The sequence below is a fragment of the Paenibacillus violae genome, from assembly GCF_032461945.1.
GTDB classification, from domain to species: Bacteria; Bacillota; Bacilli; order Paenibacillales; family NBRC-103111; genus Paenibacillus_E; species Paenibacillus_E violae.
Window position 1 is genome coordinate 280,658 of record NZ_JAWCUD010000007.1, and the last position, 57,671, is coordinate 338,328.

General features: G+C 48.6%; 57 protein-coding genes (2 of these 57 running past the window's edge). 21 read left to right on the forward strand and 36 right to left on the reverse strand.

Features of this window, described 5'->3' with window-relative positions:
* Together nirB and RQP52_RS20960 are read right to left on the reverse strand one after the other, a co-directional pair.
* Positions 1-1,405, reverse strand: the 5' portion of a protein-coding gene (gene nirB, locus RQP52_RS20955; protein ID WP_315953655.1) for a nitrite reductase large subunit NirB. 1,016 nt of this gene lie to the left of the window's left edge; the window shows 1,405 of its 2,421 coding nt (coding positions 1-1,405); the start codon lies at positions 1,403-1,405; its stop codon lies beyond the left edge, outside the window.
* Between the two features lie 46 nt (positions 1,406-1,451).
* Positions 1,452-2,693: a nitrate/nitrite transporter gene (locus tag RQP52_RS20960; protein ID WP_315953656.1), complete on the reverse strand. Its 1,242-nt coding sequence runs from the start codon at positions 2,691-2,693 to the stop codon at positions 1,452-1,454.
* A 473-nt stretch (positions 2,694-3,166) separates the two neighbouring features.
* On the opposite strand from RQP52_RS20960, the gene RQP52_RS20965 reads away from it, so the two are divergent.
* Both RQP52_RS20965 and RQP52_RS20970 read left to right on the forward strand, forming a co-directional pair.
* Complete coding sequence (locus RQP52_RS20965; RefSeq protein WP_315953657.1) at positions 3,167-3,814, forward strand: ANTAR domain-containing response regulator; 648 nt, start codon at positions 3,167-3,169, stop codon at positions 3,812-3,814.
* A complete protein-coding gene (locus tag RQP52_RS20970) occupies positions 3,811-4,842 on the forward strand; it encodes an anthranilate phosphoribosyltransferase (RefSeq protein ID WP_315953658.1) in 1,032 nt (343 codons plus the stop codon). The genes RQP52_RS20965 and RQP52_RS20970 overlap by 4 nt, the downstream gene beginning before the upstream one ends.
* 140 nt (positions 4,843-4,982) lie before the next feature.
* Here RQP52_RS20970 and RQP52_RS20975 read toward each other — a convergent pair whose 3' ends face one another.
* Both RQP52_RS20975 and RQP52_RS20980 read right to left on the reverse strand, forming a co-directional pair.
* Positions 4,983-5,813, reverse strand: a complete 831-nt coding sequence (locus RQP52_RS20975) for a peptidoglycan-binding protein (RefSeq protein ID WP_315953659.1) — start codon at positions 5,811-5,813, stop codon at positions 4,983-4,985.
* Between the two features lie 73 nt (positions 5,814-5,886).
* Positions 5,887-6,411: an HPP family protein gene (locus RQP52_RS20980; protein ID WP_315953660.1), complete on the reverse strand. Its 525-nt coding sequence runs from the start codon at positions 6,409-6,411 to the stop codon at positions 5,887-5,889.
* A 162-nt stretch (positions 6,412-6,573) separates the two neighbouring features.
* On the opposite strand from RQP52_RS20980, the gene RQP52_RS20985 reads away from it, so the two are divergent.
* On the forward strand, positions 6,574-7,548 hold the full coding sequence (locus RQP52_RS20985) for a GntR family transcriptional regulator (protein ID WP_315953661.1): 975 nt from the start codon (positions 6,574-6,576) through the stop codon (positions 7,546-7,548).
* A gap of 170 nt (positions 7,549-7,718) precedes the next feature.
* Entirely contained in the window at positions 7,719-8,708 is a 990-nt protein-coding gene (locus tag RQP52_RS20990) for a ketoacyl-ACP synthase III (RefSeq protein WP_315953662.1), read from the forward strand.
* Between the two features lie 69 nt (positions 8,709-8,777).
* On the opposite strand, the gene RQP52_RS20995 is transcribed toward RQP52_RS20990, so the two are convergent.
* The 15 genes from RQP52_RS20995 to RQP52_RS21065 form a co-directional block, all read right to left on the reverse strand.
* Positions 8,778-9,011: a hypothetical protein gene (locus RQP52_RS20995; RefSeq protein WP_315953663.1), complete on the reverse strand. Its 234-nt coding sequence runs from the start codon at positions 9,009-9,011 to the stop codon at positions 8,778-8,780.
* Positions 9,012-9,026: 15 nt separating this feature from the next.
* The gene (locus RQP52_RS21000; protein WP_315953664.1) at positions 9,027-10,472 is read right to left on the reverse strand and encodes a glycosyltransferase family 2 protein; all 1,446 of its coding nucleotides are present in this window, start codon (positions 10,470-10,472) and stop codon (positions 9,027-9,029) included.
* Positions 10,469-11,500 (reverse strand): GT-D fold domain-containing protein, encoded by a 1,032-nt coding sequence (locus tag RQP52_RS21005; protein WP_315953665.1) that lies wholly within the window; start codon positions 11,498-11,500, stop codon positions 10,469-10,471. The genes RQP52_RS21000 and RQP52_RS21005 overlap by 4 nt, the downstream gene beginning before the upstream one ends.
* 4 nt (positions 11,501-11,504) lie before the next feature.
* Positions 11,505-12,716 (reverse strand): CgeB family protein, encoded by a 1,212-nt coding sequence (locus RQP52_RS21010; protein WP_315953666.1) that lies wholly within the window; start codon positions 12,714-12,716, stop codon positions 11,505-11,507.
* Positions 12,713-13,609: a dTDP-4-dehydrorhamnose reductase gene (rfbD, locus tag RQP52_RS21015; protein ID WP_315953667.1), complete on the reverse strand. Its 897-nt coding sequence runs from the start codon at positions 13,607-13,609 to the stop codon at positions 12,713-12,715. The genes RQP52_RS21010 and rfbD overlap by 4 nt, the downstream gene beginning before the upstream one ends.
* Complete coding sequence (locus tag RQP52_RS21020; protein ID WP_315953668.1) at positions 13,609-14,649, reverse strand: NAD-dependent epimerase/dehydratase family protein; 1,041 nt, start codon at positions 14,647-14,649, stop codon at positions 13,609-13,611. The genes rfbD and RQP52_RS21020 overlap by 1 nt, the downstream gene beginning before the upstream one ends.
* Positions 14,646-15,212, reverse strand: coding sequence for a dTDP-4-dehydrorhamnose 3,5-epimerase (gene rfbC / locus RQP52_RS21025; protein ID WP_315953669.1), 567 nt, complete (start codon positions 15,210-15,212; stop codon positions 14,646-14,648). The genes RQP52_RS21020 and rfbC overlap by 4 nt, the downstream gene beginning before the upstream one ends.
* Positions 15,209-16,420, reverse strand: coding sequence for an L-2-hydroxyglutarate oxidase (lhgO, locus tag RQP52_RS21030; RefSeq protein WP_315953670.1), 1,212 nt, complete (start codon positions 16,418-16,420; stop codon positions 15,209-15,211). Before lhgO ends, rfbC begins: the two co-directional genes overlap by 4 nt.
* Entirely contained in the window at positions 16,417-17,178 is a 762-nt protein-coding gene (locus tag RQP52_RS21035; protein WP_315953671.1) for a sugar phosphate nucleotidyltransferase, read from the reverse strand. The genes lhgO and RQP52_RS21035 overlap by 4 nt, the downstream gene beginning before the upstream one ends.
* A gap of 28 nt (positions 17,179-17,206) precedes the next feature.
* Entirely contained in the window at positions 17,207-17,935 is a 729-nt protein-coding gene (locus RQP52_RS21040) for a glycosyltransferase family 2 protein (RefSeq protein ID WP_315953672.1), read from the reverse strand.
* Positions 17,932-19,011 (reverse strand): glycosyltransferase, encoded by a 1,080-nt coding sequence (locus RQP52_RS21045; RefSeq protein WP_315953673.1) that lies wholly within the window; start codon positions 19,009-19,011, stop codon positions 17,932-17,934. The genes RQP52_RS21040 and RQP52_RS21045 overlap by 4 nt, the downstream gene beginning before the upstream one ends.
* Before the next feature lie 29 nt (positions 19,012-19,040).
* Complete coding sequence (locus RQP52_RS21050; RefSeq protein ID WP_315953674.1) at positions 19,041-19,850, reverse strand: glycosyltransferase family 2 protein; 810 nt, start codon at positions 19,848-19,850, stop codon at positions 19,041-19,043.
* A gap of 311 nt (positions 19,851-20,161) precedes the next feature.
* Positions 20,162-20,395 carry a hypothetical protein gene (locus RQP52_RS21055; protein ID WP_315953675.1) on the reverse strand — a complete coding sequence of 78 codons (234 nt, stop codon included), beginning with the start codon at positions 20,393-20,395 and terminating at the stop codon, positions 20,162-20,164.
* A gap of 68 nt (positions 20,396-20,463) precedes the next feature.
* A complete protein-coding gene (locus RQP52_RS21060; RefSeq protein ID WP_315953676.1) occupies positions 20,464-20,814 on the reverse strand; it encodes a restriction endonuclease subunit S in 351 nt (116 codons plus the stop codon).
* Positions 20,815-20,837: 23 nt separating this feature from the next.
* On the reverse strand, positions 20,838-21,128 hold the full coding sequence (locus RQP52_RS21065; RefSeq protein WP_315953677.1) for a hypothetical protein: 291 nt from the start codon (positions 21,126-21,128) through the stop codon (positions 20,838-20,840).
* A gap of 203 nt (positions 21,129-21,331) precedes the next feature.
* On the opposite strand from RQP52_RS21065, the gene cysC reads away from it, so the two are divergent.
* Together cysC and RQP52_RS21075 are read left to right on the forward strand one after the other, a co-directional pair.
* Complete coding sequence (gene cysC / locus RQP52_RS21070; RefSeq protein WP_315953678.1) at positions 21,332-21,952, forward strand: adenylyl-sulfate kinase; 621 nt, start codon at positions 21,332-21,334, stop codon at positions 21,950-21,952.
* A gap of 138 nt (positions 21,953-22,090) precedes the next feature.
* Complete coding sequence (locus tag RQP52_RS21075) at positions 22,091-23,398, forward strand: glycosyltransferase family 2 protein (protein ID WP_315953679.1); 1,308 nt, start codon at positions 22,091-22,093, stop codon at positions 23,396-23,398.
* Positions 23,399-23,413: 15 nt separating this feature from the next.
* Here RQP52_RS21075 and RQP52_RS21080 read toward each other — a convergent pair whose 3' ends face one another.
* From RQP52_RS21080 to RQP52_RS21105, 6 genes are all read right to left on the reverse strand, one after another.
* Positions 23,414-23,617, reverse strand: coding sequence for a hypothetical protein (locus tag RQP52_RS21080; protein ID WP_315953680.1), 204 nt, complete (start codon positions 23,615-23,617; stop codon positions 23,414-23,416).
* A 12-nt stretch (positions 23,618-23,629) separates the two neighbouring features.
* The gene (locus RQP52_RS21085) at positions 23,630-24,022 is read right to left on the reverse strand and encodes a hypothetical protein (protein WP_315953681.1); all 393 of its coding nucleotides are present in this window, start codon (positions 24,020-24,022) and stop codon (positions 23,630-23,632) included.
* A gap of 51 nt (positions 24,023-24,073) precedes the next feature.
* Positions 24,074-24,676 carry a hypothetical protein gene (locus RQP52_RS21090; RefSeq protein ID WP_315953682.1) on the reverse strand — a complete coding sequence of 201 codons (603 nt, stop codon included), beginning with the start codon at positions 24,674-24,676 and terminating at the stop codon, positions 24,074-24,076.
* A gap of 119 nt (positions 24,677-24,795) precedes the next feature.
* Positions 24,796-26,550, reverse strand: coding sequence for a glycosyltransferase (locus RQP52_RS21095; protein WP_315953683.1), 1,755 nt, complete (start codon positions 26,548-26,550; stop codon positions 24,796-24,798).
* Between the two features lie 22 nt (positions 26,551-26,572).
* Positions 26,573-27,604: a glycosyltransferase family 4 protein gene (locus RQP52_RS21100; protein ID WP_315953684.1), complete on the reverse strand. Its 1,032-nt coding sequence runs from the start codon at positions 27,602-27,604 to the stop codon at positions 26,573-26,575.
* A 21-nt stretch (positions 27,605-27,625) separates the two neighbouring features.
* Positions 27,626-28,387, reverse strand: coding sequence for a sulfotransferase domain-containing protein (locus RQP52_RS21105; RefSeq protein ID WP_315953685.1), 762 nt, complete (start codon positions 28,385-28,387; stop codon positions 27,626-27,628).
* 201 nt (positions 28,388-28,588) lie between these two features.
* On the opposite strand from RQP52_RS21105, the gene RQP52_RS21110 reads away from it, so the two are divergent.
* The 8 genes from RQP52_RS21110 (at position 28,589) to RQP52_RS21145 (ending at position 35,923) form a co-directional block, all read left to right on the forward strand.
* Complete coding sequence (locus tag RQP52_RS21110; RefSeq protein ID WP_315953686.1) at positions 28,589-28,999, forward strand: hypothetical protein; 411 nt, start codon at positions 28,589-28,591, stop codon at positions 28,997-28,999.
* Between the two features lie 187 nt (positions 29,000-29,186).
* Positions 29,187-30,170: an SDR family NAD(P)-dependent oxidoreductase gene (locus tag RQP52_RS21115; protein ID WP_379170974.1), complete on the forward strand. Its 984-nt coding sequence runs from the start codon at positions 29,187-29,189 to the stop codon at positions 30,168-30,170.
* Between the two features lie 13 nt (positions 30,171-30,183).
* Positions 30,184-30,897 (forward strand): sugar phosphate nucleotidyltransferase, encoded by a 714-nt coding sequence (locus tag RQP52_RS21120; protein WP_315953688.1) that lies wholly within the window; start codon positions 30,184-30,186, stop codon positions 30,895-30,897.
* Positions 30,898-30,920: 23 nt separating this feature from the next.
* Entirely contained in the window at positions 30,921-31,871 is a 951-nt protein-coding gene (locus RQP52_RS21125) for a GDP-mannose 4,6-dehydratase (RefSeq protein WP_315953689.1), read from the forward strand.
* A gap of 16 nt (positions 31,872-31,887) precedes the next feature.
* The gene (gene wecB / locus RQP52_RS21130; RefSeq protein WP_315953690.1) at positions 31,888-32,982 is read left to right on the forward strand and encodes a non-hydrolyzing UDP-N-acetylglucosamine 2-epimerase; all 1,095 of its coding nucleotides are present in this window, start codon (positions 31,888-31,890) and stop codon (positions 32,980-32,982) included.
* A complete protein-coding gene (locus RQP52_RS21135) occupies positions 32,972-33,961 on the forward strand; it encodes a polysaccharide biosynthesis protein (RefSeq protein WP_315953691.1) in 990 nt (329 codons plus the stop codon). The genes wecB and RQP52_RS21135 overlap by 11 nt, the downstream gene beginning before the upstream one ends.
* Positions 33,958-34,794, forward strand: a complete 837-nt coding sequence (locus RQP52_RS21140) for an SDR family oxidoreductase (RefSeq protein ID WP_315953692.1) — start codon at positions 33,958-33,960, stop codon at positions 34,792-34,794. The genes RQP52_RS21135 and RQP52_RS21140 overlap by 4 nt, the downstream gene beginning before the upstream one ends.
* Positions 34,795-34,873: 79 nt before the next feature.
* Entirely contained in the window at positions 34,874-35,923 is a 1,050-nt protein-coding gene (locus RQP52_RS21145) for a hypothetical protein (RefSeq protein WP_315953693.1), read from the forward strand.
* A 20-nt stretch (positions 35,924-35,943) separates the two neighbouring features.
* Here RQP52_RS21145 and RQP52_RS21150 read toward each other — a convergent pair whose 3' ends face one another.
* The 7 genes from RQP52_RS21150 to RQP52_RS21180 all read right to left on the reverse strand — a co-directional run bounded on the left by RQP52_RS21150 (position 35,944) and on the right by RQP52_RS21180 (position 43,674).
* Positions 35,944-36,150, reverse strand: coding sequence for a hypothetical protein (locus tag RQP52_RS21150; protein WP_315953694.1), 207 nt, complete (start codon positions 36,148-36,150; stop codon positions 35,944-35,946).
* Between the two features lie 11 nt (positions 36,151-36,161).
* The gene (locus RQP52_RS21155; protein WP_315953695.1) at positions 36,162-37,136 is read right to left on the reverse strand and encodes a CotS family spore coat protein; all 975 of its coding nucleotides are present in this window, start codon (positions 37,134-37,136) and stop codon (positions 36,162-36,164) included.
* Between the two features lie 31 nt (positions 37,137-37,167).
* Positions 37,168-38,217, reverse strand: a complete 1,050-nt coding sequence (locus RQP52_RS21160) for a CotS family spore coat protein (protein WP_315953696.1) — start codon at positions 38,215-38,217, stop codon at positions 37,168-37,170.
* 39 nt (positions 38,218-38,256) lie between these two features.
* Positions 38,257-39,411, reverse strand: coding sequence for a glycosyltransferase family 4 protein (locus tag RQP52_RS21165; RefSeq protein WP_315953697.1), 1,155 nt, complete (start codon positions 39,409-39,411; stop codon positions 38,257-38,259).
* 68 nt (positions 39,412-39,479) lie between these two features.
* A complete protein-coding gene (locus RQP52_RS21170) occupies positions 39,480-41,411 on the reverse strand; it encodes a hypothetical protein (RefSeq protein WP_315953698.1) in 1,932 nt (643 codons plus the stop codon).
* A gap of 27 nt (positions 41,412-41,438) precedes the next feature.
* Positions 41,439-42,305: a UTP--glucose-1-phosphate uridylyltransferase GalU gene (gene galU, locus RQP52_RS21175; protein WP_315953699.1), complete on the reverse strand. Its 867-nt coding sequence runs from the start codon at positions 42,303-42,305 to the stop codon at positions 41,439-41,441.
* Positions 42,306-42,348: 43 nt separating this feature from the next.
* A complete protein-coding gene (locus RQP52_RS21180; RefSeq protein ID WP_315953700.1) occupies positions 42,349-43,674 on the reverse strand; it encodes a UDP-glucose dehydrogenase family protein in 1,326 nt (441 codons plus the stop codon).
* 260 nt (positions 43,675-43,934) lie between these two features.
* On the opposite strand from RQP52_RS21180, the gene RQP52_RS21185 reads away from it, so the two are divergent.
* Genes RQP52_RS21185 through RQP52_RS21215 form a run of 7 tightly spaced genes read left to right on the forward strand, consistent with a single transcriptional unit; the run spans position 43,935 to position 49,742 of the window.
* On the forward strand, positions 43,935-44,711 hold the full coding sequence (locus tag RQP52_RS21185) for a glycosyltransferase family 8 protein (protein ID WP_315953701.1): 777 nt from the start codon (positions 43,935-43,937) through the stop codon (positions 44,709-44,711).
* A gap of 31 nt (positions 44,712-44,742) precedes the next feature.
* Positions 44,743-45,864 (forward strand): UDP-galactopyranose mutase, encoded by a 1,122-nt coding sequence (gene glf / locus RQP52_RS21190; protein WP_315953702.1) that lies wholly within the window; start codon positions 44,743-44,745, stop codon positions 45,862-45,864.
* Positions 45,865-45,890: 26 nt separating this feature from the next.
* The gene (locus tag RQP52_RS21195) at positions 45,891-46,667 is read left to right on the forward strand and encodes a hypothetical protein (protein WP_315953703.1); all 777 of its coding nucleotides are present in this window, start codon (positions 45,891-45,893) and stop codon (positions 46,665-46,667) included.
* Positions 46,668-46,678: 11 nt separating this feature from the next.
* On the forward strand, positions 46,679-47,458 hold the full coding sequence (locus RQP52_RS21200; protein WP_315953704.1) for a hypothetical protein: 780 nt from the start codon (positions 46,679-46,681) through the stop codon (positions 47,456-47,458).
* A gap of 13 nt (positions 47,459-47,471) precedes the next feature.
* A complete protein-coding gene (locus RQP52_RS21205; protein WP_315953705.1) occupies positions 47,472-48,242 on the forward strand; it encodes a hypothetical protein in 771 nt (256 codons plus the stop codon).
* A 25-nt stretch (positions 48,243-48,267) separates the two neighbouring features.
* The gene (locus RQP52_RS21210; protein WP_315953706.1) at positions 48,268-49,233 is read left to right on the forward strand and encodes a GDP-mannose 4,6-dehydratase; all 966 of its coding nucleotides are present in this window, start codon (positions 48,268-48,270) and stop codon (positions 49,231-49,233) included.
* Positions 49,206-49,742 (forward strand): hypothetical protein, encoded by a 537-nt coding sequence (locus RQP52_RS21215; RefSeq protein WP_315953707.1) that lies wholly within the window; start codon positions 49,206-49,208, stop codon positions 49,740-49,742. The genes RQP52_RS21210 and RQP52_RS21215 overlap by 28 nt, the downstream gene beginning before the upstream one ends.
* A 225-nt stretch (positions 49,743-49,967) precedes the next feature.
* Here RQP52_RS21215 and RQP52_RS21220 read toward each other — a convergent pair whose 3' ends face one another.
* The 4 genes from RQP52_RS21220 to RQP52_RS21235 all read right to left on the reverse strand — a co-directional run.
* Complete coding sequence (locus tag RQP52_RS21220) at positions 49,968-51,110, reverse strand: glycosyltransferase family 4 protein (RefSeq protein WP_315953708.1); 1,143 nt, start codon at positions 51,108-51,110, stop codon at positions 49,968-49,970.
* A gap of 26 nt (positions 51,111-51,136) precedes the next feature.
* Positions 51,137-52,270: a glycosyltransferase family 4 protein gene (locus RQP52_RS21225; protein WP_315953709.1), complete on the reverse strand. Its 1,134-nt coding sequence runs from the start codon at positions 52,268-52,270 to the stop codon at positions 51,137-51,139.
* Between the two features lie 154 nt (positions 52,271-52,424).
* Positions 52,425-57,185, reverse strand: coding sequence for a WIAG-tail domain (locus tag RQP52_RS21230; protein WP_315953710.1), 4,761 nt, complete (start codon positions 57,183-57,185; stop codon positions 52,425-52,427).
* Between the two features lie 103 nt (positions 57,186-57,288).
* Positions 57,289-57,671, reverse strand: partial view of a glycosyltransferase family 4 protein gene (locus RQP52_RS21235; RefSeq protein WP_315953711.1) — the end only. 784 nt of this gene lie beyond the right edge of the window; only the last 383 of its 1,167 coding nucleotides appear in the window; the start codon falls outside the window, past its right edge — the gene reads right to left on this strand; it ends in the stop codon at positions 57,289-57,291.

The window sequence follows — 57,671 nt, forward strand, 5'->3', positions numbered from 1 at the left end:
TATAAGCTAACAAATCGCTGACAAGCGGTTTACATCCGCCGCAGGAACGGGAAGCTGTCGTGCAATTTTTCACCTCTTCCACTGAGGTCAAACCTTGTTCTTTAATCGCAGAACAGATCGTCCCCTTCGTTACCCCGTTACATCCGCAAATAATCGCATCGTCTTTCATCTCGGCAACACCGGAAACCGCTCCGCCGCCGCTCGCTGAATCCGTCAAAATCGCTGTTTTGGCCATCCCGCTGATATCGGTTTCCTCACGAATCATTTGCATGAGCCGCGTGCCGTCTGACGTATCTCCAAAGAGCACGGCACCAACAATTTTGTTGTCCTTAATGACCACTTTTTTGTATACACCAGTGAACTCGTCATGAATTCGAATCGCTTTGGTACCTTCTTCATCCACAAATTTCCCGCCAGAGAAAACGTCAACACCAGACACTTTCAGCTTCGTATAAAGAACCGAGCCTTCATAAGGACCTGTTTCCACGCCTGCCAAATGCTTCGCTAACACAGCACCTTGCTCGTAGAGCGGCGCAACCAGCCCGTAAGCAACGCCACGATGCATCGCACATTCTCCAACCGCATACACATTAGGAACACTTGTTTGCATGTAATCATTTACAATAATACCGGGATTGCATGCTACGCCAGAATTTTTGGCAAGTTCTACATTGGGCCGAATTCCCACCGCCATGACGACCAGATCCGCATCTGTCATTGTGCCGTCTTTGAATTTCAAACCGGTAACCCGTTTATGACCGACGATTTCTGCTGACTGCTTCGCTAGCAAGAAATTAATACCTTGTTCCTCCAGAGCTGCTTGCAGCATTTTGGACGCTGTGCGATCCAGCTGACGATCCATGATTGCGTCTGAGATATGAACGACATCCACTTTCATTCCTAAGTTGAGGAAACCTCTGGCGGCTTCCAATCCGAGCAAACCCCCGCCGATGACAACCGCCTTTTTATACTTTTTCGCGGATTCCATCATGATTTCACAATCACGGATCGTCCGGTAGGCCATGACCCCTTCTTTATCTGCACCAGGCATTGGAATCATAAAAGGATTGGACCCTGTTGCCAAAATCAATTTATCGTAAGGAACCGTTACACCTTTATCGCTCGTGACAGTTTGAGCTGATGTATTGATTGCCGTCACGGTTTGGTTTGTATAGAGCGTTATATGGTTATTTCTGTACCATTCATAAGGATGGATAACAATATCCTCAACATTGGACTCCCCCGAAAGGACATAGGACAGCAAAATCCGATTATAATTCGGATGAGGCTCACTCCCAAAAATAGTTACCTCATATTTATCCGGAGCAAGTTTAAGCAAATGTTCAACGGCATTAACACCGGCCATTCCATTTCCGACTAAAACCAACTTTTCTTTTTGAGTCATGGTCTCATCTTCCTCTCTACTGTCTCTATCTCTATCTCTATGGAGCTTAAGCGTGCACGCTATCAATCGCTGTTGGAGCAACTTTCACTTTGCCGCCGTCGCCAATCCAGCTGCGCTTCCATTGTCCTTGCACAGAGGCAATCAAAATAACGCAGCACACAGCGATTGCACTCAAAATAAGGAAACCTGGCGTGAAAGAACCTGTTGCCAATTTCACATTTCCTAGAATCTTAGGCAGGAAATATCCGCCCAAGCCGCCGGCAGCGCCGACAATTCCCGTGACCACGCCGATCTCCGACTTGAAGCGTTGAGGCACAAGCTGGAAGACCGAACCGTTCCCCATGCCAAACGCCATCATAGCGATGAATAACAAGACCGTTGTAACCGATAGCGCTGGAAGTGTTGAAATCCCTGCCATCATTAATGCGACAACCCCATACAATCCCATCAGCATCCGGATGCCGCCTATTTTATCGGCTAACCAACCTCCTACAGGTCGGAAGAAACTGCCCCCGATTACGCATACGGTTGTAAAATCAGCCGCACGGACCGGTGAAAGACCATATTGTGTATTAAAGAAGATGGTTAAGTACGTGGACATGCCAACGAAACCGCCGAACGTTACGCTATATAAAATACAGAACAACCAAGAATCCTTCTGTTTCAAAACTCTGCCATACTCAGCAACCGTTTTGGGTGCTGGTTTATTCGGGCTGTCTTTAGCCAAAATGCTGAAAACAACCAACGTGATCGCAATCGGAATCATCGCAATACCGAAAACAACATGCCAGTCGCCATAATGCTGAGCAATCCGGTTAGCGAAAAGCGTAGCGAAGATCGTCCCGCTGTTCCCTGCTCCGGCGATCCCCATCGCCAAGCCTTGATATTGCGGTGGATACCAGGAACTGGCTAACGGCAGTGCGGCTGCAAAACTCGCTCCGGCAATACCGAGCATCAACGCTACGAAGTACATATCGCCCATAGTGTCAGCAAACTGCCAGCCCCAGAATAATGGAATTAAGGTTAGCGTTAGTCCGATTTGTCCCGTAAGCTTAGGACCGATCTTATCGGTCAGTACGCCCAACACCAGTCGAAGTACCGCTCCACCTAATGTAGGCAAGGCAACAAGGTTTGCTTTTTCAGCAGCGTTCAAGTGGAAATCATTCGCGAGCACGACCGCCAGCGGCCCTAAAATCACCCATACCATAAAGCTCATGTCAAAATACAAGAATGAACTGAATAAAGAGCCTTTGTGTCCCACTTGCAAAAAACTTTTCCGATCAACCATGATCTTCCCTCTCCTTTTGTGAGGCTTTTCGCCTTCTTCTTTTTTCCCTATCCTGTTTTCTCCCTGTCTGCACACCCATGGACAGAAAAGGCCGACAAACATACCCCTACTCACATCGGGATGTTTGTCGGCCTCTTTGCCACTGCTGCCACATCTTCGTGCACAGCATGTTTCGTCGTATTTTGAAAAGTAAACATAAAAAGCCTATCCGGTTACGTATTTGTAAGGGGATAGGCGCCATTGCCTGCGTTAGGGGCACACCATTGTGCCGATTTCTAACTTGATTATAGTACGGCTTCACACCTATGTCAATAAACGTAACATAAAAATATTTAGACATTCCATTCCACCTATTATATCGACAAAAATCAAATTCATATGCTATAGTAATGCCGTATAAACATTCATACAACGAAGAAACCTCACATAAAGTTACCATGGAATAAAAAGCTTACAACGATGGAGGTATTCAAATGTTGCAATCATTTATACTGATCGACGAGTTGAAGCAAACTCGCTCAGCTACCTCCTCGCCATCCACAAACGAGATGAGCTATTCTAATCGTGCACAAGCATCCCTGCCTGACGAGGTATTGAAGGACTTGGGCTTTCGCGTCTACACAGCATCTACTGGTAAAGAAATTTCCTTCATCATTCCTAAAGTTGATGCTGTTCTATTAAGCGTAAGCCCCGATCAAGTGGAGACTTGGCGCAAACGCGTATTGGCTGAGCGCAGCCTCCCCCTCTTCTGGTGGTGTGATTCGCACACTTTTCCTTCTAATGAATGCAGAATGGATGCAGGTATAGATGGTTTAATCGGTTCAACGATGAGTCCTCTTGAAATTCACTGCGCTCTGCTACTAGGTGTGAATCACTACTTTCATCGAACCGAATGGCAGCAGGAGCGTGAGCAGCTCCTCTCCAAGCTGGAGGAGCGCAAATGGGTCGATCAAGCCAAGCGGATCTTATGCGAGATTAAAGGGATTTCCGAAGCGGAAGCCTACGACTTTTTGCGCAAACAAGCCATGAATGAGCGTAAACGTATGGTAGATGTCGCTACCTCCATCGTCAAGGTGTACCAAATACTACGAGATCAGAATCAAGGAGGCCGCAAACGATGATATCTTTACTAAAAGAAGTAGGACGCGGAAAGCGCGGAGCAAGAGATCTTTCGTATGAAGAGGCTTCCCAAGCAGCAGAACTTATGTTAACCGGTGGTGCTACTCAGGCTCAAATGGGCGCATTTCTTGTAGCTGAGCGTATTAAAATGGAATCACCTGATGAGATTAAAGCCTTCATTCACGCGCTGCGCAAACGTATCTTTTCTTATCCGATACCTGGCAGCATGGACTGTGCAGGACCTTACGACGGCCGCACCCGCACGTTCATTGCGACCTTGCCGACCGCATTTGTGCTTGCAGCTTGCGGTCTCCCGACTACACTGCACGGCAGCCCGAGCATGCCGCCCAAATGGGGCATCACGCTGACTGACGTGCTGGATGCACTTGGCGTACCGGCGCTAACTTCGTCGCGCGAGGCGCTGGTATCCGCAGCGGCGCGAACAGGCTTCCTATTCGCGCCTACTGAAAGCTGGTGCGCACCGCTTGGCGAGCTGCGCGAACTCCGCAAGGAGCTCGGCTTGCGAACTGTGTTTAACACCGCCGAGAAGCTGCTTCGTTTCACGGAAGCCCCGTTCATGGCCGTCGGTGTGTTTCATGGTACGGTTTTCGAGAAAATGACGAATTTGCTCATCGAACTGGGGATCACCAGCGGAATCGTTGTGCAAGGCATGGAAGGCTCGGAAGATCTATCCATCGAAAAACGTACGAGGACCTATGTGATTCAAAATGGCTCCAGTGAATTATTCATTGTAGATCCTGAAATCTATGAATTAATGGTTGAAGTGCCTGAAGTTGAATGGACGGCGCAGCTGCAAGGTGAAACGGCGATGGCCGTTTTGCGCGGAGAAGCTGAACTTCCTTACTTGAACATGGTGCTGCTGAACAGCGCTGTTCGCCTCTGGGTTTCCCAGAAGGCCGGCTCCATCGAAGAAGGAATCTACATGGCCCGTCATGCGATCGAGCAAGGAAAAGCACTTCAGACCTACACCGAGTGGACGGAAGCGATTAAGCCGGTATCTGCAACTTAATAAATGGTTATTTGCCCTCCGCAGAAATTTTCTGCGGAGTTTTTTTGTTAAGCCATGACCGTTAAGGCGCTAAGTTAGCCAGTATGCATGCAACAAAAAGCCCCTGCCCTTCATTCAGGCAGAGGCTGTCAGACCACTATTTATTTTCCAATAAACTGCTGGGTGAACATTTTACCGCACGGTCCTCCGGTAACAATACCGATGCCAATGTGCGTGTAATCTTTGCTTAGAATATTTGCTTTGTGACCAGGCGAATTCATCAGCGCCTCATGCGCGGCTTGCACTGTTTGATTGCATGCGATGTTTTCCCCTGCCGCGTTATAGGTAATACCGAATTTCTCCATCATATCAAAAGGCGAACCATATGTCGGTGAATCGTGAGAGAAATATTTGTTTTCGACCATATCCTGGCTTTTGAGTCTTGCTGTCTTGGTCAGTTCAGGATCGACGACTAGGGCAGCTAATCCCACAGCAGCTCGCTCTTTGTTCACCAAATCCAACATTTGCTGTTCCTCTGCCGTCAGATCCGTACTCGGAGGAGCTTGGGGTGCCGGTGCCGGCGTTGGCTCAGGCTGAGACGGTGGCGGTTCGGAAGGCGGCGGGGTTGGGGTTGGGGTTGGCGGCGTCTGCTTCTTGGGAATTTTTAAATTCCCATAAGCCCATAGGATGGACTGCAGGGTTTGATCATCAACGTTACCGGTAACCGGAAGGCCGTAACGGCTTTGAAACGCTTTAACACCAGATTGTGTTTGATTACCATAGTAGCCTGTGATGGGCCCGCTATAGTAACCCAGAGATTTCAGCATCCCTTGAACCGCATAAACATCCGGCCCCTTGGCCCCTTTTCCATAGGCAAAAGCGGTCGTTGAGGTAGAGCAGAACAAAGCGATACAGATTAGTATGATCCAGACATGCTTTTTCTTGCCATGAAACATGCGTTTACGTTCACTCCCTGTCGTCGTCAGTATCATTCGCCCGACATGGGCGACTGCCCTTAGAGTGACCTATTTTTTGGATTTTATCCGTTTGCATGAATAATTTTAATCAATACCAAAAGGTCGGGTACCTGCGTTTCTTATCCAGATTGTTAATGATCAAAGCAATAATTACGATAAGCACAGATCCGATCAATACCGGTGCAAACAGAAAGGACCAACTGCTGCCGCTTAAAATAACGACCAAAGGATCGGCCCCGGCAGGGGGATGTGTTGTTTTGGTCAGCATCATCAAGCCGATTGCCAGCCCTACCGCAATGGCTATAACCCAAACGCTTCGGCCAAACAGATGGAAAAAGAGGAGACCTACTAAGGTTGAAATCAAATGCCCACCGATGATATTGCGCGGCTGAGACAGTGGTGCATCCCAAAGACCAAAAGCCAAAACGCAGGTTGCGCCAAATGGGGCCATGATCCAGGCATTGGCGGTCAAATCCGTTAGGAGAGCTAAAAGAGCTATGGCGATAAATCCCCCAATCGAGCCGATCAACGCATTCCTTGGAACGACTTTTAGCGGACTTCTGTCTTTGCTTCTCATTTTCAGCCAAAATCCTGACTCGTCAAGGTTATTCATTTTGTTCACCACTTTCTACATTAAAGAACTAGTCAACTAGTTATATAATTTATTTTTCAGTGTGTCAATGGTTTTCTCCCACTCTTACTCCTCATTTTATTGGATTTCAAATGAAAAAGGATTATAATATAACTAGTTAACTATGAAAAGAGGTTATTTGCAGTGGAAGAAGATAAAAAATATATCCTTCAAGTTAATCCTCAATTGACCTTTAACGTAAATACACAAATCAAAGAACAACTGAAATGGTTAATCGGAATTGAACAAATGGAAAACGGCGATATGCTGCCGACGGCCAGTCAATTGGCGGATGAGCTTGGGCTCAATCGAAATACGGTCAACTGGGTATACAACCAATTGCGTGACGAGGGACTTGTTTCCATACAGAAAGGACGCGGTACGCAGGTCACGGGTGGGGTCGAGACCAAGCATCTCTTGGAAGAGCGGAAACCGATGCAGCAGCTTTTGAATGATACGATTCATGAGGCCGCGGCAATGGGATTTGATTTGCCATCTTTTTTCATCGCCGGTCTTGCCTACTCGTTGCTGCAGCCCCCCTCCCTTGCCCGCAAGCTGCGGATTTTACTGGTGGAATGCAGAGGCCATGATTACCCTTTCTATCGCCAGGAAATCGAGCGAGCAACCGATGGTGAAGTAGATACTTTATTTCTCGATGACAGTTCCCTTAATGACGATGTCGTAAGAGAAGCCGTTATGCGTTCGGACGTCGTCGTCACAACCTTGAACCATGCCGAGGAAACCAAAGCACTGTTTGCTCGCTTCGACAGCAAAGTGATTGTGATCGGAGCAACGCTTGAAGCTTCTGAGCTGCTTGAGATCGCCAAGCTTCAGGCTGGCACACATGTCGCCTTTGTTTGCCTGGGAAGAATAGGCGGAGAATGGATGGCCAACCGGATTCGGGAAGCAGGCATTCATCAGCTTCATGTTGAGAGTGTGGGGATGAACGAACCCGACCGTCTGAAGGAAGCTCTTCAGCACTCGCACAAAATCTACGCCTCTGCTGCTGTATTTTCTGAACTGAAGAAGCAGCAACCTGATAAAACGCAGTTATTCCCTATGAGGCTGGAACAAAGCAGTGAGAATTTATTGCATGAAGTTGCAACGCAAAAGAAATAAATCCCCTGAATGGGGATTTATTTCTTTTGTAGGGGGCGCTATTTATGCGATATCAGGATACACATTTATTGTGCTCATGCACCATTGACAGCAACCGTATTTTCAAGTAAAGTTTAATTATACTTAGTACCTGGTACTAATACTTGATAATAAAAAGGAGCGAGCTTCTCATGCCTGTCTCAAATCCCTTGAATGCCCGTATTTCAGCAATAGGCAGTTATGTGCCTTCGCATATTTTAAGCAACGCCGACCTTGAAGCCATGGTGGAAACCAACGATGAGTGGATCGTTCAGCGCACCGGCATGCGGGAACGCAGAATCGCCGCTCCCGAGGAATTCACTAGCCATTTATGTATAGCTGCCGTTCAAAACATGCTTGACCGATATCCGGAATCGCTGAAGGATGTGGAGCTGATCATTGTCACTACGCATACGCCAGACCTGCCATCGACACCGGTAGCTTGTATGATTCAAGCTCATTTCGACCTCCCTGCTGTCGGCGCCTACGACCTTAACGCCACCTGCGCAGGGTTCGCCTATGCGGTCCATACCGCAAGCGGACTAGTCGCTGCAGGTTTACACCGCAAGGTGCTCGTGGTCGGCGGGGACGCAATGTCCAAAATCACCGATTATACGGACCGGTCGACCTGCATTCTGTTCGGCGACGGCGCAGGAGCCGTGGTGGTGGAACGCGAGGAGGAACATCCGGCATTCCTGGCGCATCATGTTGGCTCCGACGGCTCCGGCGGCAAGCATGTTTATCGCACCGGCCTGTCCGAGCAGTGGCAGGACATACCGCTCACTGGCGGCGGAAAGCTAGTCCAAAACGGCCGCGAAGTTTATAAATTTGCGGTATCGACCGTACCGGAAGGGATCGAGCACTTGCTGACCAAAAGCGGGCTGCCGAGTTCCGCGATTGATTGGTTCATCCCGCATAGCGCTAACCTGCGGATTATTCAATCCATTTGTGAAAAGAGCGAAATTCCTTTTGAGAAGGCCATATACAGCCTTGAGTATTACGGCAATACCTCTGCGGCCTCTATTCCGCTGGCGCTTGATCTCGGCGTAAAAGATGGCAGGGTACAGGCAGGCGATACGCTCCTGTTATACGGTTTTGGCGGGGGATTAACGCACGCTGGCATTATTTTACGTTGGGGATAAACGCTCGGTCTAGGTGAAACAAAGGAGGCGGCAGCATCCACGTACCGCTATCAAGCTGCCGCCCCTTGCTTAAGAGGCTGAATAGAGATGGTCAAAGCCTTGTTCAAAACCTTTGTGAAACCCATCCATATACCCTCTATCGTATCCATTGTCAAAGCCCTTATCGAAGCCTCCTCGATGTGTCAGGAGCGCTTTGGCGGGGCGATTTCTTTTTCTCAGGAGAACTTTTTTACCGCGAACCGGCTTCGCTTTCTTGAGAAGCTTACCAGTAGCCTTTCTGCGCACAGATGGCTTCACTTTCATAGATACCTCACTCCTTTAAACATTATTCGCCGCGATGATAGCGGGGGCTATAATTGGTAACGCTGGGGCAAACCGATGAAAGTCATCCCAGCTCATGGGCGTTTGGTGACGCAGATCCAAATTCCAGTAGCGCAGCGGCCAATCATTAATGAATCGCTGCATTTTGCCATTTTTGACTTGATAGACGGCATGATCTTCCGTCCGCGCAAGCGCACCTTCTTGCAAATGCCCATCGACATAAACGCCCTGAGCAAGAGCAGCAAGCTTGTTCTGTACGTCATGTTGCGATAAGGAATGCCCCTTCGGCCAGTTCCGCAGATCGACTTGCGAGACGCGGGTAGCTGACAAGTGATGCGTTTCCCCTTCGATCGGGTGACGGTGACCATTCTCAATCCAATAAAGCTGGGATGTTACCCCTCGCACGACGATATGGCTTGGGTAGAAATCAACCATCGCTGCACTGCCGCCACCGAGCTTTTGGTGAACTTCAAGCAGCAAACTGTGGGTTTCACCCCATTTTCGAGCGTAAAACTCCAAATTTCTGCCATATACTTCTTCAAAACGGCGCTCGCCAAGCGCTTTGATCGAGACGCTTCCGACATGATGAATGAAGGTATCCATAGCAATAACGAGTTCTAATCCCATGATTCGCGTTCGAAAACCGAAATCGTCATCCTCGCAGTTTCCAATCTCAAAACCTTCATCCAAATACCCCAGCCGCTCGAAAACCTCGCGCCGCATAAGGACACAGAAGCCTGTTAATCTCGTGGTCACATGCCATTTGGCAGGGTTCGACTGATTAAAGTTTGCAGCGAAATGATGCATTTCCTCCGTGGAGGTGTAATTCGTCTGCAGCAGCTGTTCGCCGCTAATGTAATTCGTCATCGGGCCGACAAGCCCGAATTTCTCATTACTGTCCAGGCAAGTTAGCATATTTTTCAGCCAATCTTTGGTCACAATGGTGTCATTGTTTAAAAACAGCAGGTTGGAACCACGCGCCATCCTTAGACCTTGATTCGTCCCTCCGGCGAAGCCGAGGTTGGAGGTAAAGATCTTGTAGCGGATTTTCCCCGTTAGGGATTTCAAGTACTCGGCTGTATCGTCCGTTGAGGCATTATCGATGACGATGAGTTCGAAGGGCTCCGGCGTATATTCGTAAATGCTGTCGATACAATTCTGGAGGTGGTGACGCTGATCATTCGTCGTAACGATGATGATGCTCGTTCCCTGAAACTTCGAGGGGGTGACCCCCGCATCCCAGCCAAGCTGGAAGGCGTGATCGTGCGCGCTGTCGTAAGCCATATTAAAACCTTCATTGTAACCACGATTATAGCTTGTTTGGGAGGATGCAACCTTACCTGGCTTGCTTAACTTACCTAGCCTGCCTAGCTGCCCAAGCATACGAAACTTGCGTAATTTGCCCATGGATTTGTGGACCCGTCGCTTCGCCGCTGTTCTCATCGGTAAGGAGCCTCCCCTTTCACGATAGAATCCGCCAAATGCCCGAAATCGATCGCTACTTTCCCCATGCTCGACGCAATCCATTCGGAAATGATAACAGCCGAGATCCCTGCGGAAACCAGGGCGATATCAAAATCGTATCCGGCGATGTTTTCCTTGATGTGCGGGATATCCTTCACACCATGGACCGGCGTAATCTCACCAACGATATTCACGCCGTGCGCGCGAAGCACTTCTGCCAAATGCGGCGCCAAATTGCCGACCAGCAGCACCTTTCTGCCCTGTGTAATCCGCGACAGATACCCCTCGTGATAGATATAATAATTCACCAGCGAGTCCGTCAAAGTAAGTTCATGGTAGTTTATATGTTCAGCTTTAAACACCGCGAACGCGAGCGGTTGGAAATTGCGCACCCGCAGCTTCGGAATACCTACAACGCTAGCTCCGCGAATCGCCTGCACTAGTTCCGCTTTAATCGCCAGATCCGGTACTTCTACACCGGCATAAGGGAGAAACGGGCCGTCTTGCTTAATCTGCTCAATCGGTAAAATAGTCTCCTGCGCTAAGGTAAGCAGTTCCCCGTCACCTAGTCGGACGAGGGAAAATGGCGCTCTGGCGTCAAGCGCTGCGATGATTTGATCTCCTAGATCCCTCGCGGTAAGCAGGTGATAGATATGCGGCCGCAAATGTTCCACGCCGGCGGCAACAATCTGCTCAATCGTTATTTCAGGCAGGATCTGATAGTCCAGCAGCAAGCGATCGACAATCGCATCGCCCCCATCATGTTTTCCATCCCGGTGCCCTTTATTGAAACCTTGGTCATACCCCGCATTATACCCCTGATCGTAGACGGTCACGGTTTCCATCGGCATGAGCCTTTGCAGCGGCAGCGCGGCAAGTCTCCTGCGTTTCTTCTTTTTGCGGAGAGAAGAGAACAACCCTTTGCGCTTGCGAGAAAGCTTGCCTCGCCGGAAGGAGATCACTCTGCCTAGCTTCTTACCGCTTTGTTTCTTTTTTATGGGCAACATACGTTCACCCGCCTTTGTTCGTTATCGTTAACAATTCATTCAATCGTTTGCGATACGTATGATCCTTCAGCGTCCGCGCCAATCCTCGCAATGCGATATGCTGCCGCTCTTCTTCATGTGCTAAATAGTACTCTATTTTCTGGATAAGCTCCTGTGGGGAACTGAAGGTGTCAATCTCTTCCCCGGGTTTATAGAAGGTTGCCAATTCGTCACGGACATCCGTTAACTGCAAAGTGCCCGACGCAGTAATATCAAAAAGCCGTGGGTTAGGCGAGAAAGCGGGGATTTGCCTGCTGTTGCTGTTATGGGATTTGTCATCGGTAGCCCGGTGAAGATTGATCACGATTTTGGCCCCATGGTAATACTTCATCGTATCTTGTGGGCTCAACCATAAGCCTTGAATTTTGGAAGACAGCTTGTCGTACGAACTTAGCCGATCCCACCAATAGCCGTTAATCATGACGTCCTTGTGCTGCAGATAGTCGGCTATTTCATCAATGAACGCGACTCTATTCCAGAAAGCTGTGCCAATGAAACAAATATCTTTGCGAAAATTCGTAGGCACATAGTCCAATTTAACCGAATCCGGATTTATGCCGAACGGCAAATAATGCACATTCTGGCAGCCGAGTGCCTTATAAGGCTCAACACAGCTTTTCTCCAAGGTGAACACATAATCAAAGTGCGGGACGAGCCCGGTCGACTGATCTGAATGATACGGATCATCCGGCAGCCATATCGCCGTGCGAATGCCATGCGCCCGAATGGCTTGCACCACATCTCCCGGCAATGATTGCCCAATGGCATCGAGTACGAGGACAAGGTCCGGTCTTGTCTCCGCCGCAATTTGAACTAGAGGGTCAACCGGATTCACCACGATAACCTCTCTCACCATATCCCGCAGACTAGCCTCTATACCTTCATCCATCGCTGTATAAGGCAATCCGTTAGCCCTAACAAACATTACCTTCAAATCCCAGAGAATGCCCCGCTCCTGCGGAATGTCCCGCATTATGCTTTGGCAGCGTCCCATGTGAAAACCATGCGACCAGCCTTTTCCGTATCCCTGGTCACTCCCCTTTCGCCATTCATCCTGGTAGCGAGACAGGGAAGCCGGCTGCTTCTTCACTTTTACAGCTCTACGCACACGTCTCTTCTGATTTTTCAGCGATCTGATCGGCCATTTCTTCGATTTCACGGCTCTTAAAGCGCTCATTCCATCTCACCTCCATGGATAACGACATATCCTTTGCGCTGCAAATACTGTTCCAAAGCACTTTGCCAGCTTCTCATCGGATAAATACGATTCAATTTGTTGTTGTCCAACACACTATATAACGGTCTGCGCACTTTGGCGGCGTACGCGCTGTTCATAATCGGTATCGTCTCGCAGGTTATGCCGCAAAACGCAAACGTTTGAACCGCCAGCTCATACCAGCTGCAGGCGCCTTCGCCCGAGCAGTGATATACACCATACGCCGTTATCTCTTGTTCGAGGAAAAACTTCACGGTTTCAGCGATATCTTGTGTGTATGTCGGGGACATGATGACATCCTGAACAACCGAAATAGGGTTGCCTTGTTTCGAAAGTCTAATCATTGTCTCTACAAAATTGCCGCCCTTCCCACTGGCCCCAGCTTCGCCGAACAACGAGGATACACGAAAAATAAAATAGTTATCCAAGTAAGCTGCAATAGCTTCCTCTCCTGCTGCTTTGCTGCTGCCGTAAGCATTCAGGGGACTCACCCGATCTTCTTCCGTATATGGCGCTTGCTTGCTGCCGTCGAACACGTAATCGGTGCTGAAATGAATAAAGAGCGTACCATTCTGTTTGCAATAAGTCGCCATACGCAGAACGGCGATGGAGTTAATGCGGAGGGCCTTAAGCGGATCCGCTTCACACTGTTCAGTGTTATGAAACGCCGTGCAGTTAATGAGCACGTCAATGCGGCCAAGCTTTTCAAGAATGGGGATAATCGTTTCTGTATTCTCCACATCCAGCATATTCCTCGTAACCGGGATGACCTCGAACTGGCTGTTTTCCTTCAATACCCGATGAATATCGGAGCCTAGCTGACCTTTGGCGCCTAGCAGCGCGATGCGTTTCATTACTCGCTCGATCCTTGAATATCCAAGATACCGCCATAGAGCGTGGCGTCCTTAATAATCTTGTGCCACTTGATAAGCTCGCTGTACCAATCCAGCGTAATCGTTTGATCCATGCTCGGTACCTCGCCTGCAGCTAGAGCGTTATAGATCTCCAATGCTCCTTGTGCAGCCGTCCATTTGCCCTGCCAACCTAAGGCTTTCTCGATTTTGTCAAAACTGACGCGATAGGAACGGTGATCAGGTGCTCCGTACCATGCAATCGTTACAGGTTTAGGAATGACTTCGGTAATTTCTTGCGCTAGTTGGCCGAGCTGGTAATTGTTGCTGTCCGAACCAACGTTGTAGATTTCTCCGTTTATAACCTTCGGATCAGCTTCCAGCAGCAAACACATGACATCCGTTGTGTCCTGAACATGAACGAACGGTCTCCACTGAGAACCGTCTCTCATTAAGGGAATAACCCCATTCTGATAAGCGCCTAACGCCATGCCATTAATGGCCAAATCGAAGCGAATGCGGGGAGAATAGCCGTAGACGGTGGCCTGCCGAATGACAACGGCGGTGAAGGCCGTATCAGCTAATGGAAGCACGCCGTGTTCCGCCATTTCGTTGGCTTTGGCATAGGTTGTGAGCGGGTTCGTAGGCGAATTTTCATCGACGATGACTTCCGGCGCTTGAAAGCCGTATAAGCTGCAGGAAGACGGGAGAATGTATCGCTTCACGCCAAGTTTCTTCGCTTTATGTGCCGTGCTCACACGGGAAATATGGTTAATTTGGTGCGTTGCTTCCTGAAACAACTCACCGCTCGGGTCGTTGGAGATCGCCACTAAGTCAATGACGGCATACACGTCAGCGAAGGCTTCCTCCTTCAGACGACGGGAGTCCTCCTTGATCGTTACCAGATTCGGATGCTGCGGGAGCTTATCGATACCGAAGAAAAAGCGGTCAACTGCCTTAACGGCATAGCCTTTATCCAGCAGCTTCGGTACCAGCACACTGCCGATGTAACCGCCCGCTCCCGTCACCATAATGGTTTTCATGATAAGTCCCCTCCATAAACAAAGTTATTGTCCGCCAGTGCAAGCGTAGGCTGCTTACGATCCCTATCCGACAAGATCGGATGCGATACAGGCCAATCGATACCAAGGTCAGGATCGTTCCACGCGATGCCTCGGTCATGCTCAGGGGAATAATAATCATCCACTTTGTACAGCAGCTGCGTGTTCGGAACCAAGGTGCATGCGCCATGGGCAAAGCCCTTCGGAACCAGAATTTGCCGTTTGTTTTCCGCGCTTAAGATTACGCCGACCCACTGTCCATAAGTTGGGGAACCTTTGCGGATATCAACGACGACGTCATAAACCGCACCGGACACAACGCGAACCAGTTTCGTTAGCGCTTTGGGCGCCAATTGGTAGTGCAGGCCTCGAAGAACGCCCGATTCTACGGAAAGGGAATGATTATCTTGAATAAAGGCATGATGAATGCCCTCGCCAGCTAACGTTTGTTGGTTGTAACTTTCCATAAAAAAACCGCGATGATCACCATGCGCTTTCGGTTCGAGCACCAAGACCCCCGGCAGCTTGGTCGAAATCACTTTCATGAAAGGGCTCCTCCTCGTTGTTTCATAATCTGATCCACGACATAAGCGGCAAAAGGCATCGAACAAGTAAATGCCGGTGAGACCGCATTGAGTACATGCATCGAGCGTTTGTCGCCTTCGATGACAAAATCTTGAACAAGCTCCAAGGTTTCAACGTTGAGCAGCTGCGCTCGAATACCCGGTCTTAGAAAATGTCCGAAGCCCTTAGGGTCGATTTCTCTGACCATCCCCATCCCTAACCCGATGAAATAGGATTTGATATACTTGCGCATTTCCTGAAAGGCCAAGCGTCGAAAGTGAAACGAATTTGTGATAAACAACTTCAGCTCAAAGCCGACAATTTGCAGGAACTCTTTCAGGTTAAAGCCCTGCAGCCCTTGGTAATTTTCCCGCCAAAAAGCCGGCATTGCCGTAGGCCCAATCTTAATGCTGCCATCCACTGTTTTGGTATAATGAACCCCGAGGAATGGATTTTTCAAGTTGGGAACGGGATAGATGTTCGTGACGACATCCGTTTTGTTTTTCGTATATTTCAAGTAAATGCCTTTGAACGGAATGATCGTATATTTCTGGCCGAATCCGAAATCATGGGCAATGCTGTCAGCGTAAAGACCGGCGCAATTGATCAAATAGCTGTACTTGAAGGTGCCTGAGCTCGTAAAAAGGAGATCTCCCCGGTGCTTGCGATATTTCGTCAAGAAATGGAACTCTACACCATTCTCTACATTTTCACGTTTCAGCGCCCTGCAAACTTCTACGGGATCGACCGACGCCGTTGTTGGTGAGTACAAAGCTTTCCGGTATGTCTTCGCATTCGGATCAATGGAAGCAATCTCTTGCTCATTCATCCAGATGAGCTGCACGCCATTGATGTCAGCGCGCAGCTTCAGCTCTTCCAAGCCGGCTAACTCTGTCTCATCTTTGGCGACGACCAGCTTGCCGCATTCATTCAACTGCAAGCCATTAAGCTTACAGTAAGCTCGCATAGCCTGGTTGCCCTCTTTCGTGAACTTCGCTTTCAAGCTGTTGGCTGAATAATAGAAGCCGGCGTGCAGCACCCCGCTGTTGCGTCCACTTGCATGTGCAGCCACATCGGACTCTTTTTCCACGATGCAAATGGACACTTCCGGTTCTCTTTTCTTCAACTCACGGGCGATCGTTAAGCCAATAATCCCCGCTCCGATGATGATGTAATCGTACTTCCTCACTTGTCATCACCGGCGCCCGACTTGGGTGCTGCAGCCTCAACGTTCGGATATTCGCGCAGCTTATCGGACGCTTCGAACCAAGAAGGAAAGGTGCCGGCGTCGATCCACCACCCTGTCAGCAGGTGATAGCTGAGCTTGCCTTGCATCGCATATAAGTTATTCACATCGGTAATCTCCATCTCGCCACGCGCAGACGGCTCTACCGTCTTAATCAAGTCGAATACCGTAGAATCGTACAAATAAATGCCTGTGACGCAATACGAGGATTGCGGATGCTCGGGCTTCTCTTCAATCCGCTTGATCAAGTCGCCTTCCATGACCGGAACCCCGTATCTTCGGGCGTCCTCCACTTCCTTCAGAAATACTTTGGCTCCTTCCGGCTGAGCTTCAAATTGCTTCACGTACCCAGCCAGCGAATCCTCGAACAGATTATCGCCAAGCAGCACAAGCAGCTTCTCGCCCGGGTGCACGAAGTTGTGGGCAAGCTCCAGCGCATCGGCAATGCCGCCGGCCTCTTCCTGTATTTTGTAGGAAATGTTAACGCCCCACTCCTTCCCGCTCCCCAGGAATTCCGTATAGAGGGAGATGGAGTGTTTACCCGTGATCAGAAGGATATCGGTGATTCCCGCTGCTCTCAGCTTCTCGATCCCATAATAAATCATAGGATATTTACCGACGGGTAGAAGATGTTTGTTAATCATTTTCGTCAAGGGTCGCAGACGTGTGCCAGTTCCCCCGGCTAGAATGACTCCCTTCATAGCAACGACATCCTTTCCTCTTGCTTTCTCATAAAAATGCTTGGGGATCGACGCCCCATTTTTCTATAAAAATCTTGCGCGAACGCTCCACGATAGCTTGCAGTTGGCTTTCGCTTTTCTTGCCGAAGCTGGCGCTGCCATGATGGAAGATAAAGGTGTCCTCGGTCAGCATCAGCTTGTAGCCGGCTTTCCTTGCGCGATAGCAGTAGTCGTCATCCTCGTAATGACCGGGACTGAATTGTTCATCCAGGTAACCGATCTTATCCATCACTTCACGTTTGAATAAAAAGCAAAAGCCAATCAAACGCTGAACCTCCTTGTATTTCCCTTTATTTCCCACATTGTACTTAAGAATCATATCCGGCAGATTCGTATAAGGCTCTTTCATTTGTTGATTACCGCTGGCATAGTTGGTCATTGGACCTACGATGCCAATATCATGTCGAGAATACAGACAAGTAAGCATATGATCCAACCAATTCGGTGTAAGCAGGACGTCATTATTCAGCAAAAGCACGGAACTGCCCCTGGCCAGCTTCATGCCGGCGTTACAGGCTGCAGGAAACCCTTTGTTTTCGGAGAAGGACACGAAGGGAACCTGCTCACGGATCAAAGCATCCAGTGTCCCGTCCGTAGAGGCATTGTCGACCACAATAATTTCATAGGGGATTCGTGTGTGTTCTCTGATGGAGTAGATGCAATCTAGAAGCAACTGTTTTTCATTAAAGCTTGGGATGATGATACTTGTGCTGTTCATATGGCCCCCCCCGCCAGAGCTGTTCGCGTACGAAGAGCATCCTTAAACTCAAGTCTTCTTCCACGTTCATGAAGCAGCATATGGAGTGCCTCCAGATGATCGCCTACAATCAGATTTGAAACGGGATTCGTGCTCCCTGTGTTCAATCGGGTAGGTTTGTTGGCCGTGACCACATCGATGCTTGCCGGTGCACAAATACGCAATCCATAACGGATTGCCTTCGCCTGCGCTTTAGGAGGTACCATTAACGCTGCGCTGCCGATAACCTGGAGCGCTTTGCGGGAAAGCATGTGGGGAATCGCCGTCATGGAGTTGGCACCCAGTTCCGGTCGACCCTGAACCCGGTTTACGAATTGTTTCACCATAGACACGCCGTCACGATGCGTGAAGAGACCGATATAAGGGGAAATGTCGTTTAAAGCAATATCCCATCCCTGGTCGATGGCTCGAATGAAAGGCACCAATTCCTCGGTTTGAATCGGGATATCGCCATCGAGGAACAGCACCATGTCTGCTGTGCTAAGCTTGGCGCCAATCGACCTGCCAACGTCATGACCAACGAGATTCGGATAATGAACGATCGTTGCCTTAGGGCACTGCTTAGCGATATGAACGCTGTTGTCGGTTGAGCCGTTAATGACGACAATGATTTCCTTCATCGGCATTCTTTCCAGCGCGTTCAGCACGCGCGCAATCGTCTTTTCCTCATTAGATACCGTAATGACTGCTCCAATGGATTGCCTTGTCGGAACGAGTACGAGATTCGGGATTGGAATCCCCTGTTTCTCGCTATAACCTTCAAGGAATGCTCGGGAGACAGGAAGATACTGCCCCGACGAAATCGTCCCAATTTCCCCGGATGTATAAAAGGAACACCATAGAGAGTTGATGTACGAGCTCGGGTCCATCCCCTCTATTAACGGGTGGTCCGTAGCATAACGAGCGCCAATTGCGTGTACTCTTCTTTTTAACGCGACAGACAGCGTCGCTGCTGTTCTGGTTGGTCTGGAAGCCCTCCGCAAACGGCGTACAGGGATGGGGGTTCTCAGAGTTCTTACTTTTGGCCTTTGTTTCACACGTTTCTTCACTGGTTTATTCAACAGCTTCACCCCACAAAGGTTCGGTCCCTTGTTAAATCCGTTAGCTGACCACGCTCATTCGTCTGTTCATGCAGCCAATTCAGGGCTTCGAGGTGATCTCCAAGAATAAGATTTTGCAGCGGGTCCACCTTAAATTTTCTTCGTTTTCTAGGATTCGTCCGACCCACATTTACGTTGTACACCTTGTGCAGCGTGAGTCCTTTCACACATGCTATCGTTTGAGCGAGTGGCGGCACGGCTAAATTAGCGGCATGAATCTCGTTTAGCGCTTTACGACTAATAGCGTGCGGGATTGTCGTCATCGAAGCTCCTCGCAAGTCTGGCCGGGAGAGTGCAACGTTAAGCGCGTGTTTGGCTAGCACAACAGGATGCACATCCACCTTCTCTGTTTTGCCAGAGTAGCTGTTTAGCGCGACATCAACCCCACGATCCACCGCCTGCACGAATGGCCGCAAATCTTTGGCTGCAATCACCATATCCGCATCAATGAACAGGATGGTACTCCCTTTCGCATGACTTGCGCCAATGCCTCGGGGGACATCATGCCCTAACGATTCCTTAAATGAAATAACCCGTGCCCCCATCTGGCGGGCGATTCGCTCCGTCTCATCGTAGGAGCCATTGACGACCACAATGACTTCTGTAGCTGGATGAACCAATCGGGCTTGACGAATGACGGACGCGATTGTCTTCCCTTCGTTCATTGCAGGGATGACGACAGATACTTTTGGCGATTGATGATTTGAAATGGGCTTGAAAACAGGCCTCGTTCGCCTCCTGGGTACTAACAACTTTCGCTGCCCACGCTGTTTCATGTCCACACCCTCCCACTGTGATGTGCATTCGTTTTCGTTCCCATTGTATGTTTATCCATCCCGATGGACACGGCATACGTTTAAGCCCGTATTATCTCTAGCTCAAAATAGGACATCTATCACAGATCGCCTTCAAGGCAACTGGATCATGTACGTTCGACCTGCTTTTATAGTATGACTGCCTTGGGACAGATTCATATGCACTTACCTAGCTTGGCTAGAAATTGGCGAATGACTACTGCGGTTTTGATGAAAGCGCTTATAGTCAAAAGGAAATTAGCGTCGTGTATGTAAAAAAGCCCCATCCTCTTCTATGCCTTCGAAGAAGAGGGGGGCTTACGCTTGCCTTGAAGAACGCCGGTATTCGCGTTTAACCACGGTTGTTTTGCTGTTCCTTTTTGTTTCACACGAATACGCAATCCGATGATTTTCTTCGTCAAAATCCGTTGATAACTCACGATAGCTGTCAGATTGTCAGCAATTTGACCGGCCAGCTGCGGCGAACTCTCTACCGAATCAGCAACACTCTCAATGATTCGGGCCAAGGCCCGCTGGCTCCTTGCGAGAGATTCTAGTATATCCAGCTTGATATGTTGCTCTCTTTCATTTATCTTCATTTGGTATAGTCGAGGCCTGAACCTCCGAACAAGTCGCCAAATCCGCCGCCAGCACTGCCGCCAAGGCTGGAATTATCCTCTTCTGCAATGAGCACGCCCAAGTTTTTGGCGAAGGCTACCTCCATCTTGGTAATGCCATCGATCACCTCGATGAGCTTTTCATGGATATCCACCGCTTGTTTCACATGCTCGGCATTGCTTTCATAGGCAGCTGTTGACAGGTGCTGGCATATCCAGTTGCGCGACTTCTCGGCATGCAGCGCCTTAGCCTCCAGAATGAGAGCTACATTATATTGAATTTTGGCGGTAGCATCCAGGTAAGACAAGTAACTATCATTTCTGCTCAATGTCTTCACTCCCTGCCCCTCTTTTATTCATCAGCGGGTTGTTCTTTCATAACCTTCACGATTGGCGAAAGATTGTCCGCGATGGCATCCTCTAAATCGGCAAGACTGTTTAAATAGCTGGTTATCCCTTTGGTAATACTCAAGGAGTGTTCCATTAATGCTTCGATTTCTCCGAAGGAAGGATTATGGTCAGGGATTTCACTAACCATCTTCGCCATATGAGCAATCACCTCGCGTTTGGCTTCCAGGGTACGTGCCAACTCGTGCTGTGACTTCGCCATATGCTCCAGAATCGAAGTAATCTGATCCTGCATGTGTATTTCCCTCCTCATGCGCTTAGGCTATCCCAATTAACATATGCGGTTTGGGTTGAAGTGGGAATACACCCCATTCATCCAATTTTTCAAAATCTAGTTCTTCATCTATCAAGTTGGATTCCTATAAGGATTTCAGACCAGAACCTGACATTCTCCTTTAACATATACATATAGAAATACAAGCTAAGGAGGGGAACCTTTTGCCCGATAAACACATTCAGTGGCAGCCTTCCAACGTTACCAGGAGCGAGAGGCACCACCTGAATTCCCACAAAAGCTGTGTGCTTTGGCTCACAGGGCTTTCCGGCTCAGGCAAATCTACGATTGCTTATGAAATGGAACGACTGCTCTTCACCCAACATATACGATCTTACGTATTGGATGGAGACAATCTTCGGCATGGTTTAAACGGCAACCTTGGTTTTTCTCCGAATGATCGCAGTGAAAATATCCGTAGGACGGCCGAAGCAGCCAAACTGCTCGTGGACGCAGGCATCATTACGATTGTTGCTCTCATTTCACCCTATCGCGCGGATCGGGAGCTGGCGCGATCTTTATACGCCGTTGGGGAATTTATCGAAGTTTTCATCGATTGTCCTCTTGAAATATGCGAGAAACGAGATCCGAAAGGACTCTATGTGAAAGCGCGGGCAGGCGTTATTCCTGACTTTACGGGAATTTCAGCACCTTATGAGCAGCCCAGTAGACCCGAAATCGTGATTTCGTCCAATCAGCACTCCTTACAAGCATCAACCTCTCGAATCTATGATTATCTCATTGTTCATAAAGTGATTGCTCCACAATCGAGTTTCACGCTTTGATTCCGTGTCCTGCTCGGGACAAGTCCCTATGAATAGGCTCAACTATTCTTAGTGCGAGCTTGCCCGCAGCAGAACCACACCCCTGCCATCCGCATAGAATGCAATAAGCCTGCTGATGATCGGAGGAATTATTCGCCTATGCTGGTCTACGTGCTAGGAACGTCCAACAGAGCTCATACCGATGCTACAATAGCCAATCTGTCCCATATCGCTCCGAATTGGCCCGTAATGCTCCTACATGATTACGACGCAGCAGCCTTGAACGATCATCTACTTGCTTATGATCAACCCTTTTTTATGACTCTGCCTGCGGGAGACTTACTGAGCAGCAGCTTTATCACCGAGCTGTCCATGCAGCTTGCAGCGCTGCCAGAGCATTGTGCCGGCATTGTCTATGAACGCGGGGCTGCCAATACCCTGCACCATCTTTCTTCCCCTCCTCTTGTTTGGAGAACAAGCGTAGTGCGATCCAGTGGCCGTCCCTTTTTCCTGGAGAAAGATGAACTGCCCTTTGCCAATTATTTGCTTCACGATCATCTGTTTCACTTTAAGAGAAAATGGTCGTGGCAGACCCTCCATAGCAAATGGTGGCAGCCTCAGGCCAAACATTACCCCAAATGGCAAAAGGCGCAGGAAGAGTGGGACCTGATCAGACCCATTCTGGAAGCAGGGTCAAACACTGCCCTGCCGAAAGCAAAGCCAGCTCCCGCCATTAGTATCGTGGTATGCACCTACAATAATGCCGACTATCTCCTTTGGGCGATTCGAAGCGTTATTGCACAAAGCATGCCTGACTGGGAACTGATTATTATGGATGATGCCTCCAGCGATAACACGCAGATGAAATTGGCATCCTTACCCGCAGATCCGCGTATTCGTACGTATGTAAACAATTCTAATCATGGCAAATCCCATTGTTTGAATATTGCCTTATCGCTAGCTGAAGCCCCTTGGCTACTGGAGCTTGATGCCGATGACTGGCTGCCGCCAGAAGCTATTCGACGCTTACTTAACACGGCCGAGACCGCAACACCGGATACTTCACTCTTGTACGGGGATTATTATGAATGGACGGAAGGAGCACGAAAACAGCTTATTTTCGGAGGGATACGCAAAACACCTGCTGAATTTAACGCTGAGGCTTTTCTTGCCGGAGCTCTTCCGATAGCACCTCGATGCTATCGGGTTGAGACCCTTCACAGCATCCATGGCTGGATGGTGAATGCTCCTTACGAGGGTAGGTTATACGAGGATTTCGAAATTATCATCCGCTTGTCGCACGCTCATCGATTGAAGCATCTGCCAGAGCCTCTCTATCATCGGAGAGTCCGCAAATCCAGCATTACGCATCAACATTCCGAGAAGTATGCCAGCTGGATGAAGTGGATGAAGGAACAAACCGTCCTCCTTTGGGGGGACGGAGGAGACACACAGCCGATGACGTAATCTCCTCCCTTCCGATTACGCTACTACGCGCACATAATCAATCTGATCCGCCACGATGGTCACAATTACTGGTGGATTATAGTAATACGTGTTATTGATTTGTATCGTAAAAATACAATCATCTACGGAAGCTAATGTGCCAATAATAGGCGGATTACTCGTGAAGTACACCTCAACCGTTCTACCGATAAAACTCGCCAGTAACTCTGCGAATGACATAGTTTCTCCTCCTTATATCACGGATTCAATGCTGGAAGCTGGAATAAGGAGAATATCTCCTGACGGCTCAAGAATTTCAATGACATCGGAACCAACAAGGATCAGCGTACCGCTCTCTGTTCCTGCGCCTGTTTGAATAGTAACCTGTGTATTTAAGCGTCCCTCGACTGCTGTTAACGGATTACAGCTTGCGGCTACCTGTTCACGGACCAAGAAATACGTTGTAACGTTACCGTTACCGTCAAAATCTACTAATGTGAATCCAGCTTCCATTAATGCGGCAAGTACAGGTGTTAACTTAGCCCCTACTTCAAGTCCGGGAAAATCTAACGTAGCGTCATAACAGTTAATAACCGCACGCTGCGTAGAGTAACTATTACCGGCTATAATTAATACGATTTCCATTTGATATTGCCTCCTTCTGAGGGGTTGTGATGAACTTAAACCTACCGTTCGTTATGGAGCCTCAACCGGTGTATAAGGTCTGAAACCGATAATGTGACATATCGAATATATAACAATGTGATCCATCGTATTCCCCGTTGTTGGACGAAGGATTAGGGTCGTTTTCCCAATTTTCTCAACCATTCCGATCCGGTTTGGCGGTTCTCCCCCGGAACCTGCTCCGCTTGATGTGAACAGCTCAATCTCCGTATCCCAATATTGCTCCAATAAGTCTCTCAACTCTTCGTTACAACTCTCATCCGGGTAATCAACCTTAACCTTCACTTCTGTTTTCGGTGTCTCTACTTTGACGTGAACATCGGGTTTAGGAGTCTCTACGTTAACGATAGGAGGCGGGGTTGTGATATGGACTTCCGGGGTTGTAACATGGACTTCCGGGGGATTGGTTTGAACGTTGACTTCCGCTGGAGGGGTCGTAACATGGACAATAGGGGCTTTAGGCTGCTTACATATGACTTTGATCGTTCTTCTGCCTGATCTTTTCTTGCATACATGACATTTATTTTTCTTGCCTCTTTTCCTCGTGCTGCAGTCATTTTTCCTAACAACACGAGTGGTTTTCTTAACCACGTTGTCTTCTGTTATACGGGACATAGGGCACCTCCAAAGTTTTTACATATACTAACAAAAATTGGATTCCATCACACTCCTATACTACTCAGCGGAATAGACCCTCGTCCTAGACTGTCACCTAAAAATATAAATCTGGGTATCTATCGCGATGCTCGAATGTCATATAGCACTCTTTCAAAGGCATCTACGCTGCGCTCCCACGTCCATTTCGAAGCCTCAATTTCCCCGGCAGCCGCCAGTCTTCTGCGCAAATCGGCATCCTCAATCAACCGGCCAACATCGGCCGCCAAGCGGTTCTCATAGCGATAAGACATCAAACCGTTTTGTTCATGCCGGCAGTAATCCATATTTCCCCCATTGTAGGTTGTGACCAAAGCCGCCCCGCAGCGCATAGCCTCCAGACCTGGCAGTGAAGCAGAATCATAGGTAGAAGAGTTCACGAATATATCCGTCTCGTTATAATGATAGGCCATAGCACCATCGTGCCCAGGGGTTAAATAGCGAAAAGTCGGATGATTGGCTTTGATAGCCTGTAAGAGGGGAGAGCTATGAAACTCTTCCGGAGGAGTCATCAGGTTGATACGAACCTGGGGGTACTTGGCCTGCACGATTTCCAGTTGGTTGATCAAATAATCCTGTTCTCTGTGCCAGGAATAGCCGCCCTCCGGCCTCCGCATAATCGCCGATATTTGCAGTTGGGTCTGCGTATCGCGAATATGGTGGTTCCTAAAAGCATTCCCGACACCTACCGGCACAATATGCGCCTGATGACCGTGATTCAGTGTAATAAGCTGCTTTTGCCAATTGGAGAGGACGACAGTGTGCTTCGAAATGTGATACGTAGGGAAAGAGATATGATTTTCCGGGAGAAAGGCAGGTTCATAACATAGGCTTAAGCGGACGTGCACGCCTTTCCCGTTCAAGCTTGCTTGATGGGCTCCGGGTACAATCGTATAGAAATTGGATACAATCACATCCGCTTCGGGATAATCTTTCTCCAGAATCATATAATTCTGTTTGGTACGGATGATTTTGGCATTAATCGTATAGTTTATGGCGCCCTCAGGCGGCATCAGAACGCTGACGTCATGACCTTTAGCCGCAAGCCCATTGACCATTTCTGCCAACATTCTCTGCGCTCCGCCGATGCTGAGTGTAATGATAGGAAAAGTGATCGTCAACCTCTCCTTGGCGATCAAGGCATCCAGCTGTTTCCGGTAGATGGCTTGAATCGACTGGATCTCTTTGACAATTGCGCTTTCATGCTTGCGAGATCCCATTTCGGGGTGCACCCGGTAGCGAACAAGACTTTCATTTAAATAAAAGAAGTGAAACCGCTTCATAACTCGCATCCAAAAATCATAATCCTGCGTATATTTGCGAGTCTCATTAAAGTAACCCGTCTTCTGGAAGACATCCATATGCAGCATCACGGTACAACCGTTGATAATACAGCCTTTTTGCATGGTTTTATAGAATTCCATTTTGGTGGAACAACCAATTCCTGAAGGTCCTCCAAAGATGACCCCCTGCCCATCCATATGAACATAGGAGGTATAGCTGACTTTAGCCCCTTGCTCATGCATAAAAGCCAATTGCCTCGCTACTTTGTTTGGCTCAAACATGTCGTCGGAGCTGAGCCATGCAAAATAGTCGCCTGTGGCGCGCCGGATACCGGCGTTCAGCGCGCTCGCCGTACCTCCGTTTTCTTTCTCCACATAAACAATCCGGTCCATATATGGAACAATTTTCTCCATATGCTGGGTTGAGCCATCATTAACGACGATGATTTCAATATTCGGATAGGTTTGGCTCAGCGCACTTTCAATCGCCGTGCGGACATATGCACAGTTATAAAAAGGAATCACAATGGAGACTTTCGAATTTGCATTCACGGTTGAAACACCTACCTTGTTCTTAGTTCAGCGAGACACGTTCGTTGTAAATTTCCTCCAATGCGTTCACGATATTGCGTTCAAAATGGGCTTTCGTTAATCGTGCCGCACTAGCTTTGCCACCAAGAGCGAGTTTTTCCGCCAACTGGCGATCGGATAACACGGCACAAATGCCCTGTGCCAGTTGCCTAGGATCTCTTGGCTTGGTGACATACGCGCTCTCCATATGCGAGCAGAAGTCCATGACACCGCCTGAATTCGTCGTCACGACAGGCGTGCCGCAGGCCATTGCCTCCAAGGGAGGCAGCGAGAAGGCTTCAAACCAAGATGATGCGACGAAAACGTCGGCTGTCCGGAAGAGCTTCGCCATCTCAAATTCATTTTTGGGATAAAAGATACGTTCCGGAATACCCAGCGTCACGAGTGAGACTGCGCCATCCGGGCAGATCAGATAAACCATATAATCGCCTGCATACTCGTTTTTGATAATTTCCATACAAGCATAGAAATCATCAAATCCTTTTAGCGCATAGTCTCTCCTGTCCCGTGCGATGTACAGAATCACTTTCGTCGTTTTCTTGCTAGGATGCGGGTGAATGCGAGGACCTTGCGGACGAAAAATGCGAGGGTCAATACCAAGAGATACTATAGTGCTGCGCCGCCCTACGTGATCAAATATTTGTTGATCCAACCAACTGGAAATGGAAAGGATCGGGACCTCTTGTGCATAAGTCCATAAAGCTGCCTCGCGGTTAGGCACCCAAAGCGGTTCAAAGCCAAGGCTTAATCTAACCGTTTGCTCTGGCCACGCCTCGAAAGCCGATTGAAATGTGGTATAGAAATTAGGTAAAATAATATCACCATAAGGAATATAGTCTGCTTCCAGCTTCGGAACAATCGTCAGCTTGCAAGGAATGTTATACTTCACGGTTGCCGTCTTGGGGATGACGACCTCAACCTCATGTCCCTTTTTCGTAAGGGCTCCGGCGATATCGACCAATACCTTACAACCGCCACCAATATGCAAATCAGCCGCAGGTATTACGATTTTCATGGTTAACCTCCATTTCTCCGGTTATGACCAAAGCATATCTTTTTCATAGCCGGTTTGTATCAATACATCACCTGCCACACGTTTGAAGGCTGCTATAACCTCTTCGTCAAATTCATTTCTCCAACCGCCTACAACGCCTTTGCGAAAAGTAAACGAGCTGCCGCTATCCATATTCGCTTCCATGCTGCGAACCAACTTCGCGATCGGCATGGGCGGTACGCTCCCCTTCCACAAAAATTCCGCCATCGCTGTAATCGTTCTCCGCCTTGATGCCTTCGAAATCATCAACTCTTCATACGTCGTGATAAAAATACCCGGCACGGACAACCAGCCCTGAAATACTCCGAACCAGTTTTTAATATTCGGGTAGTCATCCAGCCCATTAATCAGGAGTAAATAACGTTCCTTCTGAGTTGGCAGGGCGACTAGCTCCTTATAAATGGGATAATCCGGGAGCTTCTCGATAATGTAATACGTCAGGGACACAAGCACATCTCGCAAATCCCTGATCATAAAGATGGTTTTAATACCAGGTCGGACAAGGAGTTTGGCCCATTCGGGGGAGTAGTATACATGTCCCATATAAACATCATTCGGGACTGCCTTGTTCAGGATTGAAGCTTGTAATGGCAAATCCTTAACCAGGCCTTCATAAAAGACATAGTCGTTCATTACCGAACCGGGAATGCCTAACAAAAGCTGATTCAGAAGGTTTGTTCCACTTTTGGGAACCGTATTTAAAAAAATAACGGGCCGAAGCTGATAAGCTCTGCGTGCATCCATGATCGGCAGCACCTCCCAATATTTGTTTAATTATTTAGATTTAGCGTATGTGTCACAGCACCAACTTGACCTGTTAATGCGTCTATATCCCTTAACAAAGTTAGAACAGTCAAAGATTTTACCATTAAAATGGAAAACACAAACTCCCATCCAAGCAAATTCTATTAAATTTAATAGAATATAGGAAAGGAGGTGATTTTTATGTCAAACATTGTTAGCATCGGGACAAGCGTTCCCGGATCATCTAGCGGCTCTCTCAATCGTGTTGTCTCCACGACGCCCATCACACTCGCAGAATTCGGATTAGCCATTCCACAAGGACCCAACAGAGTTCTTCTAACAGCTACCGTTGGTGTCTCCTCCACTCTTCTTGCTCCTGTGCTCCTATTTAACGTGTTACGTGGCAACGCCGTCATTTTCTCCGCCCGACAAGAAGCCCTTCTGTCCACTGGGCAAGAACTAACGGTCTCCTTCCAGGCCATCGATTCCAATGTGCCAGCTACTTCGAACCAAGGCTACTCCTTCACTGTACAATTGGAACCAGGATTATTAACTGGGGCAACGGTTACAGGTCCAGTCACACTCTCCGGTATTTCATATACGTATGGCTAACGGAGTTTTTTGAATAAAACAGACTGCCCCAAAAGATCTTCCATGATCCTCTGGGGCGGTCTTTTCGCCATACCCGTTTTTACCTATTTTTTCCTAATCCTCTTTTCGAGTGGGGGATAGTCCACTACATCCATAGACAAAGGGAATAGACTGTAACCATATGTTGGAAGGAGTGATCTCATACATGATGAGAGGGAAGCAAGTGCTGGTAACAGGTGCCGCCGGCTTTATCGGCAGTCATCTCGTACATCAGCTAGTTGCGGAAGGTGCGAAGGTCAGAGCCTTTATTCGATATAACTCCACGAATTCACGCGGTTTTCTCGATCAACTGCCCCGTGACATACAGAAGGAAATTGACGTCGTTAAAGGAGATTTGCGTGATCCTCATGGCGTCTATCGTGCCGTGAAAGGCATGGATACCATTTTTCATTTAGGAGCGCTGATCGCTATTCCTTATTCTTATCAACATCCAACGGATGTTGTGCAAGCAAACGTCATTGGCACCCTAAATATTGCGCAAGCCGCCTTGGATTTAGGGACAGCGAAACTGATTCACACCTCTACCAGCGAAGTGTACGGAAGCGCACGTTATGTGCCTATGGATGAAACGCATCCGCTGCAAGGCCAATCCCCCTACTCCGCAAGTAAGATCGGCGCTGATAAGATCATTGAAAGCTTTTATTGCTCGTATTCGCTGCCTGTCGTAACGGTCAGACCCTTCAATGCCTACGGTCCGCGACAGTCCATGCGAGCAGTCATTCCTACCATTATTAATCAAGCGCTGCATCAACCCGAAATTGTCCTCGGCAATCTCAGTGCGACCCGTGATTTTACTTTTGTAGAAGATACCGCCAGAGCTTTTATATGTGCGGCCAGCCATGATGCCGCGATTGGGCAGACGATAAACGCCGGATCGGGGGCGGAAATCTCCATTGGCGAGCTTGCTCAGACCATCAAGCAAATTATTGGAAAAGATCTGCCTGTCCGTATCGCCAGCGAACGGGTACGGCCGGAAAAAAGTGAAGTGGACCGCCTCTTCTCGGACAGCAGCAAAGCCGCAGCTTTGATGGGATGGAAGCCAACCGTTCCTCTGGTGCAAGGTTTGACTCGGACAATTGAGTGGATGAACGACCATCCCGAGCTGTACCGGCCTAATGAATATGTCGTATAAGGAGTTGGTTTCTGTGGAAGTCGTTATCATGACGGGCGGCAAGGGGATGCGCATGGCGCCTTATACCAAGGTGCTTCCCAAAGGGTTGTTGCCCGTTGGCGAACAACCCATACTGGAGATTATCGTGAAACAGCTCCGTAATTATGGGTTTACCTCCATCACCATGGCATGCGGCTACTTGTCGGGGCTTATACAAACCTATTTTGGAGATGGGAGCTCTCGGGGTGTCTCCATCTCTTATTATGTAGAAAATGAGCCCCTGGGCACTGTGGGACCAATTAAACTCATAAGCCGCAGGCCCGGTCCCTTCTTGTTAATTAATTGTGATGTCTTAACCACCTTAGATTTCTCCCGCTTTAGAGATTTCCATATCCAAGGCGGCAGTATACTTACTATCGCTTCACAGAAAAAAGGGATTCCAATTGAGCTTGGGGTCCTTGAAACACAGGATGAATTCGTTACTGACTTCGTAGAGAAACCTACCCGATCGGCCTATGTCAGCATGGGCATCTATATGATGAATCCGGAAGTAGCCGATTATATCCCTTCCCATCAATATTTCGACATTCCTGATTTGATTCATGCCCTGCTAGCCGCAGATGAGAAAGTCCGCCATTATGAAAACAATGACTTCTGGCTCGATATCGGCCGCCCGGTGGATTATACCTTGGCCAATGAGCAATTCGGCAAACTCAAATCTCTCTTGCTTCCCGGTGAACCGGTATGACGAGCACGACGAGGATGACGAGGATGGCGAATCCTCCACTCGTACTCCTCACGGGGATTAACGGGTTCGTCGGGCAGCACATGGCAGCCTATCTCTTGCGTCAAAACATGAACCTGCTTGGGATTGGACGCAGGTCCAGCTGCCTTATGAAACATCCCAATCTACACTATATTTCAGGTGATATCACGCAGAGCGCTATCCTTACACAGCTCCTTCAGGAGCATCCGATTACACATATCGTCCACTTGGCCGGAGCTAACGATGTTAGTGCATCTTATGCGAATCCCGTTCAAGTCCTGCATACGAACGCGTGGTGTACGTTGCACATGCTAGAAGCTGTAAGAGCTGCGGCAGCAAACAGAATTCTAGGGTTTCTAGCCATAGGAACCGCTTATGAATATGATTTTCAAACAATGCCTGTAAATGAAACCTCGCCTATTCTGCCTGTCAGCCCCTATGCATGGAGCAAGCAGATCATGACTTCATTCATGCAAATGTATGGCAGCGTATATGCGGTTCCAACGTTCATAGCCAGAACTTTCAATTTGATTGGCCCAGGAAACGCGACCGGCGTATGCGCTCTGCTCGCTAAGCAAGTCGCGATGATGGAAAAAGGCCATCTCCCTCCTAAGCTCGTTATGGGCAACACGGCTGTACAGCGCGACTTTCTCGACGTACGCGATGCTGTTATCGCCTACGGCTCACTCATGCAGCTAACCGCAGCACCTTTTGGCCATGTATTTAATGTATGCAGTGGCACAGCCTCACCGATCAGCGCCATCGTTGACCTGCTGCAGCACTATGCGGCCATCCCTTTCGAGGTCGCCGTTGACGAGCGTTTGATTCGCCCTAACGAAGCTCCCCTCGTTCAAGGGGACAACGCCAAGCTTCGCGCAGCAACCGGGTGGGCACCCACCTTTTCACTCGCCCAATCGGTATCCGATACGCTGGATTACTATCGAAGCCTCTTATGAAAAGGAGATTTACGCGATGAAGATCATGACCGTCCTAGGAACACGACCCGAAATTATCCGGTTAAGCTTAGTGATCGCCAAACTGGATCTCCTTGCAGATTCACATCTCCTCGTGCATTCCGGACAAAATTATGACCGCACGCTTAGCGACGTCTTTTTCGAGCAAATGGGCATTCGGCTCCCGGACGTTCATGTTCGGCTCCAAGCGCAAACCGTTGGCGAGCAAATTGCAAAAATGTTCGTCGAAGTTGAGAAAGTGCTGCTGAAGGAGAAACCGGATCGCATGCTCGTGCTTGGCGATACCAACAGCGCGCTCACCGCCCTCATAGGCGAGCGGCACGGCGTTCCCGTCTATCACATGGAAGCTGGAAATCGCTGCTACGATACCCGCGTTCCTGAAGAGATTAATAGAAAAGCAATAGACGCCATCTCTACCTGCAATATGCCTTATACCCCCGGCGCGCGCGAGAACTTGCTGCGGGACGGTGTTCCTTCTCAGCGAATTTGGATGACGGGGAATCCGATTTATGAGGTGATGGAGCATTATAAAGGGCAGGCGGATGCGAGTCGTATTTTAGAGGAACTAGGCCTATCGGATAAAGGATATATCCTCGTTACCGCCCACCGGGCCGAGAACGTCGATAATGAAGCCCGGCTGCGGCAAATTATCGAAGGCCTGCAGCTTGTAGCCGAAGATACACAGCTCCCTATCATCTGCAGTACCCATCCCCGGACGAAGGACCGCCTCGATAAGCTTGGGGTTATGGCTTCACACCCGCTCATTCGCTTTCTTCCGCCCTTTGGATTTTTCGACTTTCTGAAGCTGCAAAAACATGCCGCCTGCGTAATTACGGATAGCGGCACGGTGCAGGAAGAGAGCTGTATCCTGGGCGTACCGGCCGTCACCATTCGCCAAAGCACCGAGCGGCCGGAAACCTTGCTTTGCGGCAGCAATTTACTTTCCGGTCTTGTGCCTGAGCGAATCGCCGCCAGCGTCAAGTTGATGATGCAGCCTCATCATACATGGCAGTGTCCGGATGGCTATCTGGACCCGAATGTATCGAGTAAGGTTGTCAATATTGTACTAGGAGGACAGAGCTATGTTTCATAATCAAACGATCCTCATCACAGGAGGAACCGGATCTTGGGGGCAGGAGCTTACCCGCAGCCTCCTGCAGGAGGGACCTAAGGAAATTCGCATTTTCTCCCGCAACGAATTCTCACAAGTGAAGATGCAGCGTGACTTCGCTTTCCATCCTTCTCTCACTTTTATGATCGGTGATGTCCGGGATCAGGAAGCTGTCGAGGACGCCTGCCGGAACGTCGATTATGTCTTTCACTTGGCTGCTCTCAAACACGTGCCGATCTGTGAAGCCCAACCGGATGAAGCGTTGAAAACGAATGTCAAAGGAACTGAAAATGTCATCCGAGGCAGTATTCGGGGCGGCGTCAAAAAAGTCATCGACGTCTCCACCGATAAAGCCGTGGATCCGATCAATTTTTACGGGATGACCAAAGCTTTGGGAGAGAAGCTCATGGTTCGGGCAAATGATCTCAGCTCTACAACCCAGTTTGTGTGTATTCGAGGCGGCAATGTGCTTGGTACCAACGGCAGCGTCGTTCCTTTCTTTAAAAACCGCATTTTGCAAGGAGAAGCTCTCCCCCTTACGCACAAGGATATGACTCGTTTCTTCCTAACGCTTCCTGAAGCAATTGAACTGCTGTTAAGTGCGGCCAAAGCGGCTGTAGGCGGAGAAACCTTTGTGATGAAAATGAATGCCTGCCTCATTCTTGATTTGGCTGAAGTCCTTATGGAGCAATTGACAGACCAACCACTGTCCTTAATGGATGTCGGTATCCGTCCCGGGGAGAAGCTGCATGAAGTGCTTATTTCCTCTCACGAAATTCCTTTTACCTACCAATACAATGAGAAATACTTTGTCATCCTCCCTGCGAATGCGACGCCCTCCCTATATGACCATTACAGTCATTTACCGAAATCAACCTTCGCCCAGTACGCCTCCAACGATTCGCTCATGACATCCGAAGAGATCTTACAGATGCTGCTTAAAGGAGGATTTCTTCCTTGAAACTACTCATTATCGGCGGTCGGGGCATGGCCGGACACATGTTGAAGAGCTATTTTACCCGTCAGCATAAGGGTGACGTATGGACGACCGTGCGATCCGCCGATCCGGCGGACCCCCGGGCTGTAGCGCTGGACGTCAGAAACGATGAGCACTTGCGGCATCTGCTGAAACAAATCCAACCGGATGCTGTCATCAACGCTGTCGGCTTGCTGAATGAAGAGGCTAGAAGGCGGCAGGCTGAAGCCATTTATGTCAACAGCTTGTTTCCCCACAGGCTGGCTGAATTTGCGGAGCATTATGGCTTCCGCCTGTTTCACATCAGCACGGATTGCGTGTTCTCAGGTTCTCGCGGGGATTACACAGAATCTGATCTCACGGATGCCCTATCGGTTTATGGCAAAAGCAAAAGCCTGGGCGAGGTCATCGGACCCAACGTGTTGACGATCCGCACTTCGATTATCGGGCCTGAGTTAAAACAAAACGGCATTGGGCTCTTTCACTGGTTTATGCAGCAGAAAGGCGACATTCAGGGCTATCGCAAGGTGTTCTGGAACGGCGTTACGACGTTGGAATTGGCCAAAGCAATCGACTGGTGCTTCCAGCATCCTATTGATGGGCTTGTACACCTTGCCGGCCAGCCAAAGCTCTCCAAATATGACTTGCTGAAGCTGATTCAGCAGCAGTTCCATCATGATGCCGTCACCATTCACGCTAACGATGAATTCCTATCCGACAAGAGCTTGATCTCCACAAGAGCTGACTTCAACTATCCGGTTTCTTCTTATCCACAAATGATTGCTGACTTGCATGCATGGATGGAACACGCTGACTAGCTTTTCACACTTTGCCAGCTCCAGAATATGATAAATACAGCGCAGCAGCTAAACAAATCATAAGGTGGTGAGTGCCGCAATGGATATGACCCCTACTCATATAAATGAACTGATCCAAAAAAAATTGGTCATTATCGTAATCGCTCACGAAAACGAACAGGTATTGGCGGCACAGGTCGAAAATATTCATTTTTTCAATCCTGAAGCCGGCATTATTCTCTACAACGGCGGACCCAATCCCGATTTTGGAAAAAACGTGAACATCTGGTCCTTTCCGCACAGCCATCCCTTAAAAGCTGGCATTATCGCGCCGGGTATGTGGGAGATCATGAAATGGCTGGAGGAAATCGGCGCCGGCTATGAATATCTTATGTCGCTGGATCATGATGTTTTATTTGTGAAACACGGCTTCCAGCCCTTCTTGGATGAGGTGATGGCCGAGTCCGACAGCATGGGCTGGAGACTTGAAAACAATCGGGATCACGACTTCTCCCTTCCTGTACAAAACATGATGAACGAATGGCATTTATGGCAGCCGGTCTTCCGGACAGACGGCTTTCTGACCTACTTTAACCCCGGTCAAGTCTACAGGCATGATATCGTCAGACGTATGCTTGCACATGTCGACCATGCCGCCGTAGATCACCTGTTCGGTATAACGGAGGCCGCTGCTTTAGAAGAAGTATTTTTTGTCACACTGGCTATGGCCTGCGGCGGAAGGGTCCGGGAATACCCTGAGGGAGCCAAGTATAATGACATGGTCCGCTGGGGCGAAAACATCACCTATGAAAGTGTGCAGCAGCATCGAGATCATCCTTACTACTATTGGATTCATCCGATAAAAGGGGATAAACTGCTGGAGATGAATCAACTTTTGCTGCCCAAACCGGAACCGATTGCCAGTGCCTTGCCCGCTCCTCGCCCTGCCGTTCTAAGAAGAAAAAGAATCAGACGCAAGAGACTTCTGAAGAGAGCACTTCCTCGAAGACGCATCAAACGGCGTAAGTTCAAGTTCGGACTACGCAGCCGAAAAAGAACGATAAAGAAGCTTGCCAAAAAGCCGCTGCGTCCCCAATCAGCGACGAAGAAAAAAGCGGCCAAAACGAAAAAGAGGACGAAGCTGGGATAATCCCCACTCCGTCCTCTTATCTATTTGTCCACCCATTCAATCCCGATTGTCAATTTATTTGCACCCAAATCGCTCTTATGACTCACTTTAAATTCCATATCAACATTCGGCAAGGTGATTTGTTTACCTCGAATAACGAGATTATCTGCTGTTATTTGATCCGCAATTTTTCTTAGCAGTTCAGCAAACTGCAAGCCCCGGCCGACAAATTCCTCTTCTGACCTCATATTGATCCCCCTTAAAATCCCTTGATGAGTTTCTTAAGAACAGGCAGCTTCTCCATTTCAAATAACACAATCTTGTTCAGCTTTTTCTCGTCTCCTGGTTCGCCTTTTTTGAAAGGCGTTTTGACATAGCCGTAATGCTTATGCGGAAACAGCAAATCAATATAAAGCACCTGCATTTGCTCAGGCGTGAATGGAAGAACAGCTTCATAATAGCTCATGCACCGTTTCAGCTCATCGGCATCCCAGCGTCCCAGCTCTTCCATGCGTTTGGTCAGGAGCTTCCGGATATCACGCAATGGAATGTCATACGTCAGATTATCCAAGTCCAGCACACACACGCCTCGATCCGTTTGGATCGCGTTGCCCTTGCCGTAATCCTGGTGGCACATGTAACCGTGTTTGCCGATGTCAGCCACCCAGTCCGCATAGCAGGACGCTTCCAGCAGCTTGATGGCATGGCTTGCCATCTGAATCATCGCATCGCCAGTCTTCATATAGGACTGATGAAAAAGCGTTTTTCCTTGCTTGGCTTGTTCTTTCCACTGCTTGAGCTCTTCGCACATCCCGCTAAAATGACTCGGCCATACCCCCATCCGGTTATAGACCTCACAGTCATCAGGAGGGATAAATCCTACGGTATCCTTATGGAATTGAGCGAGACCCTTTAACCCCGTATAGAGATGCTCAGGAACCCGATCCATTTCCAAGTCGCTTCCCTCAACCCAAGCATAGAGAACCAACGCATAACCTTCATGGACAAAATAAAGCTGGCCATCCTTCGTTGGAATAATCCCTGCAACATGGGCTCCTTTTTGGTAAAGATACGCCTGAGCTGCTGTCGTGAATTTGACGATCGGAATGGACTTTCGTATCCGCTTCAGGCAAACCGTTCCTACAGATGTCTCCAGCTTCCAAATCGTTTTGATGCCTCCGCTTTGAATAACCTGGATGTTTTTTATGGCTATCTGTGGATAACTTTGTGCCATGAGACGTTTCCCCAAATGGAGTTCTTCCTGACTAGGAATCACGTTTAACCACCTCATCCAGACGTGCGAGGAACGATTTCAGAACCGCATTTTTGCTCAGCTCGGTACTGATCATATCTTTCAAACGGACGATATGTTTGTCAACCGTCCATTGGTCCTCGCGATTTTCATAATATTTGGACACTTGTCCGTAAAATAAATGGGGAAACTGAATATCTGCTGCCAGAATCAGATATTGTTCTTTCGTTAAAGGATTGACTTGCTGGTAAAACTTCATCATTTTGAGCATCATCGGGAGGTTCCAGTTGGCATCTTTCTTCATGACCTTGTTTAATATTTTCCTCATATCGCGAACAGGCAGATCTACCGTCAAGGAATCCATGTCGTAGACATAAAGTTTACCATCTTTGCCTACAACCAAATTACCCGCTGCAAAGTCTTGATGGCACAATGTTTTGGTCCTCTCCGTTTCCTTCACCCACTGTTCGAAATACGGCTGATTCAACGTCGTAAGCGCTGCTTGCGCTTGCTGCAGGAAGGTATCCACATTCGCTAGAAAGACACGGTCAAACTCATTTTTATTTTTAACCTGCTGGCGCTGCTCTTTCCAGGCTTTCAGGCGTTCCATTCTTGTCTGCAAATCCGACTTCCATTTCGTCAACAGGTAGGAAGGGTAGAAACCATTGGGAGATTCGATCCCTCTTGATGCTTTATGAAAGGCTGCCATTCCTTTTAGCATGAGCGCTAAATCACCATCATTGTTATATTCCGGTGAGCGTCCGTATACGGTTTCAAAAACGACGAAATATTCCCCATTTAACTTCACATAACCTTCGCCAGAACTGGTTTTGAGCACACCAGGCGTGTTAACGCCATTATTTTTGAGATAGGCAATGGCATGGAGCATGAAATCAATATGGGTTTCATCGAATGGAACCTTTTTCATAATCCATTCACCCATGTCGGTTTGGATGGACCAGACTGCTTTTTTCCCTTTAAAGGATAAGAGATAAATATTTTTCACTTTCAAAGGATAATGCGTCATAACCTTCTTCACTACATCCGAAAAAGTAGTATCCATGCTGACACCTCCGTAGATGTATGGCCTCAAGCTTTAAGCTCATTTGCTTTTATCTGGGGCGTATAAGTTTTCAAGCCGCTTAGCCGCATGCTCGAAGCCAAAGTTGCTCTCTACAACCGCTCTGCCTGCTTTTCCTAAACGCAGCGCTTCGTCAGGATTAGATAGCAGAAACGTAATCGCCTTTTCGAATGCCCCAGGATTGCTGTAATCTTCGATCACAATACCATTAGCATTGGGTTTGATAATTTCTGCATTCCCTCCGCGATTGGTTGTAATGATCGGAAGTCCCGCGCCCATCGCTTCAAAATGAACTCTCGCCAGAGGCTCCTGCCACTGGGAAGAACAAACGAAAATATCTCCTAGCAAATAGTGGACGGGAATCTCGCTTGGTGGAACAAAACCTGTAAAGATAACACGGTCCCCAAGCGATTTGGCCAGTTGGCGAAGGCTTGCTCCGTATTCATCCAACTGCTCATTATGGAACCATTTACTTCCGATGATAACAAGCACGACATCTTTCCGGATGCTGCTTACCTGCTCAACAGCTTTGATTAGCACGTCGGGACCTTTCGTTTTGCTTAATCGCCCTACGAATAGAATGACCTTTTTATTGTCTACGCCATACTTTTGGCGAAGTTCCTTCCGAAGCTCCTGCGCTTCAGGTGTCCAGATCGGTTTATAATGCTGCAAGTTGATTCCTGAGTATACCGTCTTCACTTTTCCCTTGGCTGAAGGGAAACGGCTGATAATCGTTTGGCCGATATAATTGGAAATCGACATAATTTTATGAACCATTTTGATAACGGAACGACCCACTTCCGGTGTGATCTTTCCTTCTCGGAACATCTCATTATGGCAGCTGACGACAAACCGGGCATTCGGCATGGCTGCTTTATACGCAGGCACATTTTTCGGACGGTTAAACACGTGGATCACATCATACTTTTGGTTGCCGGCGCGCTGCCTGGACAGCTCCTTGGCAACGCCGTTCACATAATCCTCGCGCGGAATCCGTATATATTTGACTCCGTCAACCACTTCCCGATTGGGGAGATCGGGGTCCGTAATGCAGAAAATCGTGAGATCATGCCTACTGCCAATATACGGGGTGACGCCATTGATTAAAATTTGAATGGCGCCCCCCCTAATAGGCGGAACGGTAAGCATTTCAGTGCAAATAAATGCAATCTTCATCTTTACCACTCCAATCAGTGATTCTTCGTGGAGGTTTTAATCCTCATGATTACTCCACATGGTTAGATTTACGCGCCCACCTTCTTGCCAAACTTGCTCCATATGGTCGACTGGGGCTTAGCCCAACCTCCTCCTGGAGCCGAAAGTGTCTTCATGCCTACTTTAGGCTGAATACGCTTCTTCCCACTTTGGGGCTTCTTAGGAATGACTGCCTTCACCGGTTTAATTGTTTTAATTGTTTTAACTGTCTTCACTGTCTTCACTGTCTTCACTGTCTTAACCGCTTTAACCGTCTTCACTCTTTTCTTCAGAAGCGGTTTTTTATGGTTAAGCACTCTCTTTCTCTTGCCCACTGCTTTTTTCAACATCTGCTTTTTCCTTGCAAGCAGCCTTTTCTTCAGCACAACGCGTTTCCTTCGTACCAAAGGACGCCTTACTTGCACATCAGGACTCGGCTCCGGTTGCGGCTGTGGCTGTGGCGGATTCGGATCCACATAAGGAATATCCCCGGCCATTAGCTGATTGTGCAGGTGAAGGAGCCGATCTCCTTTGACAGGATGGATCGTATGATACATGTAATGATGCATGGCGGCGTGCGCCTCATTCTGCTCAATTTCATGCTCATGCCGCATCACATTCAATCGCTGGTCCCGTGGAAACTCACGACATTTCCCACCCAATGAGGCAGCGAATGTGACAAAGAAAAACTCTTCCAAGGCCACAACTTGACTCTCGGAGAGCCACTGATCAACCAACGAGACATCCGCTGCTTTCAGCATCTTCTTCACAATGCCACGCCGGTAAACCTGCGTAGGATTAAAGTAGCGGACGAAGTGATCTGTCTGGAACAAGGAGCCCCAACGCCCCCATTCTTCCCACATCGATTGCTTATTCATGTTGTCTGCATCATGTACGCTGCGACAGGTTTGCATATCCCAGCCCATACAATCGTAGCCTCGCATTGTTTGATCCAGATAAGCCTCGAAGCCAGGCTTCACGAAGAGCATATCATCGTCAAGATTCACCAAATATTCGTAGTTCACCTTATGCTCATCAAGCCATTTCATTACGTCCCATAGAAAAGGCGCCAGATGCCCCCAGGTCAAGTGGCGGCTGTACTCGCAGATGGCAGCATTCATGCCTTTCCCGAATTGGCTGTCTTCGCCTCCGTTATACAGGACAATGCCCGCTTCCGGGTTGAATTTACGAATATTTTCAATTTGTGCGGCAAGAACATGCTCATCTTTGTGAGCCAACAGCGCAAACATGACGCGTTTGCCCTTCGGTTTGCCGCCATAATGGGTCATCCGAAAGTTAATAGCTGCATCATATTCGGCTGTAACTCGATACAAATCGTCCCATTGGGAGCCTGAGATATTTTTATAGAGCTCGCCGCCACCGACACGTCTTGTATGTTTGACAGCGACCTCATCGATAATGGCTAATTTTTGATGCGGATACCCCAGGACCTTAGGCCAAACGAAATCGAGGCCCCAGCCCGACTCACTTTTTTCAAACGTAGGCAAAAGCTTTTGGAAAGTTTCTCTCGTGTAGAGTGGAACCATAGGTTCAATAAACTGGGAATATCGTAAATAGTAATTGCTATTTTGCAGCGTGATTCCATGTCCATAGTAGGAGTCTAGTGTTAAACTCGGCTGTGCCAACTCCAGACCCTGCTCCATGAAAATCTTAAACATGCGATTAATGTCATAAGCATTTGCGCTTATATCATCATCCGGCATCCAGATGGCATCATAGTGATAGATTCCATCTCCAAAGGCTTCAATCGTATCCTTCACCGTAGGCCATTTTAACCCTGGGACTTCATGATAGAAGTCACAATCATTCACATACCTTTGTGGCGTACTTCCGAAATAACTAAGACAAAGATCGAAGTTTTTATACTCCGCAGGCTGCAGCCATTGCTGATGGATAGAGGTATCGCCCACTCTGCCGATTACAAGAAACCTCTTGTCACCTTTGACTTCGAATCGCGTCATTTCGCTCGCTCCTTTTTAACCCAATCGTTATTTCCTTTCGATAAACCTGATATAGTCCAAAATAGGCTGTCTCAAATCTTCCCGCTGCACCGCGATATCAAGAATCGCTTTCACATAACCCAGATGATCGCCAACGTCATGCCAGACGCCGTTAATCTCACAAGCGTGAACCGCCTCTTGCTCATTCAGCTTCGAGATCGCATCGGTCAGCTGTATTTCTTGCCCGACACCCGGCTCCTGCCCCTCCAAGATGTCGAAAATAGCGGGCGTCAAAATATATCGGCCAATCATGGCAAGATTAGACGGAGCCTCCTGAGGCTTCGGCTTCTCCACAAGCTTCGTAATATTATAAAAGCGATCAAACAACAGCTGGGCATCAATGATGCCGTAGCTCGAAACATCCTTGGGATTCACAGGCTGCACACCGATAATCGATGTTTTGTACCTATCGAAATAATCCATCATCTGTTTCAAGCAGGGAACATCGGACTGTACAAATGTATCGCCAAGCAGAACGGCAAACGGCTCATCATTAATAAACTTTCTGGCACACCAGATGGCGTGGCCCAAGCCTTTCGGCTCTTTCTGGCGAATGTAGTGGATATCGATCAGTTGCGCCGGCTCCTGCACCTTTTCCAGCATCCTCAACTTCCCTTTTTGCTGCAAATGGTACTCCAGCTCAAAAGCGTTGTCGAAGTGGTCCTCCAGCGCACGTTTGCCTTTTCCCGTCACAATGATGATATCCTCGATGCCTGAAGCAACCGCTTCCTCCACAATAAATTGAATCGTAGGTTTATCAATGATCGGCAGCAATTCTTTTGGCATCGCTTTGGTTGCCGGCAAGAACCGGGTGCCCAGACCTGCTGCAGGAATTATTGCTTTCCGAACTTTCATAATGATCATCATCCTTCTGTGTGGATTGGGATAGGATGAACGATCACTTCATCCTACCGATGCTTTGATAGACGAATCCTTCTTCTTTCATCATGTAGGGATTAAATAAGTTCCTTCCGTCAAAAAGTACCGGCTGCTTCAGCAAGCTCTTGATACGGCCCAGGTCCGCCGACCGATACTGCTTCCACTCTGTAAATATCAACAGCGCATCCGCATCCATAAGAGCTTGATAGAGCCCTGTGAAATACGTAATATTCTCTTCGCCTAAAGCCTGGTACGCATTCTGCAAGGCAACCGGGTCATGAACTTGAATCTGAACTCCGCGTTTCCTTAACTGTTCGATGGTCTCAATGGACGGCGCTTCCCGAATATCGTCGGTTTCCGGTTTAAAGGATAATCCCCACACGGCCAGTCTAAGTCCCTTCAAATCTTCCCCGAAATGGCCTACAACCATCTCAAACAACTTTTTCTTCTGCTTATGGTTCACTTTATCGACAGCTTCTAAGATATGCGTTGGAATATTCCGCTCCGTAGCGCTTTGGATAATAGCCCGTACATCCTTAGGGAAACAAGAGCCGCCATAACCGACCCCAGCTGATAAAAAGTAACTGCCAATTCGATGATCGAGCTCCATCCCTTGACGAACCCGTTCAATATCGGCACCGACAGCTTCACAGATTCCAGCCATTTCATTCATAAAACTTATCCGTGTGGCCAACATCGCGTTGGAAGCATATTTGGCAAGCTCAGCAGAGGCAATATCCATGTGAACGATAGGAAATCCCTTGCTCGTAAGCGGCAAATAAAGCTTCTCCATATAGGCCAGTGCTCTGGGGTTGCTGCTCCCGACAACAATTCGGTTAGGGTTCAAGAAATCATTGACGGCAGCGCCTTCTCTTAAAAATTCCGGATTCGAAACAATATCGAATTCCAAGTCCGTGAGCCCTCGGTTCTTTAACTGCTTTTCAATGATGCCTCGTATGCGCTCGCTGCTGCCGATAGGAACCGTTGATTTCGTAATAACAATGGCATAATCTCGAATACTTGCACCAATCTGCTCTACGGCCTTCATCACATAAGTAAGATCGGCAGATCCGTCTTCAGCCGGCGGGGTTCCTACAGCGATGAAAATGAATTGGCTTTGTGCCACAGATTCGCTAATATCCAACGAAAAGCTTAACCGACTCTCTAGCACATTTCGTTCAACCAGCCGTTCCAATCCAGGTTCGTAAATGGGCAATTGTCCGTTCAGCAATGCGGATATTTTGGCGGGATTATTATCCACGCAAATCACTTCATGCCCCATTTCCGCCAAACATGCCCCAACCACGAGTCCTACATAACCAGTTCCAATCATGCAAATCTTCATGGCCGCTCTCCCTTGTTGTGTAGAGTTCATTGACGCTAACCGCAAGTGCGGGTAGACATTAATCACTGTCATCTTAAAGTGTATGCGCCTTGTCTTATTACAAACTCGGACGGATAACTAACCCCTTGGAAAAATCAACTATTACCTACTTGAGCAAGCTTTATTCTGCTTTTCGGGACAAACGTACAAACCACCCTTTCCCTCCGGTAATACAAATATCTAGACGGGTAAAAACCAATGTGTACGAAGGAGGATTACGCTTGGAAAGAATCCATATCGTCGTGGCTACCAATGACAAGTACGTGAAGCATTTGGCAGTGATGCTTACTTCCTTATTCGAAAATAAATCAACGAATCGGCCCCTCTCCCTCTACGTGATCGACGGCAAAATATCTAACGAAAACAAGCAGAAGCTTCATAATGCCTTGAAATCCTTCCAAGTGGAGCTTTCTTTTTTAACGGTAGAGGACTCTCTCTTTCAAGATGTCGTCGTTCGTTATCATTTGAGTAAAGAAACCTACTATCGGATTGCGATTCCAGCCCTCTTGCCGAAGGACGTCCGCAAAGCGCTTTATCTGGACTGTGATCTCATTGTGAAAGAGGATATTACCAACCTGTGGGATGTCAACATTGATAAGTATCATCTCGGCGCTGTGCCGATCCCCGGTAAAGTGCTTCGTTTCGAGGAACTTTCCATTCCTGAAAAATATGGATATTTTAACGCAGGCGTGCTGCTCCTGAACTTGAAAAAATGGCGTGATAACCAAACCTCGGAGAAAGTTCTACATTATATGAGAAAAAATCCGGAGAAGCTTAAATTCATGGATCAGGATGCTTTAAACGCCGTTCTGCACGAGAAGTGGCTGAAGCTCGACCCCAAGTGGAACTATCAAGTGCACCGTTCCCATCATCAGCGTTTCAATCCGGCCATCATTCATTACACAACGGATAAAAAACCGTGGAACAGCTGGCATAATCCCAAGTTTAAAGATGAGTATCTCAAATATGCGAAAAAAACCAATTGGAAGCTAGACTAGCGGCACAGCCCAACGTTCAGGAGGTCGAGTAATGAAAACAGATTGGTTAATCATTGGCGCAGGCTTTACAGGCGCAACGCTGGCAGAGCGAATTGCCTCCCAACGGGGAGAGAAGGTCTTGATTGTCGACAAAAGAGATCATATTGGCGGTAACTCCTATGACTGTTATGACGAACACGGCATACTAATTCATAAGTACGGCTCCCATACCTTCCATACGAACTCGAGTATGGTCTGGAATTACCTCTCCATGTTCACCCCGTGGCGTCCTTACTTTCATGAAGTGCGCGTGGTGATTGACGGCAAGAAGGTGCCTGTCCCTTTTAATCTCAACTCCATCTACGCCTTGTTCCCTCCCAAATATGCAGAAAAGCTGGAAGCGCTGCTGATTGACCACTTTGGTTATGGCGTCAAAGTGCCGATCTTGAAGCTTCGCCAAAGCGCAAGCGGAGAATTAAGCGACTTGGCCGATTTTATTTATCAAAACGTATTCTACAAATACACGCTGAAGCACTGGGAGTTAGATCCGGAACAACTTGCACCGTCTGTGACCGCAAGAGTCCCTGTCTACATCTCACGGGATAATCGCTATTTTCAGGACACCTATCAAGGACTCCCCAAACACGGCTATACGCCTATGTTCAACAAAATGCTCAATCATCCTAATATTAAAACCCTCCTGAATACCGACTACAAAGAGCTCATCGGCGAAATAACGTACAAACGAATGATCTATACAGGTCCGATTGATGAGTACTTCAACTATATGCACGGTCAGCTTCCGTACCGCAGCATGCGCTTTGAATTCGACACGTTGGATACCGAGTATCATCAGGAAGTCGGGACGGTCAACTACCCGCATGAATACGACTACACAAGGGTTCTGGAGCAGAAGCATCTCACGGGTCAGCAATCTCCCAAAACAACCATTTCTTACGTGTACCCTGAAACCTATACCATAGGTAAAAATGAGCCTTATTACCCGATTCCGCGCGATGAAAACAAAGACCTCTACAAGCTGTATCAAGCGGAAGCCGACAAAATCAAGGATACCGTGCTGTTTGCGGGAAGATTGGCTGATTACAAATACTACAATATGGATCAGGCCGTAGCTCGTGCGTTAACGCTTTTCCATAATGAGATTCAGAAATAAGCGTATAGGCAGAGGAGGCTGCATTCATGATTTGTATGGCTTTATTAGCTCACGAGAATGAACAAGCATTGCGTAATCAAATTCGAAATATTCGGAAATATAATCCCCAGGATGTCCAAATCATCTTCTACAACGGCGGTCAGGATACGAATTTCGGTAAAAAGGTATGTGAGGACGAAAATGTCCTGTACTGTCCTTACAGCCGTCCTTTAAAGCAGCGTACCAGCGGCCGGTTTTTCTATGATGTCATGAGGTTTCTTGAGGATAAAAAAATAGCCTATGAGTACCTGGTTTATTTGGAGTATGACATCATGTTTGTCAATTCAGGGTTTCGCGAGTACTTGTTAAGTAAAATGGAAGGCTACGACTGCCTGGTTAAAATACTTCGCAAAGAAGTCGATCCGAAGAATGCCTCGTGGCCTCCTGCCAGAGACATGTGGAAGGACTGGGAACGGTGGAAGTCGATATTCGAGTCCGATGCCTTCTACCGCACCTCCTCTCCAATGTCCGTCTTCCGTCATGGCATCATTAAGAAGATGCTTGGAGGGCTGAATAAGAAGCGCCTGGAGCATCTGTTTGATACGTCGAACATTCCTTGTCTGGGTGAAATGTTATACATTACATTAGCCAAAAAATACGGCGGCAAATGCAAAATTTACGGGGATAATACCAAACGGTTTCTAAGATTCCGACCCGCCATTACACGGAAAGAAATTAAAGAGGCCAAAAGCCGGTCTGACGTTATGTTCGTTCATCCCGTGAAAGACGCCGAAGTGCGTGATTGGATTTTTAATCAACCCTAGGAGGCTGGAACATGCTCTGTTTTGCACTGTTAGCGCATGCTGATGAAAACGCCCTCTACAAACAGATCCGTAACATTCGCAGATATAACCCGAATAACGTACACATTGTTTTGTACAACGGCGGACCGGATGCAAATTTCGGCAAAGCCCTTTGCAAAAAAATGAAAGTCATGTACTGCCCGTACAGCAGGCCATTGCAGAAGGGGAAGACGGGACGTTTCTACTATGATGTCATGAGATGGTTAGAGGAGAAGAACGTCAACTACGACTACTTAGTCTACACCGAATATGATGTGATGTTCGTCAATCACGGATTTGAACGCATGGTCGAGAATGAACTTAGGGACCACGACGCTCTTGTGAAATTAATCCGCCACGAGAAAGACCGTAAGCGCAATTGGTGGATTCCCGGCAAAACGATGTGGAAGGAATGGCATCGCTGGAAGCCGTTCTTCCAGACGGACGATTTCTATGGGACTTTTAATCCGATGCAAGTGTATAGGCATTCCATCCTGAAACGGATGTTGGCTATCATCGATACGCCTATGCTGGAAGAGCTTTTTAACGCTACGAATGTATACGCCTTAGGAGAGATGCTCTATATTACGCTAGCCAAAAAATGCGGTGGACGCTTAAAGGCTTACCCTAAACCGAGTGTAGATTACCTCCGCGTGTACCATCGCATTCGTCTGAACGACGCCAAAGAGGCCAGTCAGAAGCCCGAGGTCATGTTCGTCCATCCGGTCAAGGACGCTGAGGTTCGCGATTGGATTTTCAACCTTAAAAAATAAAGGAGGAAGCCGCATGATTTGTTTCGCTCTATTAGCCCACGAGAACGAACCTGCGCTTCGCCAACAAATTAGAAACCTTCGGAAGTATAACCCGAATGCTTTTATCGTGCTTTATAATGGCGGCACCGACAGGAATTTCGGCAAAGAGGTATGCCAGAGCGAACACATCCTCTACTGTCCTTACAGCAGACCCCTGCGCAGAGGACGGACCGGAAGATTCTTCTACGACGTCATGAGATGGCTGGAAGATACCCGAATTCCCTATGAGTATTTGGTGTACACCGAATATGATGTGATGTTCATTCACGGCGGATTTGAGTCGTTCCTGAGCAATCACATGGAGGACTACGATTGTTTAGTAGAGGCCCTCAAAACAGAGACGACGCCTCACAAAAGCAATTGGACAACGGCACTCGGCATGTGGAAGGAGTGGGGTCTTTGGCAGCCGTTTTTCCAAAGCAATCACTTCTACGGCACGTTTAACCCGATGCAGGTTTATCGGCATAGACTTGTGAAGAAGATGCTGGCCAGAGTGAACAAACCGCTATTCGAGCAAATTCTCGCCAAAACGGATGTTTTTGCGTTGGGAGAAATCCTGTACATGACGTTAGCCATGCAGTGCGGAGCCAGGTGCCAAGAATATCCTAGCAAAATCAGGCAGTGCTTCCGCTATCGGCCGAATATATCCTTGCAAGAAATTCAAGCGGCTTCACAGAAATCGGAAATCATGTTTGCTCATCCCGTCAAAGACGATTCTGTCCGCGCTTGGATAAGCGCATTATGATCAAGCAGCCAAGGAGGAAACCATGATGAAACAAAAAATTCTGGTTACCGGGGGGGCGGGATTCATCGGAAGCCACCTGGTGGACTCTCTTCTCTTGGACGATAACTACGAAGTGCTTGTGATCGATAACTTTGACGACTACTATGAGCGCAAAGTGAAAGAGAACAACATTCAAAATCACTTGCGTTCACCTAGATATGAACTAATCGAAGCCGACATACGAGACAGAGCCGGCATGGACCGCATATTCAGTGCTTGGAAACCGGACGCCGTCGTCCATTTGGCCGCCAAAGCCGGGGTCCGGCCATCCCTCGAAATCCCGAGCACCTACGTCGATGTCAATCTTGCGGGCACGGTCAATCTGCTGGATGCTGCCGTCAAATACGGCGTTTCCAAGTTTGTTTTTGGATCGTCCAGTTCGGTGTACGGCTTGAATGACAAGGTGCCGTTCTCGGAGACGGACCCTACCCTGCTCATCGCCTCGCCATACGGCGCCACCAAAGCTTCAGGCGAAGCGCTGTGCCGCAGCTACAGCCATTGTTTCGGCTTGCCGATTGTCGCTCTGCGCTTCTTCACGGTATTCGGTCCCCGTCAGCGACCGGATTTGGCCATTCATCTGTTCGCCAAAAAAATCGCAAAAGGTGAACCCCTTTCCCTGTTCGGAGACGGCACGACCAGTCGCGATTATACGTATGTAGCCGATATCGTTGCGGGGATTCGTAAATCCATCGATTTCGACCATCCCGGTTACGAAGTGTTTAACCTCGGGAACGACCACCCGACCAGTTTGTTGGACCTTGTCACCGCGTTGGAGAATGCGATGAACAAGAAGGCAATCATCCACTGGAAGCCGATGCAGATCGGCGATGTCCCACGAACATGGGCCAACTTTGAGAAAGCGCACACACTATTGGGCTACACGCCATCGACGAGCTTGGAGGTTGGCATTGAGCGCTTCGTGCAGTGGCTGGAAGAGGAGTCGCTGGCTTAAGCGGCTTGATTTGCAGCCGCTGGTGGCGGCGGCGGGGGCGCAGAGCGGTCGGCCAACTATGCACCGCCCACGCCACTCTTCGCTGCCGTCTCGCAGTCGCCCGCAACCGTCTTGAACCCCAAAAAGGCCAACCGCAAAGTTGGCCTTCGTTTACATATGCTACTTGTAAGATAACGCCGATTCCTCCAGCTATTTGCTGCAAATGTTCCACTTTTTCCTATGTAGCTGGATTTTTCGGCGTTAATTTCGCCGAGTATGCCCGATTCTCGACTCCTACCGGCGATTTAGCTAGAGTTTCTACCGTTATTTCGTTCCCTGCCACTGAGCAGCGCAGATTAACGGTAGTTTTTCCATCTCCCTTAGCTGCAGCACATCAGTGGATGCTCACCTTGCAGCATATAAAGGAACCTGAGGGCGCTATTTGTGCCCTCGGGTCTGTTTTTACATTCTTGGGGAACTACGGGGACTTATTTCAACGATTTGGGCGAAAGTCCAGCCCAATCCGTTGAAATAAGGGACCATAGTTCCCCTTCCTTGTGTAAAAGGGCCTATTTCGCAGAAATAGCGCCCTGTAGTTCCCCCGAGCTGGCCGCAATCCCGGCCTCGGGCCCTGCTCCGGCTCTTTCTCTGGCTCCAGCTTCAGCATCGATCACCCGCTCGGTCTCCGCCGGCTCCACACTCCCTAGCCGGTCCCTGCGGCACCTAACAGGCGGCGACTCCCCGCAACCGCTCCCTCATACATACAGCTCCAGCAATCGCTTGGCAACGTGCTGGAACCCATAGTTGCCTTCCACAAATTTGCGGCCAGCACGGCCTAACTCATCCGCTTTCGACGGATTCGTGAAGATGTGGCTGATCGAGTTCGCGAATGCCCATGGATCGGTATAGGCGCTTATGACGATTCCGTTCTTATGATTCGATATGATCTCGGCATTGCCCCCACGATTCGTCGTAATAATCGGGAGGCCCGCCCCCATGGCCTCATAATGCACTCTAGCAAGTGGCTCCTGCCACTGGGAACTGCAGACGAACACATCCCCGAGCAAGTAAATCGAGGGAATCTTGCTTGGAGGCACAAAGTTCGTGAACACAACTCTGTCTTTCCCCAGCGAATCGCCAAGCCTTCGCAAATTCGATATATAATCGTCTACACGGTTATCGCTGAACCATTTGCTTCCGACAATGACCAGCACGGCGTCATCATGTTTTTTGACGACCCGCTGCATGGCCTGCAGCAGAACATCAGCCCCTTTATTGGCGGACAGCCGTCCAACGAATAACACAACTTTTTTATTTTCGACGCCGTATTTTTTGCGCAATGCCTTTCTTTCAGCCTGAGCATCTTCCCGCCATATGGGTTTGTACTGCTCCAGATTGATGCCAGAGTACACCGTCTTCACCTTACTTGCAGCTTCAGGGTAACGATCCACAATTGTTTTTCCAATATAGTTGGAGATGGACATGATGTTGTGGGTTATTTTAACCACTTGACGACCCTTGTCATCCGGCAGTTTCTCTTGGCGAAACATCTCATTATGACAGCTCAAAACAACCCGGCTCTCAGGCATAGCTTGCTTGATGATAGGGACATACATGGGACGGTTAAACACATGAATAACATCAAATGTCCGATTACTACTCCTCATTTTTTTCAACTCGTTGGCAACATTTAGTTGATAATCATTTTTCGCAACCCGGATATAGGTCACACCTTTTACTACCTCCCGGTCACGAAGGTCATTATCTTTTATGCAAAATACCGTTATTTCATGGCTCTCGCTTAAATAGGGAATCACGCCATCGATGAAAATTTGAATAGCTCCTCCCCGGATAGAAGGAACGGTTAGCATTTCCGTACAAACCAAAGCAATCCTCACACTGTTCACTCCAATCGTATACGGTTTCATGTGGTTTGATATAAATTCGATAGTCGTTGCGCATACTTCTCAAAGTTATAACGATCCGTAATCAATTTCCTGTTCTCGCGTCCTATTCGGATGCGTTTCTCTTGGTTGCTTAATAACGTGATGATGGCCTGAGCGTAAGCTCTTGGGTCTGTATAACGATCAATGATATAACCGTTTTTCTCATTTAGAACAAGCTCAGGATTCCCCCCTCGATTCGAGCTGATGATCGGTATGCCGGCTGCCATAGCCTCATACTGAACTCTTGCAAGCGGCTCCTGCCATTGGGATGGGACCACAAGCACATCGCTCATCGTATAGTAGCTGGGAAGCCTGTCTACCGGTATAAAATTGGTAAAATATATATAAGAGGACACAGCCATAGCTCTTTTTCGAAGTTTCGTGACATAAGTGCTAATGGTCCGGTCGCCATACCACTTACTACCAATGATCACTAGCGCTGTTTTGGGATATTTTCTGATGACGAGCTTCATGGCGTTAATTAGATGATGACAGCCTTTTTTGGGCAGCAGCCTGCCAACAAAGAGGACGACATGGAAGCCAGGAGGGATACCCAATTCTCCCTTTAGCTTTTCAGCGATCTTTTTACCTTCTCTGGTAAAATGAGGCGTAAATCGCTTAGGGTCTTCTCCCGTATAAAGCGTGGTGATTTTGCTGCTGACTGCAGGAATGGTTTTGATGATGTCCTGTGCAACGAATTTACTGACCGTAATGAGGTGATCGGCTAACTCAAAAGCGTGAAGTGCAGCCTGATCACGGGTCTCGTGATTGATCAATAAATTGTGAAGCGATAAATAAACGCGGGCAGCCGGAACGGCGCTCTTCATTTCTTCAACCCAATTCGGTCTATTAAATAATTGAACTACGTCAAATAGTTGCTTTTCACAGTAACTCAGCACGTCATTGAAATAAGTGGATTGGTCATAACGAATGAATCTCACACCATTCATCCGTTCATCATTGCTGAGCGAAGGATCCTGTATCGAAAAAATCGTAACCGAATGACCCAATCTGCTTAAATAAGGAGCCATGCGATCAATCAATAACTCAATCGCTCCGCTTTTGATCGGTGGACACGGCAAAGAATCCGGGCAGACTAAGGCAATTTTCATGAAAGTCCTCCTTTCGTAGATGCATGCCATTAAGGTTATTCTATATCCTATTCTTCATGACGCATAAATGTTTGTACATATCCAAAAAAAGCTCCGCGAATCACACACAAAAAAGGATCACGCCCAATAGACGCGATCCTTATCGAGGAAGTCATTATCCTTTTGTTCCTATGGAAATCCAGTTAATGATTCCGTACGCGTCCGGTGAAAAACGGGAACGCACAATGATCATTTGCGCTGAATTCGTTTGTTTTTGTTTGATAACGGCATAACACGAAGGGTGACTGGTTGTCGCTGTGATGACATAGTTAACATCGGCATACGGCTCATCAAAGAGTAACGTGACTTCGACGATTTCGTCCTGCACTTTTAATTCAAAAGGAACCAAACCGAATTGTTGCAGAGCCCCCGGCTTTGCCGCAGGAGTGTGCACGGCATTGAAGCTAAGCTTGCTCTCATCCACACTGCCAGCCGCCAGCTTCGTACCTTCGACTGCGCCCTCAGCCAGATGTTCCCCTTGAACGGCGCCGGCGATTATTTTACTGCTGTCTACACTACCCGGCGACAGATGGAAACTGCTGATCGCGCCAGATACCAGCTTGCTGCCGTCCACACTGCCCGGCGCCAGCTTGCCGCTATCCACGCTGTTCGCAGCCAGTTTGGAACTGTCAACGCAGCCTGCTCCAAGATGGAAAGCGCTAATCGTGCCGGAAACCAACTTGCTGCCATCGATACTGTTCGCTTGAAGCTTAGCGCCATTCAAAGCACCTTCCGCAAGATGTTCACCGCTGACCGCACCAGCTGCCAAAATGCTGCCATCGATGCTGCCTGCCGCCAGCTTCGAGCCACTCAATGCGCCGTCGGCCAAGTGATCTCCCGTCACTGCGCCCAGGGCCAACTTACTGCCGTCCACGCTATTTACGGCCAGTTTGCTGCTGTCGATCGCGCCATCTGCGATATGGCTGCCGTTTACCGCACCGGCTGCAAGTTTGCTGCTATCGATACTGCTTGCTTTGAGCTTGGCGCCGTCTAAAGCACCTTCCGCAAGATGTTCGCTGCTCACCGCACCGGCTGCCAACTTGCTGCCATCCACGCTGCCAGCGGATATATGATAGCTGCTGATCGCGTTGGAGGCTAATTTGCTGCCGTCTATGCTTCCTGCCGCCAGTTTTGCGCCAAACAAGGCTCCGTCAGCCAAATGGTCTCCTGTGACTGCGCCAGCGGACAATTTACTGCTGTCTACGCTGTTCGCAGCCAGCTTGCCGCTGTCAATCGCGCCATCCACGATATGGCTGCCGTTCACTGAGCCAGCGGTCAACTTGCTGCCGTCGACACTGCCAGCCGCCAGCTTCATTGCATCCACTACGCCGTCAGCGAGATGGTAGTTGCTTACTGCACCAGCTACCAGCTTACTGCCGTCCACGCTGCCTGTTGCCAGTTTCGCGCCTGTCACAGAGCTCGCACTAAGATGCTCGCTGCTCACTGCGTTCTCCACAAGTTTGCTGCCGTCCACACTAAGCGCCGCCAGCTTGCTGCCGTTTACTGCGCCTGGTGCGATATGATCGCTGTTCACTGCACCGGACACCAACTTGCTGCTGTCCACGCTGCCGGGTGCCAACTTCGCTCCGTTGATTACTCCGTCAACCAGGTGATCTGTTTTTACAGCCCCAACTGCCAGCTTAGAGCTAACGACACTGCTGTCCGCCAGCTTCGACCCATCAACGATGCCTGCTACCAGATGGCTTCGCAGCACAGCGCCTTCTGCCAGCTTCGTGGAGTCAATGATACTGTCCGCCAAATGCTCCCGTTGAATTGCGCTTGGAACCACTTTGCTGCTGTCCACGCTACCTTTTGCGAGCTTGCTGGCGTCAATCACTCCGTCCACGATGTGCTCATGGTTCACAGCACCTGCGGTCAGCTTGCTGCTGTCCACACTGCCTGTCGCCAATTTCGCGCCATACACCGAGCTATCCGCAAGATGATAATTGCTAATTGCGCCAAGGCTCAATTTGGTGCCATCCACGGAATTTGCCGCAAGATTGTTATTCTCGACCGCAGCGTCTGCCAGATGCTCATGGACGATAATGCCAAGTCCAAGCTTCGCTCCGCTAACGGCGCCATCGGCCAATTTATCGCCGGTCACAGCTCCAGCTGTCAGCTTCGCACTATCCACGCTTTCCTTTGCCAACTTCGCGCCAGTCACCGCGCCTTCCGCGATATGCTCGCTGCCAATCGCCCGTGCAGCCAACTTCGCGCTGCTGATCGCTCCATCGGCCAAATGCCTTGAGCTTAACGCACCGGCTACCAGCTTACTGCCGTGTATGCTCTCATTAGCCAGCTTCGCTGCCGTAATCGCGCCGTCAACAATATGCTCACTGTGCACGGACTTGCTGGAGATTTTGCGACCTGTTACGCTGGAATCAGCCAGTTTAGCTTCAGTAACGGCTTGCTCTCCTAGTTTGCTAGTCGTTACGACTTGCTCCTGCAATGACCGGGTAGAGATCGCTCCGGGTTGCATATGCTGCGAACTAACTGCTCCATTCGCCAGCTTATCTTCGGTGACTGCCCCTTTCGCAAGCGTTTCTCCGGTAATGGATTGTTCCATTAACTTCGTTCCATCCAAGCTCCTGTCAGCAAAAATATTGAGTGTAATCGAGCCTTGCGCCAAGTGCTGGGACGAAATCGCCCCCGGCTTCAGATGGCTGCCATCGATACTATTTTCCTGAAGATGACGAGTTTCAATGCTCATGGAAGCAATTTTTGTACCAGTCACCGCTTCTTCAGCAATTTTACTTGTCGTAATCGTTTGATCCTGCAAATGCTGCGTTGTCACTGCCTCTTCAGCAATATGATCGCGCCCAATCGCCGATTCCACGATTTGTTCAGCGCCAATCTCGCCATTCCCGATATGCTCTGAACGTATAGCGCCTAAGCCCAGCTTCTCACTCGTAATGATTCCATCCAGCAGGTGAGTCGTTCCAATCGTCTCTGGTGAAAGATGGATACCAAGAATTGCCCCTTCGGCCAAATGCTCGCTCGCCACGATCCCTTGGTGCAAATGCTCGGCTGTGATTGAACTTGCCGCAAGCTTATCAGAGGTCACACTGTGCGGTTTCAGCTTCGACGTATCCACGCTGCCTGCTGCCAATAGATCTGTCGTCACAGCTCCCTCTTCCAGTTTGGAGGAAGAAATGATGCCGTCTGCCAAATGAAGCTGCGTGATTGCCCCTTCGCTTATGTGCTTTTCCTCAATGAGATTCTCCGTTAAATGGCTTGAAGTAATGGATTGATTTTGTAATTTCGAGCTGGAGATGATGCCGTCTGCCAGATGCCAGTTTTGAATCACTTGCTGCCGGATATGTTTGCCTTCAACCGTGCCTTCAACCAGCTTGGATGACGTGATCGACTCATCTTGCAGCTTTGCATTGGATATGCTGTTATTGGCTAGGTGTCCGCTCTGAATCGCCTGCTGTTGGATATGTTTGGCTTCAATCGAGCTTTCTACCAGCTTCGAAGAGGTAATCGATTCATCCTGCAGCTTCGCATTAGAAATGATATTGTCAGCGAGATGTCCGATTTGAATGGCCTTCGGGAAAATATGTTTATCCTCTACTGCATTTGCAGCCAGTTTGTCTGCTGTAATGGAGCCATCCTGGATCAGTTTGGCGTGTACCGCACCTTCTGCCAGATGTTCGGATTGAATCACGCCGGAAGCAAGATGTGAGGTTTGGATAGAGCCGTCTGCCAGGTGCTCCGTGCGGATCGAAGACTTCACGATGTGCTTAGCTTCAATCGACAACGGGGCGATCTTTTGATTCGTAACAGCTTGATTCGCCAGCTTCTCCTCAGTGACCGATAAAGGAGCGAGTTTATCTTCTGTAATTATCTGACTTTCCAGATGGTAACTGTCGATTGCCCCGTCAGCGATGTGCTCGGCTTCAATTTGACCTGGCGCAATACTTCGGCTCTGGACGCTTCCATCGGCCAAATGTTCGTTGAAAATAACCTTGGACTGGATATGAACGGAGCAAATGCTTTCATTCGCAATTTTTTCTTCCGTAACGGCTTGATCTCTTAACTTATCGGTTGTAATCGCTGCATCCATCAGCTTGGCGGTGTCGATGCTGTAATTGGAAATATGTTTGGCTTGCACAGCGCCGCTGCGTATTTTGTCAGCTGTAATCGACTGGTCGTCGATCAGCTCATTCGTAATTACCAACTCAGATAAATGCTGCGACAAAATGGAGCCGTCCGCCAGCTTAATCGAATCAATCGTTTGATCGGCGAGCTTATCCGCTGTGATGCTGTTATCCAGCAGTTTGCTTCCGGGGATCGATTGATCCTGGATTTTATCACCGGAGATGCTGTGCGGAGCGATATGTTCATCATAAATGCTGTGCCCGGCGATTTTATCTCGCGTCACGCTGGCTGACGCTAACTTTGACTGATCGATTGCAAAATCCTTAATAACTTTAGTCCCGATGCTTTGCGGCTTGATTTTACTTTCGTCAACCGAACGATTCGCGATTTTCTCCCATGTTATCGCTTCTTCCACGATATCATCCGTGTAGACAACAGGGTTTACAAATTTGCCTGTTTTACGCTCAGAAAGCAGCAGCAGCGGAGGTGCTGGTACGGAAGTCTGAGATACATTTACCACCGTTGCGGGTTTATTCACTTTGGCCGGCTCAACAATCGCCGTTTTCGCTACCGGCGTTTTGGACGTCGGCGTTTTGGGAGAAATACTTGTTTCAACGACGGGTGCAACCTTTGGACTTGTTTCCGCTTTCTCCTGCTTAACCGGAGCAGGTGAAGGCTGTTCGCTTTCATCTAGCCATTTCAACTCATTTGTTCGGGAGTTCACTTTTTGCACATAAGGCCTTTCCCTGTTGCTGCTGCTCTTACGCTTACTCATAGACTCCTCTCCATTCCACATAAATTGGTCATTTGTAACATATTCAAGCTCAATCCGAGATGTACGTTAGCCCTGAAAAATGTGCGGACACCCAGATAAATAGTTACCTCCCCAATTTATGCTTGTATAAGTCATACCTCATTTCTGCCGCCTTATCCCACGTGAACAATTGATCGACTCTTTGAATACCTTGCTCCCCCATGGCTCGTCTTAGCTCTTCATCTGCCAAAAGACGCAATAAATAAAGAGGCAGGTCCGTCTCGATCTTGCCCAAATCAACTAAATACCCGACCGTCCCATTCTTAATCACTTCGCCGATCCCGCCCGAATTTGTCGCTACGACGGGAACTCCAGAAGCCATAGCCTCAATATTTACGAGTCCAAAAGCTTCTCCTTCCTCGGAAGGCACGGCAACAACGTCCGCAAGATGAAACCATTTCGGGATGTCGGCGTGCGATGTGTAGGGGACAAATTTCACATTCTGAG

Excerpts from the sequence above, each read along its gene's own strand:
- RQP52_RS21180 (WP_315953700.1), bottom strand. The coding sequence starts at position 43,674 with ATGAAGATTTGCATGATTGGAACTGGTTATGTAGGACTCGTGGTTGGG.
- RQP52_RS21110 (WP_315953686.1), top strand. The coding sequence starts at position 28,589 with ATGTCAAACATTGTTAGCATCGGGACAAGCGTTCCCGGATCATCTAGC.
- RQP52_RS21035 (WP_315953671.1), bottom strand. The coding sequence starts at position 17,178 with ATGAAGGGAGTCATTCTAGCCGGGGGAACTGGCACACGTCTGCGACCC.
- RQP52_RS21040 (WP_315953672.1), bottom strand. The coding sequence starts at position 17,935 with ATGAACAGCACAAGTATCATCATCCCAAGCTTTAATGAAAAACAGTTG.
- RQP52_RS20975 (WP_315953659.1), bottom strand. The coding sequence starts at position 5,813 with ATGATACTGACGACGACAGGGAGTGAACGTAAACGCATGTTTCATGGC.
- RQP52_RS20960 (WP_315953656.1), bottom strand. The coding sequence starts at position 2,693 with ATGGTTGATCGGAAAAGTTTTTTGCAAGTGGGACACAAAGGCTCTTTA.
- RQP52_RS21125 (WP_315953689.1), top strand. The coding sequence starts at position 30,921 with ATGGCGAATCCTCCACTCGTACTCCTCACGGGGATTAACGGGTTCGTC.
- RQP52_RS21010 (WP_315953666.1), bottom strand. The coding sequence starts at position 12,716 with ATGAGCGCTTTAAGAGCCGTGAAATCGAAGAAATGGCCGATCAGATCG.
- RQP52_RS21145 (WP_315953693.1), top strand. The coding sequence starts at position 34,874 with ATGGATATGACCCCTACTCATATAAATGAACTGATCCAAAAAAAATTG.
- RQP52_RS21080 (WP_315953680.1), bottom strand. The coding sequence starts at position 23,617 with ATGTCATTCGCAGAGTTACTGGCGAGTTTTATCGGTAGAACGGTTGAG.
- RQP52_RS21090 (WP_315953682.1), bottom strand. The coding sequence starts at position 24,676 with ATGTCCCGTATAACAGAAGACAACGTGGTTAAGAAAACCACTCGTGTT.
- RQP52_RS20995 (WP_315953663.1), bottom strand. The coding sequence starts at position 9,011 with ATGAAAGTGAAGCCATCTGTGCGCAGAAAGGCTACTGGTAAGCTTCTC.
- RQP52_RS21150 (WP_315953694.1), bottom strand. The coding sequence starts at position 36,150 with ATGAGGTCAGAAGAGGAATTTGTCGGCCGGGGCTTGCAGTTTGCTGAA.
- RQP52_RS20965 (WP_315953657.1), top strand. The coding sequence starts at position 3,167 with ATGTTGCAATCATTTATACTGATCGACGAGTTGAAGCAAACTCGCTCA.
- RQP52_RS21210 (WP_315953706.1), top strand. The coding sequence starts at position 48,268 with ATGAAACAAAAAATTCTGGTTACCGGGGGGGCGGGATTCATCGGAAGC.
- RQP52_RS21225 (WP_315953709.1), bottom strand. The coding sequence starts at position 52,270 with ATGAAAATTGCCTTAGTCTGCCCGGATTCTTTGCCGTGTCCACCGATC.
- RQP52_RS20980 (WP_315953660.1), bottom strand. The coding sequence starts at position 6,411 with ATGAATAACCTTGACGAGTCAGGATTTTGGCTGAAAATGAGAAGCAAA.
- glf (WP_315953702.1), top strand. The coding sequence starts at position 44,743 with ATGAAAACAGATTGGTTAATCATTGGCGCAGGCTTTACAGGCGCAACG.
- RQP52_RS21155 (WP_315953695.1), bottom strand. The coding sequence starts at position 37,136 with ATGGCACAAAGTTATCCACAGATAGCCATAAAAAACATCCAGGTTATT.
- RQP52_RS21200 (WP_315953704.1), top strand. The coding sequence starts at position 46,679 with ATGCTCTGTTTTGCACTGTTAGCGCATGCTGATGAAAACGCCCTCTAC.
- RQP52_RS21000 (WP_315953664.1), bottom strand. The coding sequence starts at position 10,472 with ATGAGAACAGCGGCGAAGCGACGGGTCCACAAATCCATGGGCAAATTA.
- RQP52_RS21085 (WP_315953681.1), bottom strand. The coding sequence starts at position 24,022 with ATGGAAATCGTATTAATTATAGCCGGTAATAGTTACTCTACGCAGCGT.
- RQP52_RS21135 (WP_315953691.1), top strand. The coding sequence starts at position 32,972 with ATGTTTCATAATCAAACGATCCTCATCACAGGAGGAACCGGATCTTGG.
- RQP52_RS21105 (WP_315953685.1), bottom strand. The coding sequence starts at position 28,387 with ATGGATGCACGCAGAGCTTATCAGCTTCGGCCCGTTATTTTTTTAAAT.
- wecB (WP_315953690.1), top strand. The coding sequence starts at position 31,888 with ATGAAGATCATGACCGTCCTAGGAACACGACCCGAAATTATCCGGTTA.
- RQP52_RS21195 (WP_315953703.1), top strand. The coding sequence starts at position 45,891 with ATGATTTGTATGGCTTTATTAGCTCACGAGAATGAACAAGCATTGCGT.
- RQP52_RS21020 (WP_315953668.1), bottom strand. The coding sequence starts at position 14,649 with ATGAAAACCATTATGGTGACGGGAGCGGGCGGTTACATCGGCAGTGTG.
- RQP52_RS20970 (WP_315953658.1), top strand. The coding sequence starts at position 3,811 with ATGATATCTTTACTAAAAGAAGTAGGACGCGGAAAGCGCGGAGCAAGA.
- RQP52_RS21100 (WP_315953684.1), bottom strand. The coding sequence starts at position 27,604 with ATGAAAATCGTAATACCTGCGGCTGATTTGCATATTGGTGGCGGTTGT.
- RQP52_RS21160 (WP_315953696.1), bottom strand. The coding sequence starts at position 38,217 with ATGGATACTACTTTTTCGGATGTAGTGAAGAAGGTTATGACGCATTAT.
- RQP52_RS21230 (WP_315953710.1), bottom strand. The coding sequence starts at position 57,185 with ATGAGTAAGCGTAAGAGCAGCAGCAACAGGGAAAGGCCTTATGTGCAA.
- RQP52_RS21005 (WP_315953665.1), bottom strand. The coding sequence starts at position 11,500 with ATGTTGCCCATAAAAAAGAAACAAAGCGGTAAGAAGCTAGGCAGAGTG.
- rfbD (WP_315953667.1), bottom strand. The coding sequence starts at position 13,609 with ATGAAACGCATCGCGCTGCTAGGCGCCAAAGGTCAGCTAGGCTCCGAT.
- rfbC (WP_315953669.1), bottom strand. The coding sequence starts at position 15,212 with ATGAAAGTGATTTCGACCAAGCTGCCGGGGGTCTTGGTGCTCGAACCG.
- RQP52_RS21165 (WP_315953697.1), bottom strand. The coding sequence starts at position 39,411 with ATGAAGATTGCATTTATTTGCACTGAAATGCTTACCGTTCCGCCTATT.
- RQP52_RS21050 (WP_315953674.1), bottom strand. The coding sequence starts at position 19,850 with ATGAAACAGCGTGGGCAGCGAAAGTTGTTAGTACCCAGGAGGCGAACG.
- RQP52_RS21205 (WP_315953705.1), top strand. The coding sequence starts at position 47,472 with ATGATTTGTTTCGCTCTATTAGCCCACGAGAACGAACCTGCGCTTCGC.
- RQP52_RS21075 (WP_315953679.1), top strand. The coding sequence starts at position 22,091 with ATGCTGGTCTACGTGCTAGGAACGTCCAACAGAGCTCATACCGATGCT.
- RQP52_RS21115 (WP_379170974.1), top strand. The coding sequence starts at position 29,187 with ATGAGAGGGAAGCAAGTGCTGGTAACAGGTGCCGCCGGCTTTATCGGC.
- RQP52_RS21065 (WP_315953677.1), bottom strand. The coding sequence starts at position 21,128 with ATGCAGGATCAGATTACTTCGATTCTGGAGCATATGGCGAAGTCACAG.
- RQP52_RS21170 (WP_315953698.1), bottom strand. The coding sequence starts at position 41,411 with ATGACGCGATTCGAAGTCAAAGGTGACAAGAGGTTTCTTGTAATCGGC.
- galU (WP_315953699.1), bottom strand. The coding sequence starts at position 42,305 with ATGAAAGTTCGGAAAGCAATAATTCCTGCAGCAGGTCTGGGCACCCGG.
- RQP52_RS20990 (WP_315953662.1), top strand. The coding sequence starts at position 7,719 with ATGCCTGTCTCAAATCCCTTGAATGCCCGTATTTCAGCAATAGGCAGT.